A 55,268-nucleotide genomic window follows, 5' to 3' on the forward strand; every position below is an offset into this window, starting at 1 on the left:
ATTGATGGCATCCTTGGCATCTCGTAATTCACGTTTCAAACGAGCGATTTCCTTGGCTTCATCAGATGCATAGTTTCCGGATCCGCGATATGGCATTTCCCCATTATCCCGCAATTGCTTTTGCCATCGGGACAGTGTCTGTTGGGAAATTCCTAAATTATGGGCACACCCAATCAGTCCTAAATCACGATGATCATGGTAATATTGGACAGCATCCACTTTGAATTGTTTGTTGAACTTCGTCATACTAAGGCCCCCTATATATACTTTTATTGTATCACTTTATGGAAAACCTCAGTTTGACTTGTCCTATTTATATGCTAGCACCAGCATATATGGTTACTGTTTTCGGATATAGTGCACCTAAAAGTGATGCAGAAGCAGTTTCGATGATGAAAAAAGCGTGGGGCTCGGTCAACGAAAGAAATTTAGAAGAAATTGAGTTGATTGATATTAGAGATGAAGAAGCTGTCATAGAATCATGGAGTGAGTTCATCCACACACATCACTACTCGTATAATACCAGCTTTTTTGATTCGACTTTAGCGAGATGCCCAAGAAGAACTTGTGAAGCAACTTTTGATAGGTTGATGAATTGTATTTGGCTTGATGGCAGTAAAGGTTTCAAAGATAACATGAGTTTTGCAGACATAAGCAAGTTTATCTCTCCGCTTGTTGTTGAAGAAGAAAGCGCCAAAGGCAAGGGAATTATTCTTTCTAACCCATATCAATAAACAGCTTACATTAGGCAGTCACGAGAAATCGTGGCTGCTTTTTTATGCAGGAAAGGAGACTTTTATGAGCAAAGAACCGTTTGAAACCATGCCCGATGTGATGGACGCAAAGCAGATTGCGGAGGCGTTGCAGATTTCAAAAGCGGGCGCATACAACCTTTTGAACAGCCCGGATTTTCCAACTTTGCGGATCGGCGGGCGCAAATTGGTGATGAAAAATGAGCTTGTGGAATGGCTGAAAAGCTACACAAATCGAAAAGCATGAAAACACGGCAAGAGCCGGAAAAGTGGCAAATCCGCCAATAGCAATAGCCGGAACATACTCCGCATCGTTTGGAGCATTTCTGTCGGAAAATCGCTTCACTTTTCCAATTCAAGAGCCGGAAAAAAATTGTGAAAAACAGGAGGTTTTATGAGAACAGGACTTACTAAGAGAGAAAAGACAACTGCCATCTATTTTGACGAGTATGGCAGCATGATCGAGGTGCAGACCCACAACACCGATCTGAAAAAGCGGCTGACGGCATTTGCGAAAGAATATCCGCAATGCTGCCGCCAGATTGACGATGACGAACAAGGCGGGCTGACCTTTGAGATTGAAAAAGGCAGATTGAGTTTCCGGCTGACTGCACCGTACAGCGAGGAACGGAAACAGGCAGCAAGCGAATTTGCAAAAAAGTTACGAAATTTCTAAACTTGCAACTTGAGAACTCGGGACTCTTTTGATATAATATATTATGAATTGATCTATAAACAAGGAGGTGTGGATATGGCAAAGAACAAACTGGTTGCCCCTGTTGTCAAATGGGTTGGAGGAAAACGCCAGTTGTTAGACGAGATTACTCCCCTACTTCCTAAGCGGCTCACTTCTTATTGCGAGCCTTTTTTGGGTGGTGGAGCCGTTTTATTTTCTATTCAGCCATCCAAAGCAATCGTAAATGACTTGAATGGAGATTTGATTGCGGTTTACGAAATTATTCGTGACGATGTCGAATCTCTCATTACAGATCTCAGAAAGCACGAAAACACTTCAGAGTATTTCTACGCAATACGAGATTTAGATAGAGACAAAGAGGCATATCAAGCCATGTCAAAGGTTGAGCGTGCATCACGATTGATTTATTTGAATAAGACTTGCTTTAATGGTTTGTTCCGTGTTAATTCATCGGGGGAGTTTAATTCTCCGTTTGGTCATTATAAAAATCCTAACATTGTGAACGAGCCTGTTCTGCGGGCAGTAAGCAAGTATTTTTCGTCCGGCAATATCACATTTTGCAACGAAGATTTTGCTGTGACGCTAAGTAGAGTTGGCAAGGGTGGATTTGTGTATCTTGACCCACCGTATGATCCTGTTTCTGATACAGCAAGTTTCACCGGCTATAATAAAGGCGGATTTGACAGAAACGAGCAAATCAGACTAAAGCAATGTTGCGATGAGCTGACGCAGCGAGGCATTAAATTTTTGCTATCCAATTCTGCCACAGAGTTCATAAAAGAACTGTATAAGGACTACAACATATCCATCGTGCAGGCAAAGAGGGCAATCAATTCAGATGCAAGCAAGCGCGGAGCGATAGAGGAGGTGCTAATTAGAAACTATGGGACTGAATGATGCCGCATGGGAAAGCCTATTTGACAAGTATCATATTCTTGCTGAGATTGAGCGAAATGGACAGTTCGTCATTTCGGCAAACCAGATAAAAGAGTTCAGAGAGCCTCGGTTAATGACCAAGTTTGACCACAAAATAAATCTTCCAAATATCTTTGTTGCTAACAACTTGTCAATTTTGCCGATAACTCGTGGAGATTATGTTATTTCCTCTTTTTCGGCATATAAGGAATTTGACGAGCCATCCCAAGATGTTCAGCGGATTTCAATTCCAGCACATATTCAGAGTCTAATGCCGCAGTTTCTTGTGAGCGAAGCGATTGCGTTGAATTGCGCTAATGCCTGTGGAATACTTAATGACTTTTTAGAGGACGATGAGCTTGTTCCAACAGTTAGCGGTCGCATGAGTTCTGGCAGTTTTGAGTTTGGCATTAACACCGCTTTTGGCACGAAAAATATTACCGTAAGCAATTCTCAAATTGAAATTGATGCAGCATACGAAGGTATCCATTATCTTTCTTTATTTGAAGCGAAGCGGGATTTATCTGATGATTTTCTTGTTCGCCAACTTTATTACCCGTTCCGTGTTTGGAGTGAACGAGTAACGAAAACAGTAAAGCCTGTTTTCTTGATTTTCTCAAATGGTATGTTCAATCTGTATCAATATCAGTTTGAAGATCCGCAGAACTACAATTCTCTTATACTAGTAAAACAGAGGAACTATATAATTGCAACAGAGATTTGTTTGGCGGATATTGAAAACCTTTTGAGAACTGTTCCTTTGGTACAAGAGCCAGACATATCATTCCCACAAGCAGATCGTATGTCTCGGATAGTCAACCTTGTCGAGCTGTTAAATGAAAAGCCGATGACTAAACAGGACATTACATCGGAGTATGCTTTTGATGAACGCCAAACTAATTATTATACAGACGCAGGACGGTATCTAGGACTCATTGACAAAACCCATGATGAGGATGGCAACATCCTATTCCAACTTTCTGCCTGTGGACACCGTATAATGGGTTTGGAGTATAAAGAACGCCAGCTTGCGCTTGTAACTCAAATATTGATGCACAAAGTATTCAACGAAATCCTAAAACTTCATTTGCAATGTGGAGAGATGCCGGATAAACAAACCACAATTCAGATAATGAAACGATCCAATCTATATCGTGTTGAAGCTGATAGCACATATTTGCGGCGTTCTTCTACGGTTGTTGGTTGGGTGAATTGGATTCTTGGAATTATCGAAGAATAATTTAGTGTTTCTCAGAGAGGATGGTATCTATGGCAACGAACAAGGACAGACCTATTATTCAATCACACGGTTATAACGGTAGTGAGCCAACTCGGATTTGCCCCCATTGTGGCAAAGAAAAACCGCTAAGTGAGTTTGGCTTTAGAAAAATGGAAAAAAGCGAAAAGGGGCTAATAAGAAATCAATCTTGGTGTAAAGATTGCCGATAACCCCTGTATGTCAAGCTCGCTTGCCGTTGAGGTAGGCGGGCTTGTTTTTAGTTTTTATAACACACGACAAGCACCCACAAAGATCCCTTTGGAACAAAGGGCGCACTTCTATACTGGGGGCAAGCCCTGTATGTGCGCTCTGCGAGGCAGACAGCCCGGACGATTGATGTTCGGGCTGTTTTGCGTCACTCCGTTCCGAACAAGGGGCTGCACCCCTTGCGGCTTCGCCTATCCCTGCGTACTTGTCATATGGAAACGGTTTTGACAAACCATTCCCAAACGACAAGTCTGAAAATCGAACACATTACATAGACCGTTTACCGATTATCGGTAGGCGGTCTTTTTATATCTCCACACTTAAAATCAAGGAGGTCATGCACTATGGCAAAACAGAAAACAATCCCCGAACTAGAAGCTGAGAAAGCGGAAAATGAACGCAAGATCACTCAGCTCCAACACAAAAAACAGCAGCTTGAAAACCGTATCACCTACTACGAAAAGGGAGATCGGCGCAAGCGGGCGCACCACCTTATCACCCGTGGCGCAGCCATTGAAAGTGTTGCACCGCTGACAAAGGTTTTGACCGAAACCGAGTTTTACTCCTTTGCTGAAAAAGCTCTTGCCGTCCCGGAGGTCAAGGGCTTGCTTATGGAAGCGGTCAACGAACACAACCGGGCAGAACAGAAAGAGAGGTGTTGAGTATCGCACTATATCATTTTCATGTGACACAAATCAAGCGCAGCGCAGGACAATCCGCTATTGCATCTGCTGCCTATCGCTCCGGCGAAAAGCTGCACAGCGAATACTACGGTGAGGACAGCGACTACACCAAAAAAGGCGGCGTGATCTGTTCGGAAATCCTGCTACCGTCCTATGCCCCGTCCTCGTTCTCTGATCGAGAAACACTCTGGAATGAAGTAGAGAAATCGGAACGAGGAAAGAAAGCACAGCTTGCATACAGCTTTGACATTGCTTTGCAGAACGAGTTTTCCATGCAGGAGAACATCGAGCTTGCAAGGCAATTTTTATTGGAGCAGTTTGTGAGCCGTGGCATGGTGGTGGACTTCGCCGTTCACTCTCCCGACAAGGAGGACGGCGGCATTTCCAATCCCCACTTTCATGTCATGTGTCCCATCCGCCCTCTGGATGAACACGGCAGATGGGGCAACAAACAGCGGCGGGAATATCTGCTTGATGAGCATGGCAACCGCATCCGTGATGAAGCAGGAAACTATGTGTTCAACGCTGTACCAACCACCAATTGGGGCAGTCCCGATACCTTGGAGCATTGGCGGCAAGCATGGGCTGATCTCTGTAATCAAAAGTTTGCGGAAAAAGAATTGGACTGCCGGATTGACCACCGCAGTTATGAGCGACAGGGCATCGACCAACTCCCCACCATCCATGAGGGTGTGACCGTCCAGGCGATGGAAGCAAAGGGCATCCGCACCAACAAGGGCGATCTCAACCGCTGGATCAAGGTAACCAACGATTTGATCCGTAATCTGAAAAAGAAAATCTCTGCGCTGCTTGACTGGCTGAAAGAAGCCCATGAGGAATTAAGCAAGCCACAAGCCCCCAATCTGGCGCATCTACTCAGCGATTATTATTCTGGACGCAATGCCGGAGCTTGGAGCCAGAAAGCGAAGATCGGCAATCTTAAAGAGTTCAATGAAATCGTCAATTATCTCATGCAGAACAAGCTGACAACGCCGGAGGAATTACAGGAGCGTGTGTCTGCGCTGAGTGAGCGCATCGACACTCTGAAAAGCTCTATGCGTGGCAAATCCGAGCGTATGAAAGAGTTGGACGAGCTTCTCCGCATGGTGCAGCTTTACACCGAAGGCAAGCCCGTTGCCGACAAGTTAGCAACGATCAAATGGAAAGGCAAGCGGGAGCAGTTCATGTCCGAAAATGAAAACGCACTCCGCCTGTATCACATGGCAGAGCGCAAGTTGAAGCCGTATTTCAAGGACGGCAAACTGCCCATCACTGTCTGGCGCAAAGAGCGTGACCGTCTGGAACAGGAGTACAAGACCGAACAAGCAGAGCTTTCTCCCATCCATGCAGAAGTGAAAAAGCTATGGCAGATCAAATACAAGGTGGAGCAGGTCATTCATGCACAGGAAAAAACGGCGCAGCGCCGCACAAAGAAACATCAAATCGAGCATTAAGGAGGATTTCAAAAATGGAACTCAACTGGAAAGAGGACAATAACCTCGTAAGAAAAATTGCAAAAATACTTCTCGGAGATACACTGCCGAATGGTGAGCCTGTAAGTTCGTTGGTTTTGATTGACGCTGCTTCACGGGCTGAATTACAGCGATGGGCAGATATGAGTGATGCAGAATTTGAAGCTGCACGACAAAACGGTGATACCATCCACATTGATGTGGATGATGAAATCAAGCGCATCACGGAGGAATATGGGCTTGATCCGAATTTCTTGGATGATCTGCTTGCCGAATTTGATGAAGACGCAGACGATGACATGGAAATATTTTCAGATGCAGAAAGTGAAACGACCAAGACCTTTTGGCAGAGATCGAGGAATGGAAGCAGCAGGAGCATGACGAGCCGGAGGGATATTACTTCTCCAATCCTGACCCGTATCTGAAACCCGCGCCGCTGCCGCCCGACCACCCCAGACACAATTTCTGGTTTGATGAGGACGGACACATCCGTGTGAAAAATCCATCTGCTTTCTGGCTGCCGGAGTTCACTTTGCAGAAAGAGATTGGCGGCACAATCTACTCCATCACAGGCACTTATGACGGAACGGAAACGCTGGATAAGAAGATGGAGCGCATTATGGCTGAAAAGTTTACAGAAAAGTTGGAGGATAGCGAATGACAAATTCACAGAATCTTGGTACAATAGAAGCAACCAATCCTGTACTGGCAGTTGCCCCTTTGAAGGAGGAAACAGAAATGTTACGGGCAACTGATAAAATCACCGCACTCTACTGCCGTCTATCCGTGGAAGATATGAAAGAGGATAAAAAGGGCGGCAAAGAAGATGTGTCAAATTCCATTCAGAATCAAAAAATGATCCTGCTCCAGTGCGCTAAAGAAAATCGCTTTCCTAACCCGATCTTTTTCGTGGACGATGGGTACAGCGGCACGAACTATGACCGCCCCGGCTTCCAAGCCATGCTTGCGGAAATCGAAGCAGGACGAGTGGCAGTCTGTATCACCAAAGACCTATCCAGACTGGGACGAAATTCCTCGCTGACCGGGCTTTATATCAACTTCACTTTCCCGAAGTACAATGTGCGGTATATTGCCATCAACGACCACTTTGACACCATCGACCCCAACAGCACAGACAGCGATATTGCCGGTATCAAAAACTGGTTTAACGAATTTTTCGCCAAAGATACAAGCCGCAAAATCCGGGCTGTGCAAAAGGCAAAGGGTGAGCGTGGCGTACCGCTGACTACCAATGTTCCGTTCGGGTATCTCAAAGCCCCAGAGGACAAGACCAAGTGGATCGTGGACGAAGCTGCGGCTGTGGTAGTCAAGCGAATCTTCAAGCTGTGTATGGAAGGACGGGGACCGATGCAGATCGCAAAGCTCTTGCAGGAGGAAAAGGTGCTTAACCCCACCGCTTACAAGCGCAGGGCGGGCATCAAAACCCCAAGCCCCGAAACCGATGATCCCTACCATTGGAATACCAATACCGTTGTTCACATTCTGGAACGGCGGGAGTACACAGGCTGTACGGTCAACTTCAAGACCTACACCAATTCCATTTGGGACAAGAAACAGAGGGAAACGCCCGTTGAAAAGCAGGCAGTTTTCTACAATACCCACCCGGCGATCATTGAGCAGGAGGTCTTTGACAAGGTGCAGGAAATTCGCCAGCAGCGTCACCGCAGGACAAAGACGGGCAAGAGCAGTCTGTTTTCCGGTATGGTCTACTGCGCTGATTGTGGAGCAAAAATGCGCTACTGCACCACCAACTACTTTGAAAAGCGGCAGGATCATTTTGTATGCGCCAACTACCGCAGCAATACGGGAAGTTGTTCGGCACACTTTATCCGTGCTGTTGTTCTGGAAGAATTGGTCTGGATGTACATGAGAACTGTGATTTCCTATGTCAGTTGGTATGAGGATCATTTCCGTGCCGTCATGGAGCAGAAGCTCCGGCTGTCCAGCGAAGCCGCGATCCGTGGACACAAGAAGCGGCTGGCACAGGCTGAAAAGCGGCTGGGAGAGCTTGACCGTTTGTTTATCCGCATTTACGAGGACAATGTGGCGGGGCGCATCACAGATGAAAAGTTTTCTATGATGAGCAAGACCTATGAGGACGAACAAGCGCAGCTTAAAGCGGAAATTCAGGCTTTGCAGCAGGAAATCGAAGTACAGGAACGACAGATTGAAAATTTGGAGCAGTTTATCCAGAGGGTACACAAATACAAGGATTTTGACGAGCTTACGCCCTATGCTCTGCGGGAACTTGTCAAGGGAGTTTATATCGAAGCCCCCGACAAGAGCGGCGGCAAACGGCGGCAAAATATCCGCATTTCCTATGACCTTGTAGGCTTTATCCCACTGAATGAACTGATGAAAGAGGAAACGGCATGACCAAAGTCATGCCGCTCCTACAAAAATACGATATTACTTTCTTACGACCCCCGACCATTTGCGACAGGCCTTTTTTCAATGCGCACAAGGATGAATCTTGGCGATAGCTTGTAAATCATAAGGTGTTTCTTGATAGACGATATTCAGCCAGTTGTGATAGAACAGATGGGCATAGCTGCACCACATGAAGTATGGCCTCTTCGTATCGTTGTCATTCGGGTAGTAGTTCTTGGGCACTGCAATGGGCAGGCCCTTTTTCTTATCCCGCAGGTATTCCTCTTCCAGGGTCCGCCGATCGTACTCGAAGTGACCGAGGACGAAGAAACGGCGGTGATCCGGCGTACCGATGATGTTGATGCCGTTTTCGACGGACCGGGAGAGGATGTCGAGCTGCGGCGTATTGTAGACTTGGATGTCGTTAATCGCCGTATGCCGCGACTGGGGGATGAAGTAACGGTCATCGAAGCCCCGCAGGAGGGGATGGTGCTTCTGGGTCAGCTGGTATTCAAAGATACCGAAGAGCTTGGCCGGCAGGAGACGCTTTTCGATGCCATAGTAGTAATACAGGGCTGCCTGGGCGCCCCAGCAGAAGTGGAGCGTCGAGAAGGCATGTGTCTTGGCCCATTCAAAGTAAGTCTTCATTTCCGGCCAGTAGTCGACAGACTCGAAGGGAATCTGTTCGACCGGGGCGCCGGTGATGATGAAACCGTCGTAGTAGTTATCCTTGATTTCATCGAAGACGTAGTAGTTTTCTTCTAAATAAGACGGGTCGGTGTGGGTGCTCTCATGGCTGTCCGTATGGCAGAAGTCCACTTCGACCTGAAGCGGTGAATCACCGAGGAGGCGGAGAAGCTGCAGCTCTGTCGGTTTCTTCAAAGGCATCAGGTTGAGGATAAGGATGCGCAGCGGCCGTATATCCTGATGGAGGGCCAGCCCCTTATCGATGGTGAAGATACCTTCTTCGTGAAGTTTTTCCTTGGCGGAAAGACCGTCAGCAATTTTAATAGGCATAGTGCATTTCTCCTTACAGTAGTCTTAGATGGTTGCCAGTGCTTTTTCAACAGCGGCGAGGAGGTCTTCGATGTTTTCGAGGCCTACAGAGATACGGATCGTACCCGGTGTGATACCGCAGGCACGCTGAGCTTCTTCCGAAAGCTGCTGATGTGTCGTCGAAGCCGGGTGAACGAGGAGGGACTTGGAGTCGCCGACGTTAGCCAGGTCGGAGAAGATGTCCGCATTGTCGATGAATTTACGGGCAGCTGCATAGCCGTCTTTTAATTCAAAGGAGAAGATCGAACCGGTTCCCTTGGGGAAGTATTTCTGAGCCAGTTTGTAGTACGGCGAAGACGGGAGGGACGGATAGTTGACTTTAGCGACTTTCGGATGGTTTTCCAGGAAGTCGGCGATTTTCTGGGCGTTAGCGACGTGGCGTTCGATGCGCAGGGACAAGGATTCCAGGCCCTGGATGAGGAGCCATGCGTTGAACGGGCTGATGCAGGCACCGAGGTCGCGGAGGGCTTTGGCGCGGATACGGGTTACGAAGCCGGCACCAGGGATATCCTTGGCGAAGTTGACGCCATTGTAGGATTCGTCAGGCGAAGCGAATTCTTTGAAACGGCCCGAGCCAGCCCAGTCAAATTTGCCGTTTTCAACGATGAGGCCGCCGAGGGTCGTGCCGTGACCGCCAATGAATTTCGTAGCCGAATGGACGACGACGTCAGCACCGTGTTCGAGCGGGCGGAAGAGGAACGGCGTAGCAAAGGTGTTGTCGACGATGACCGGAAGGCCGTTGTCGTGTGCGATTTTGGCGATAGCTTCGAAGTCCGGAATGTTGATGGCCGGGTTGCCGAGGCTTTCGAGGTAAATGGCTTTGGTCTTGTCGTTGATGTATTCGGCAAAGGACTGCGGGTCGTCGGGATCGGCGAAGTGCGTCGTAATGCCGAGGTGTTTGAAGGTTTCGCTGAACAGTTCGACTGTGCCGCCGTACAAGGTCGGAGCGGCGATGATTTCGTCACCGGCACCGGCGAGGTTGATGATGGAGTAGGCGATAGCCGAAGCGCCGCTGGCCGTGGCCAAACCGGCTGTGCCGCCTTCGAGGGCTGCGATACGTTTTTCCAGGACGTCCTGCGTCGGGTTGGTCAGACGGCTGTAGATGTAGCCGGCGTCTTTCAAAGCGAAGCGGTCTTCGGCCTGCTGTGTATCTTTAAAGACATAAGATGTGGTCTGGTAAATAGGAACGGCGCGGGCACCCGTTGCCGGATCCGGAACCTGACCTGCATGCTGCTGTAATGTTTCGAATTTGTAGTTTGTGTTTTCGCTCATAATACATTTCCCCCTAATATTAAAAAATATATAATGTAATATAAACTTGAAAGCCTTGTAATAAAAAAGGCTCCCGTCCCAAGTAAGGGACGGAAGCACCGTGATACCACCCAATTTCACTCATCCCTCACAGGATGAGCCTCTTCAGGTACGCAGGCGAATGAGCCTTGAATACCATAGTGCTGTAACGGGCACGCCCGGACGGCCTAACTGTTCGACCAATCTGCTCGGAGTCCATCTTCCACGATGACCCTTGTATTCCCTTTCACCAAATGGGAACTCTCTGTGCCAATTCCTATCGTGTACTCTTCTCTTCATTGCAACACTATCAAGTTGTTGACGTAAGTCTACCATCAAAAACGGACTTTGTCAAATGATTTTCGCAAAAAAATTCAAGTAAATTGACGTTAAACGTTATATGTTTCAACAAAACGCAGTGAATTATTAGGAGACAGTTCGCAGGCCGCCGTGGTCCTGCGGACCGAAAAAATACACGGACAGCGGCCTCGTGCATAGGGGCCGTCCCAGAGCCTTTTTGAACCGTTAGGGCCGACAGGACCGAATTTCGATGAACGAATAATCAGTACCGTATCCACTTTGGGCTGTGAAATTCATGGTTATTCCGGGTATGCGCCTTCCATATAGTCTGAGGCGATGGGTAATAAAGTAGTCATAATGGGTCCTCATTTGGGTCTAATCCTTTACGGATGGCCTTATTATACGGTACAATAAGATATGACACAAACGGTGATTTAGCATGTATGTCATGACGAAATGGGTGAATAAGTGATATGGATAGTATAAAATGTCAGGCGTTGCTCCTGGCGATTCAATATGGCAGTCTGACGGCGGCCGGCAAGGAACTGGGGTATACCCAGTCGGGGATGACCCGTATGATCCGTTCGCTGGAGAAGGAAATCGGCTTTCCTCTGCTCGTGCGCAACAAGCAGGGAGTCCGGCCGTCGGCCAATGGCCAGCAGATGGTGCCGGTCTTTCAGGAAGTCGTCAGGGCTTCGCAAAAGGCTGCCGACTTGGGGGCGGCCATTCAAGGCGTCCTGGCCGGGGTCCTCAATATCGGCAGTTATTATAGTGTCGCCGCGGCGTGGCTGCCGAAGATTTTGCGCCGTTTCCAGGCCCAGTATCCCAAGGTGGAAGTCCATTTGTTAGAAGGGACGAATCAGGAATTGGCCCAGTGGCTCAATGAGAAGGCCGTCGACTGCTGTCTGGCCGCCAAGCCCGGAGCGGATGTGGCCTATGACTGGATTCCCTTGAAGGACGATGAGCTCGTCGTCTGGCTGCCGCCGGATCATCCCTGGACGGCGGAAAAGGAGATTCCCGTAGAATGGCTGAACGGGGCGCCTTTTATCATCCCTCTGCCGGATCACGATACGGATATCGACCGCTTCCTGGCAGCCAATCAGGTCCAGCCCAATGTCCGCTTCACGACGACCGACCCGTATACGGCGTACTGCATGGTCGAAGAGGGTTTGGGAATCAGCGTCAACAACCGTTTGACGACGGAGAAGTGGGCTGGCCGCGTCGAACTTAGGCCTCTGGCCCCGGCCCAGTCGATTTCGTTGGGCATCGCCGTCCCAGACATCCAGGAAATGTCCCCGGCAGCGGGCAAGTTCGTCGCCCAGGTCTGGCAGGCCGTCAACGGTAGCCCGGAAAAATAGGAGTTTGACGACTAAAAGACTATAAAATTTGGATATTCTATGATATAATTTATTGTTATGTGACCTGATAACATACTTTGGTACTGGAGGTATAAGAATGGCTACAGTTCAGGAAAAGATTGACCAGCTCCATGAAAAGCTCGCGAAAATCGAGATGGGCGGCGGTCAGAAGCGAATTGATTCGCAACATAAAAAAGGCAAGATGACAGCCCGCGAACGGCTGGCTAAGTTATTTGATGAAGGCAGCTTCACGGAAATGGGGCAGTTCATCCATCATCGCTGCATGAATTTCAACATGCAGGAAAAGGAAATCCCCGGCGACGGCGTCGTTACCGGCTATGGCACGGTCCGCGGCCGTTTGGTCTTCGCTTATGCCGAAGATTTTACGGTCGAAGGCGGTTCGCTCGGCGAAATGCACGCTCATAAGATCGCCCAGATGCAGGAAATGGCTCTGAAGATGGGAGCCCCTGTCATCGGCATCAATGATTCCGGCGGTGCCCGCATCCAGGAAGGTGTCGATGCTTTGTCCGGTTTTGGCCGCATCTTCATGAATAATACGGCCGCATCGGGCGTCATCCCGCAGATCGCCGTCATTATGGGACCCTGCGCCGGCGGTGCCGTATACAGCCCGGCCCTGATGGACTTCGTCTTCATGGTCAAGAATACGTCGGACATGTTCCTCACGGGCCCGGCCGTCATCAAGTCGGTTACGGCCGAAGAAGTGACAGCCGAAGAATTGGGCGGCGCCATGACGCACAGCTCTATTTCCGGCGTGGCTCACTTTGCCTGTGAAAATGAAGACGACTGCATCGAAAAAATCAAGGCCCTCCTCGACTTCCTGCCCAGCAACAATATGGAAGAAGCGCCGGTCGTCGAATCGGACGATGACCCGAACCGCGAAGACGAAAGCCTCAATTCGGTCATCCCCGACGACAGCAGCATGCCTTACGATATGCTCGACGTCATCAAATCCTGCGTCGACGACGGCAATGTCTTCCAGGTCCTGGAAAACTATGCCCTCAATATCATCACCTGCTTCGCCCGCTTTGACGGCCAGACCGTCGGTATCATCGCCAACCAGCCGAAATTCCTTGCCGGCTGCCTGGATATCAACGCATCGGACAAGGCGGCTCGTTTCATCCGCTTCTGCGACAGCTTTAATATCCCTGTCGTCACCTTCGTCGATGTACCGGGCTTCCTGCCTGGGACGACTCAGGAATACGGCGGCATCATCCGCCACGGTGCCAAGATGCTCTATGCTTACTGCGAAGCGACGGTCCCCAAAATCACCGTCGTCACCCGCAAGGCCTACGGTGGTGCCTATATCGCCATGTGCTGCCGCCAGCTCGGCGCCGACATGGTCATGGCCTGGCCGTCGGCAGAAATCGCCGTCATGGGTCCCGATGGCGCAGCCAATATCATCTTCAAGCACGACCCGGAAAAGGAAAAGAAGAAACAGGAATATATCAATGAATTTTCGACGCCCTATAAAGCAGCCGAACACGGCCAGATCGATTGCGTCATCGAACCGAAGGAAACGCGTCCGCGCATCATCAGCGCCCTGGCTATGCTTTACAGCAAGCGGGAAGAACGGCCGTCGAAGAAACACGGCAACATGCCGTTATAAGGAGGCTGCTGTATGATAGAAATTCAATTTGCCGTCATCATCCTGCTGGTCGCCATGACATTGGTCCTGAGCCGGTACTATAATACCCGCTTCCGCGCCCTGGAAGACAAGATGAAGGACGTTGCCGACTTCCAGCAGAGCGTCAAGGAACTGGCCGAAGCTGTACAGGATTTGAAGGACGCTGTCAAGGCGGAAAAAACGGTCCCGCCGGAACCGGAAGAAGAGGAAAAACCGGAGTTGACGCATCCCGTCGTTCCTGTCGGCCAGCGCCAGCCAGCTGTCGTCGCAGCCCGGCCGATGGCTGTCGTAAAAGAAACGGCCCCCCAAGGTTCTCAAGATGGCCTAGACGATGAAGTCGTCGCCGTCATCATGGCCGCTGTTGCCGCCTATGGCTATCCGCCGTCGGCAATCCGTTCTATTCGTCCGCAGAAACGCAGTTATAAACGCCATCGGGAAAACTGGGCTATGGCAGCCCGCCTGGGTGGTATGAGTCGTTAATGAAGTGAATATTTAAATCCAGGAGGATTATATATGAAAAAATTCAAGGTTACCGTCAATGGAAAAGCATATGAAGTAGAAGTCGAAGAAAGGGGAGGCGCTCCGGCAGCGGCTCCGGCTCCGCAGGCTGCAGCCGCACCGGCCCAAGCAGCTCCGGCAGCTCCCGCAGCTCCCGCAACGGCTCCGGCTGCCACTCCGGCTCCCGCCGTAGGCGGCCCGATCCCGGAAGGTGCCATCACCGTCAAGGCTCCCATGCCGGGCAAGATTTCGGCCCTCAAAGCTGAAGCCGGCAAAGCCGTCAAACGAGGCGACATCATCCTCGTCCTGGAAGCCATGAAGATGCAGAACGACATCACGGCGACGGCAGACGGAACGCTCCACGAAATCCGCGTCAACCCCGGCGATAACGTAAAGACCGGCGACGTACTGGCTGTTATTGTGAAATAGTGGCTCGTTGTTCGTGGCTCGTAGGGGACGCCCAAAGGGCGTTCCGCAGGCCGCAAAAAAAAGTGGCTAGCCACTAACAATTTAAAAGGGATTGTCGCATGTGCGACAATCCCTTTTTTGAGCTTGCAGTTGCAAGTTTGATGTGGGGGGAGCAAAAATTTAAAAGCCCTCCGCTAACTGCTAATCCCTAGCTGCTAACAGCTTAAACGCGTCGGCGGGCCGCCTTGACAGGACAACCCCTACGAGCCACTAGCCACTACTTTGCTGCAGCTTTTTTGGCTTCGGCTTTGGCGAGGAACGGTGCCGATTCGATGATGAAGCGGTCGTGGGTGGCTTCGCCTACGAGGCCGGCTTCGTCGTGGGCTTCGATTTTGAAGGTCAGTTTTTTGCGGTCCTGTTCTACCAGGGTGGCTTTGGCCGTGACGGTCAGGCCGATAGGCGTAGCGGCGACGTGTTTGACGTTCATGGCGATGCCGACGGTGTTATAGCCTTCCGGGAGCTGAGGGTCGCAGGCGTTGATGGCTGCGTTTTCCATGAGAGCTACCAGGGCCGGCGTTGCGTAAACCGGGGATTTGCCGCTACCCAATTTGATGGCCGTATTGTTTTCCGTGCATTTTTCAGAAACTTCTGCTGTCGAGTTGGCTTTGATGTTGAATTCCATAGTGGTATAACCTCCTAAAAAAATGGGAATATGCCTGAACCGTATAGATTGAGGCGATTTACATAACTATATCATATCATACTTTCCTCTTTTTTGACAGACAAAGCGTCATGAGATACAATGGACGTGTCATTGTGTAAGAAAAACGAGGAGTGAAACCATGAAAATTAAAGCAATCGTGCTGGTGGCAGCCGCTGTCTTGGCGATGGGGACGGCCGCCCTGGCCAAGGATAAAGGGACGCTGTCGAAGTTCCCCAACTGGGGCGTCATCACGGTCCCCGATGATATCTACATGCAGTCCGGGCGGCAGCCCATGCTGACGGCTGCTGATGAAGGCAATGATGTCATCGCCCTGTTTGAACGAATTTTTCCTATCCAGCCGGAAACGTATCAGGTCGTCAAGAAGGACGATGCCGATTTCCAGTATGCCTATCTGCTGCATTATACGGCGACCATCTGGGACGTCAAGGCGGCCGTCTATGGGGAGAACCGGGAAAACTCTTATCTCCGCGATATCGGCAGCCGGCCGGATATGCGCATCCTCATGAACCGGCTGAACCAGAATATGCCGGGACGCCTTCCAGAGGGCTTCCGCGTCGTCTCGCCGGTGACGGCGAAAAAGACCAATGGCCATCTCTTTTATGAATGGACCATCGCCAAATCCCTGGTCATCAACGGCAATCCCTTCACGGAAACCATCCATTGCCTGGCCTGGCAGCACGGCGATACGATGGAAGTCGCCGCCATCCTGGGCAACATCGCCAAAGAAGGCGATGACGACATCATCAGCGCCGTCACGGATATGTTGAAAAACGCAGAAAAGATGCCTAAGAAATAGTTTGTAAGAAAAAGGCGCTGTCTTTATGGGACAGCGCCTTTTTCTTATAACGTTTTCATCAGTTCTTCCAGATGTTCTGTGAGTTTCATGTTTTCATCGTAGTCGATGGGGCAGTCGATGATGACTGGTTTGTTCTGCTGGAAGGCTTTTTTCAGGGTCGGCAGGAGGTCTTCGGTCTTGGTGATGCGGTAGCCGATGGCGTGGAAGCTTTCGGCCAGTTTCACGAAGTCCGGGTTGGTGAAGTCGACGTACTGGTGATGGCCGTACTGCATGTCCTGTTTCCATTTGATCAGGCCATAGCTGCAGTCGCTGAAGATGAGGGTGATGAAGTTCGTGCCCAGGCGGTAGGCCGTTTCAAATTCCTGGACGTTCATCAGGAAGCCGGCGTCGCCGGTGATGGCCAGTACTTTCTTGTCCGGATGGACGAGTTTGGCCGAGATGGCGCCGGGAACGGCGATGCCCATGGTGGCGAAGCCGTTGGAGATGAGGCACGTATTCGGTTCGTAGCAGTTGTAATGGCGGGCAATCCAGACTTTGTTGGCACCGACGTCGGAAATGACGATGTCGTCTTTGCCCATGACGCGGCGGCAGTCGATGAGGGCTTTCTGCGGCTTGACCGGGAAGGACATATCGTGGGCGTAGCTTTCGTGTTCGTCGACCATCTTCTGGCGGATATCCAGGAACTGTTTCGGTTCAGCCAGGCGGGCGGCTTTGGCCATGATGCGTTCCAGCGAGTTGGGGATGTTGCCGACGACTTCGACTTCGGGCTGATAGTTCTTGTTGATATCGGCCGGCATGGTGTCGATGTGGATGATGTCGGCATTGGTCAGATGCCATTTGGCCGGGGCGTATTCGATGATGTCATAGCCGACGGCGATGACCAGGCTGGCCTTTTCCAGCATTTTCGTCTGGTAATCGTCCATAGGGATGCCGACGGTCCACATGGAATATTTGTTGTCAAAGGGAATGGCACCTTTGGCCATCATCGTGTTGATGACAGGGAGCTTCAGTTTTTCCGCAAAGGCCGTGAGCTGTTTGGCCGCTTTGCTGCGGATGACGCCGCTGCCGGCCAGGATGACCGGGTTCTTGGCATAGGAAATCATGGAAGCCGCTGCTTCGATTTGCGATTCCAGGGCTGTTTCCGGCAGGATGCTCTTATGCTGCAACGGTTTTTCATCGTCGGCGACGGGCATCTTGCTGATGTTGACCGGCAGGTCGATGAAGGTAGCGCCCGGTTTTTCCCGTTCGGCATATTTGAAGGCCAGGCGGGTGATTTCAGCCATCGTGTCCGGACGGACGACGGTATAGGCCCGGCGGGTGATTGGTTCGAACATGGCCCGCAGGTCGAGGTACTGATGGGCCGTGATGTGCATTTTATCGGTGCCGACCTGACCGGAAATGGCGACCAGCGGGGCCCCGTCGCAGTCGGCATCGGCGACGCCGGTGATCAGGTTGGTAGCACCCGGGCCGAGGGTGGCCATGCAGACACCGGCTTTGCCGGTCAGACGGCCATAGACGTCGGCCATGAAGGCTGCGCCCTGTTCGTGGCGGACTGTGATGAATTCAATCTTTGAATGTTCCAGGGCATCCATGACGGCGAGGTTTTCTTCGCCGGGAATACCAAAAATATAATGGACGCCTTCTTCTTCCAGACATTCGACGAGAAAGTCAGCTGTGTTGCGCGTCTTCTTTTGTTCCATGGTGTGAACACTCCTTTGACGATAGATGGATAGGTTGAAATTCGTGTTGCAACCTGTATTATAATATGGTATAGCTTGTTTTTCAATATATTTAGGGGAGCCGATGTGCTTGCCTTTTTTAGGATTTCACGTTATACTAAAAACAGAGATAGTCCGATGGCTGCACATCGGCTCTCCTCTAGGTTAACGATGTTGAAGAAGGCCGCCGTTGCATAAAGATTTTTCATCTTTCTGCGCGGCGCTTTTTTTTTCAATGTTTGAAGTTTGCAGTTTGTAGTTTGGAGAAGATGGATTGAGGTGAAATTATGAACGTTCTAATCAGTGCCTGCCTGCTCGGCCAGTACTGCCGCTATGATGGTCAGACGAAGGTTTATCCGCAGGTGCAGGATTTGCTCGGGCGGGATGATATCCATTTGATTCCCGTCTGTCCGGAACAGGCCGGCGGCCTGGCGACACCGCGTCCGCCGGCAGAACGGCAGGGAGAACGGGTCGTCACGGCAGACGGTACCGATGTGACGGCGCAATACCGGCGTGGTGCCGAAGCGGCCCTGTACTTGGCCCGCCTGTTCCATTGCACGAAGGCCATCTTGAAAGAGAAAAGTCCGTCTTGTGGACACGGACAGATTTACGATGGCACTTTTTCACGGACCCTGACGGCTGGCGACGGCGTGACGGCGGCGTTATTACGCGCAGAAGGCCTTGAAATCGTAGGGGAAAGCGACCTGCTCTGACCCTTGCTTTTATACCCCTGGTTTGCTACAATATACGAGTACGCAAGTGAGGAGGTTTCAGCGTGAATACGTTTCTACATGAAGTTTACGAATGGATTTATTCCATTATCATCGCGTTGGCCATTGCCATGGTCATCCATATCTTCTTCTTCCAGCCGACACGCGTTTCCGGTGAATCGATGATGCCGACCCTGCACAACGGGGAATACCTCATCGTATCCAAATGGAATCACGTCCTGGGGGAAGTTCCGAACTATGGAGATATTGTCATCATCGACAGCCGCGTCCAGTATCCGCGCACGTGGAAAGATGACGTCGCAGAACCGATGAACAATTACATGGCTTTCTTTAATCATGATCTGCAGACCAAGAACATCTGGGTCAAGCGGGTCATCGGCCGTCCTGGCGACACGCTGGCGTTCCATGATGGCAAGGTATGGCGCAACGGCCAGCCTTTAGATGAACCGTACATCAATGAACCGATGGAATACAGCCGCAAAGGGGAAATCAAGATCCCCGAAGGCTATGTCTTCTGCATGGGTGATAACCGCAACCACAGCAGTGACAGCCGCTTCATCGGCCCGGTCCCCATCGACCACGTCTTAGGCCACGTCATCTGGTAGGCCTCAAAAGAGCATACGACAGTTCGCAATCCATCCTGTCGGTAAACAAAACTAGGAAGCATTACAATGGTATCTTGCAATGCAGACGGGATTGTTTCGGCAACCCCGTCTTTTTTTCTTTTCTTTGGAAGGAGGTTACGCCTATGTATAATTTTCTCGCGAATACGAAACGCATGACCGTCGCTGCCATGGTCATGGCCCTGTACATCGTCATCTTGTACGTCACTCAGGGGATTTCCTTTGGCCCCTATCAGATCCGCATCGCCACGTCGCTCTATGCATTGGCCTTTGTATATCCTTTCCTGGTGGTCCCCTTGGGGCTTGCGAACTTCATTGCCAATTTCCTCTTCGGCGGCCTGGGCTTCATCGACATGATCGGCGGCTGCTTCGTCGGCATGGCCACGACATGGCTCATCGTCCAGATCCGTCGGCGTCAGTATAGTCCATGGCTGGCTGCCCTGCCCATCTGGTGGGTGCCGGCCCTCTGCGTCAGCGCCTGGCTGTCGTACCTGCTCGATTTGCCCTACGCCGTCCTGGTCAGCAGCCTGGCTGTCGGTCAGCTGCCGCCGGCCATCTGCGGGGTCCTGCTCATCCAGGCCCTGAGCCATCGTTATGTTTTGAAGAAGGAGTTTTGATATGAGCCGAAGTAAAGAAGAACTGCAGGGCGTGACCCAGCTGGGCAATCAGCACACGACGTATGCCCAGGACTACGACCCGTCTTTGTTGGAAACATTTGTCAACAAGCATCCTGACCGGGACTATTTCGTCAAGTTCAACTGTCCCGAATTCACCAGCCTCTGCCCGATGACGGGGCAGCCGGATTATGCGACGATTTACATTTCCTACGTCCCTGGTGAGCGCATGGTAGAAAGTAAATCATTGAAACTCTATCTGTTCAGCTTCCGCAATCACGGTGATTTCCATGAAGACTGCGTCAACATCATCATGGACGACCTCATCCGGGCCATGGACCCGAAATATATCGAAGTATGGGGGAAATTCCTGCCCCGCGGCGGCATCAGCATCGATCCGTACTGCAACTACGGCCGGCCCGGCACGCCCTGGGCTGACGTGGCCTGGCAGCGCCTGTCCCAGCACGATTTATATCCTGAAAAGGTAGATAATCGCTAAATCTATTACCTTTTACGGCTGTTTCATGATATAATAAGTCTAAAAACAACAGAAGTAAGGGGTGTTACCTGTGAAATTGAAAAAAATGCTTTTGGCCCTGGGATTCTCCCTGGCCTTGTCGGCATCGGTCTTCGCAGCGGATAATATGTGGCAATATAACCAGTATACGTCCATCGACATGAACTCGGCCAAGCTCTATTACGATATGGGCCGCCAGATCCTGTCCTTTGAGACGGTGGAACAATCCGGCGAAACGACCGACTACTGCACCTATGTGTATAACATCGATGACCAGACGATCCAGCTGAAAAAGATGATTACCAAGACGAAGAAGCATAAGTATAAGAGCAGCTTCTATCCGGAATCCATCAAAGACGGCAACGCCGTCATCAAGGCCAGAGCCCGCATGGCCAATGATGTATTGGCCAAAGTAAAGGAAAAGGATGAGAAAAAATAGTGTGGGAGTTTGTAGTTTTCAGAGAAAACCTTTAAATTTAAAGCCATCCGCTAACAACTAACTGCTAGCCACTAACAACTTAAAAGGGCTTGTCGTCGTGCGACAAGCTTTTTTATACGATATCATTTCCCCTTGACGCAGATACTGAGCCATTTCGGCAGTCTGTGTTCGACGACGGCCCAGGAATAGACCGCGGCACAGGCTGTGACGATGATGTAGATGGCGATGATGTGGACGGCCCGCAGGTAGATGTGCCAGTGGGCGGCCAGGCCCGTGCAGGCACTGAGGAAGACGGGATGGACCAGGTAGATGGGATACGAGTAGTCGCCCAGGAGGGAGAAGACCTTGTGGACCCATTGCGGGACAGGCCGGCATTCCCACCAGTAGAGGAGGAAGAGCATCGTCGACAGGGTATAGGCCATGCCGATAGGGCTGAGCTGATGGATAGTGAAGACTGCCGACAAGGGGTCGTAGCCCAGGTAGTGCATGACGCCGTAGTAGGCGGCCAGCATACCCGCTGTCGTCGCTGCCTGGAAGACGTTGACCAGCGTGCCGTGGCGTTTCAGCCAGTCCGTCACGGCTGTGAAGTGTTCTGCCGTAAAGGCACCAAACATGAAGATGAACAGGTAGTGCAGGACGACGTAGTTCAGGCGGAAGTTGAAGGCGTCCTGGATGAGGGGATTGTCGGAATGGACCGTCCAGATGTAGCTGGAATAGAAGTTGAAGACCATGTTGGCGAAAAAGAGGATAGTAAAAGAGCGCCACGGCGCCTTGTCCATGAAGCGCAGGAGCGGCCGCCACAACGGCATGAGGAAGTAGAACCACAAGAGGATGACCAGGAAGTAAATGTGATACATGGCCAGGCCGTACCATAAGGTACGGAAAAAGGCGTAAGGCTGGAAGACACTGAAGTTGTGGCTGATGACCGATACGTAGACCATGTAGAACAGGGACCAGGCCAGGTAGGGGACGAAGACCGTCCGCAGGCGGCGCCGCAGGTAGTCTTTGTAGACGAAGGGCTGGTCCAGGGGCTGGCTGTAAAACATGCCGAAGGCCGACAGGAAGAAAAAGGCCGGTACGGAAAAGCGGGACAGGATTTCCAGGATGGCCACCAGTCCCAGATTAGGCGACGGGTTGACGATAGCGACGGATCCGACGTGGATGGCGATGACGCCGAGCATGCAGAGACCGCGCATATAATTGATGGAATGAATGAATCGTTTTGACATCTGACACCTCGAAAGATACAATAAAGATAATTGGGATAATGACATATCCTATTATAACAAATTTTTCCAGCTTGGACAGGGGAGGCTTTATGACAGAAGATATAAAAAATGTGACCCGTACCGGGCTCATCCTGGCCGTGACCTTGATCCTGCAGGGCCTGCGCCTGGTCATCCCCATACCGCCGCAGGTCAGTATGTTCGTCGTCGGCTCCCTGGTCAATGCCTGCCTCATCGTGGCCGTCCTCACCGTCGGCCGCCGGGCCGGCCTGGTCGTCGCCGCCTGTACGCCCGTCTTTGCCTGGCTCGAAGGGATGCTGCCCTTTTTTCCCTTTGTTTTTCCCGTAGCCTTGGGCAACAGTTTCTACGTCTGGGCGGCCTGGCGCTGGCAGCGGTACGGCCTGCCGGCTTTCTGCGGCGGCGCCCTGGGCAAGGCGGCCATCCTTTACGGCTCTTTTTACCTGCTCTTTGCCTGCATCGCCTTTCCGCCGGCTGTGCGGCATATGCTCTTGTTTGCCATGAGCTGGCCTCAGGTCGTGACGGGCGTCATCGGGGCTGTCATCGGCAGGGAAGTGAGCCGCTTCGCCGCTTCTCGTCCTGAATAGAAAGGAAGGTATTATGTTACTGCATATCTTTTATTATCTCCCGGCCATCCTCGGCGTGCTGTTCATCGCCGTCGGGACCTATCACGGCTGGAAATTCCGCGGCATGACGCGGCGCTGCAAGGTCGCCGCTGTAGGGACGCTCATCGGGTTTGAAGAAAAGAAGATGAAGAGCGGGACCTTGTATTATCCCGTCGTCCGTTTCCAGACGAAAGACGGCCAGACCTATCAGGCCCGTTACGCCTTTGGCGATGCCGAATGGGACTATACGGCCGGTGACGAACTGGATTTGCGCTATAACCCGGCGGATCCCCAGGAAATCTATCTCGATCACGTACAGAGTATCTGGCAGCAGTATGCCAGTCCCTTTTTCATCATCGTCGGCGGCCTTATCTTTATCGCTGCGTATTACTTCATTTTATAAATAAAGGAGGAGCTAGTTACGTTGGAAGAAAATGAAAGAGCCGTGGCTGCGATGCGGCAGTTTTTAGAGGCCCTGGGACTGGACCTTCAGGCCCTGGGGATGGAAAAGACGCCGCACCGCGTGGCCCAGGCTTTTGCTGATTTTTTCTCAGGCCTCAAGGAAAATCCCGATGACGAGTGGCAGGATCCCATTGCGACTCAGACCGATGGCCTGGTCGTCGTCCGCAACATCCGCTTCCACTCCATGTGCGAACACCACCTGCTGCCCTTTTTCGGCTCCGTCCATGTGGCGTATTACCCGAAAAAGGGGACCATTGCCGGCTTCGGCCATTTCGTCCGCGCCGTCGATATCCTGGCTCGGCGGCCTCAGCTCCAGGAACGGATGACTGACGAACTGTGTCAGTCCATCCGCCGCGGCCTCGACCCGGAAGGCGTGCTGATCGTCGTCCAGGCGACCCATCTGTGCCTGACCATGCGCGACCGCCTGGCCATCGACTCGAATATCGTGACGACGGCGTCGTCAGGCTGCCTGAAAGAAGGGACCGCCGCTTATGATCAGGCCTGGAAACTGCTCATGGAGGAGGAAAAAGATGGATAAAATCGTCCTGACGGGACTTCATTTCTATGGCTATCATGGCTGTCTGCCTGAAGAAAAACGCCATGGCCAGCCCTTTCACATCGACCTGGTACTGGAAACGGACCTGGAACGGGCCGGCCAGACCGACGACTTGACGCAGACCGTCGACTACAGCGCCGTCTATGGCGTCGTCAAGGCCGTCGTCGAAGGGCCGTCGTATGACCTCATCGAACGGGTGGGCCAGGTCATTGCCGACCGCATCCTGGCCCAGTTCCCGCTGGTCCAGGCCCTGACCGTGACCGTCCACAAGCCGCAGGCGCCCATCGGCGGGCCCTTTGAAGACGCTGCCGTCGTCCTGGAAAGGCGGCGCCATGGCTAAGTTCTATCTCAGCATCGGCGCCAATCTGGGTGACCGCATGGCGACGCTTCGCCAGGCCGTCCGCCTCCTGGCCGATACGCCGGGCGTGACGGTCACGGCTGTTTCGCCTTTTTATGAGACACCGCCCTGGGGCAAGACCGACCAGCCAGCCTTCATCAACGGGGCCGTGGCTGTCGAAACGGAAGGGTCCGGACAGGAGCTGCTCGATGCCTGTCTGGCCATTGAACGGCGTTTGGGCCGCGTGCGCCATGAAAAATGGGGCGCCCGGACTATCGACATCGACCTCGTCTACAGCCCGGACGAGGCGTGCCAGACGGAAACGCTGACCTTGCCCCACCCTTATGTAACACAGCGGGCTTTCGTCCTGGTCCCCCTGCGGGACCTGGCGCCGGACCTCATCCTTTGCGGCCGGCCAATCGGCGACTGGCTGGACCGGTTGCCGGATACAGACTCTATCAGAAAGAAGGACAGTAACTATGGAAAAAATACTCATTGCAGATGATGAACAGCTCATGCGCCAATTGGTTATCGACTTCTTGAAACCCGAAGGCTATGAAATCCTGGAAGCATCGGACGGCAAAGAAGCCCTGGAAATCTATGACAAAGAACATCCGGACCTCATCCTCCTGGACGTCATGATGCCCGGCTATGACGGCTGGACGGTCTGCCGCGAAATCCGCCGCGAATCGACGGTCCCCATCATGATGCTGACGGCGAAAGGGGAAGAAATCGACCAGCTCTTCGCCTATGACCTCGGCGCCGATGAATACATCACCAAGCCCTTCAGCCCGAAGATTTTAGTTGCCAAGATCAAGGCCCTCCTGCGCCGTTCCCAGAATGAACAGGAAACGCATGAAGCCGACGACGGCGTCGCTATCGACCGCGATGCCCGCCAGGTCGTCCTCGACGGCAAGAACGTCGACCTGAGCCCGACGGAATACAAGCTCCTCAACTACCTCATGAGCAATACCGGCAAGGCCCTGAGCCGCCGCCAGATCCTCAACCAGGTATGGAACTACGATTACTACGGCGATCTGCGCACCGTCGACACGCACATCAACCGCCTGCGCATTAAGCTCGGCGATAAAGGCCGCTATATCCGCACAGTCCGCGGCTACGGTTACCGCTATGATGGCAAATGAGGAAAGGGCGCTGGTCGTTAAAATTTAAGGCCGGCCTCTATGTCGGCTTTTTTACGATTTTCTTCATTATCACTCTCATGGTTGCCGTCGGCTTCGGCTTTGACCGCTACTATTATTCCATGAAAAAAGAAGCTATGGTCGAAGCGAGTCAGAAAATCAGCAATATCTACCGGAAAGAGGGCGGTTCAGATGAAAGTTCGCTGGACGACCTGAGCCAGCAGTATGCCTTGGATGTGCTCATCGTCGATCAGGGCCAGCTGGTCTATTCGTCCCGGCCAGGTCGGAAAGTCCACCTGCCCGTGGAAAAGGATATGAAAGATGAAGAAGTCATCGTCCAGGGGAAGGAAAATGAAGCGGCTGCTGACAAGCCGGCCTTCCGCCTGCCCCTGCATATTGCCGAACTCCGGGATCTGCTCGATGGCAAACAGCCGGAAGAAGAGATACTGGGCAAGGTCCAACTCTATAAGGATATGCCCGATTTCGAGCATTTCAACCTCATCGACCGCATCCAGGACGGGACGTATGTCATCATCAGCCAGTCCGTTGCGCCCATGCGGGAGAGTATCTACATCGTCCAGCGGTTCATCATCGTCTGCGGCCTCATCTGGCTGGTCCTGGCCATTATCGGCACGATTCTCCTGACCCAGCGCATGACCCAGCCTCTGCTGGAACTGAAGAACCTGGCCGTCGCCATGGCTCACCTCGATTTTTCCAAGCGCTGGAAGGGGAATTTCAATGATGAAATCGGTGAGCTCGGCGACAGCATCAATACGCTGGCCAACCAGCTCAACGTCGCCCTGACGGCTCTGCAGCAGTCCAATACGGAATTGCAGAAGCAGCTCGACAAGGCCAAGGAAGTGGAACACATGCGCAAGTCCTTCCTGTCGGCTGTTTCCCATGAGCTGAAGACGCCTCTGGCCATCATCCAGGGCTATGCCGAAGGGCTGGACACGCTGGATATCGACAAGGAAAGGCAGCAGCGCTACTGTGCCGTCATCCGCAGTGAAACCCAGAAGATGGATAAACTCGTCAAGGACCTGCTCAACTTGTCGCGTCTGGAAACGGGCTCTTTCAAACTGGAACAGACGGTCTTTGATTTCACGGCCCTGGCCGAAGAAAGCAAGGCCCGCTTTGCCAAGGCTCTGGCTGATAAGCATATCCTAGCCAAGTGGGAACTGCCAGCTGAAATGAACGTCTATGGCGACCCGGAACGGATCGATACGATTCTGACCAATTTCCTGAGCAATGCCATCGACTATACGCCCGTCGGCAGGCATATCCACGTCTTTGCCGATGACCTGGGGAAGCGCTACCGCATCTGTGTCTACAATGAAGGCAGCCATATCGGCGAAGAGTACCAGCAGCGCATTTGGGAACCGTTCTATAAGATCGATTCATCCCGGGCCCGCAGCCCGAAACGCGTTTTCGGCGGCCACGGCCTGGGTCTGGGGACCGTCGCGGCCCTGGTGAAACTCCACGGCGAAACCTATGGCGTCCGCAACGAAAAAGACGGCGTCACCTTCTGGTTCACCATAAAGAAGAGATAGTTCGTCGTTCATCGTAGGTCGTTCGTCGATGTAAGGGATAAAAAATGGGACCTCGCACGAAGGTTTTTGCCATCATGCGAGGTCCCATTTGCTTTATAGTTTGTAGAAGATGACTTTAAATTTAAAACCATCGGCTAGCCACTAACCACTAGCCTTTTTTGGAAGAGAACCCCTCAGACGCCTGCGGCGCCAGCTCCCCTTCGCAGGGGAGCCGAAAGCGGTGGAGGGGTTCTTCCCATCAGAACGACCGCTTGCCTAAGGTGGGGTGGCTGCATTTTTTCAGGGTCAGGTGGTCGACGAGGTAGCCGGCCCGGTCCAGGTCGACGTCTTCTTTTTGACCGTCGTGTTCAAAGACGCAGAGCGGCTGGTCGGTCCCAACTTCGCCGCCAGGGAGGTAGATGTATTCACCCGTTTCGGCGTCGCCGAAGATGATGCCGGCTAAGAGGTGTTTTTTGGCTATTTGACTCATCGCAGGGCCTCCTGTCCGTCGAATTTGATTTCTAAGAGCTTGCAGTCCCGGTAGTCCGCCGAGACGAGCTGGAGCAGCGTCCCGTTGTAGCGGCGCGGGAACATGGTCCCAGGCTGCATGCCGTGGAGATGGCCGAAGACGCAGAGTGGGACGTGATATTTTTCCAAAAGGTCCGTAAAGCCGCTGGGTTTGGTCAGATCGCAGACCGGCGGGTAGTGGAGCAGGAGGATGGTGTGCTTGCACTGCAGGGCCTCGGCTTCCTGCAAGGTCCGTTCGACGCGCAAAAGTTCCCGCCGATAGGGCTTGGCGTCGCGGTCTTCCTGGTAGTGGATGTCGCCTGGGCAGACCCAGCCGTGGGTGCCGCAGATGGCGATGTCCTTGTCGCCTAGGACGGCTGTCGAGCCGTAGAGGTACTGCATATTATTCTCGGCGTCCATCCGGTTCAGCTTGCCGGCACTTTCCCACCAGTAATCGTGGTTGCCGCGGATTATGATTTTTTTACCCGGCAGGGCCCGTATCTGGTCCAGGTCTTCCTGGGCCTCCTTGAGGTGCATAGCCCACGACGTGTCGCCGGCGATGAGGACGACGTCGTCGTCACTGACGCGGCTCTTCCAGTCGGCGGCGATGCGCTGCCAATGGTTCTTCCAGCGGCTGCCGAAGACTTCCATGGGCTTTTTGGGGGGATTGCCTGATAAATGTAGATCACCGATTGCAAATAAACGCATAGAGTTGTAATAACCGTCCTTTCTTATACTTCATGCAAGCGCTGTTGCAAGGCATGAATGAAGCGCGCTGAATGGCCTCCGTTGGCGATTTGGGGAATCATATAGCCAACGTAGAGGGGGTTGGTCAGAAAGCGCGGGATAATTTTGACATACAAGGCATCGTCAGCCGGGAAGTCATAGAAAAAGATATTATAACTGTCGTTGAAGCTGACAAAGGAGTGCATGAAATAATCTGCCGTCAGCTGCATATAGCGGACGAATTTCCCCAGCTTTCCCCGGTCTTTGAGGATGAGGTTCACTTCATAAAAGCCGATAATCGGGCGCTGGGACAAGTTGACCGTCAGGCCGTCTTCTTCAATGATGGAAGGCCCGACGAAGTGGAAGGGTTTGATGTCCTGGTGATAGTCGTAGTCCTTGAAGCCGACAATCTGCGAATGGGGGTGGTGGATGGTGCCGCCGGCCATGTAGCCGTGGTTGCGGTAGAAGACGACGGACCGGAATTTTCCCATGTCCTTGACTTGCTGCCATTTTTCCAGGCCGAATTCGATGAGCTTCAAGGCGTATTCCGGTGTATACAATGAAAATTCGCCATCGCAGTCATCGCTTTCGATGATCAGCGTCTGCCACGAATCCTTGAGGACGGGGTAGGCGTTTTCCAGCCAGATCATAGGGCCCCGTTTTTCCATGACGTTCTTCAAGTGGGCTACGTCACAGAAGGGACAATACTTTTCATCGCGATGGACCGTGTCGGGCTTGGTCTTGCCCAGGTCCAGATTATATTCCAAAATGTGAGATAAGGGATTTTCATTCATGACGACCGCTCCTTTTGATACCTACTATACATTGTAGCATAGAGATAGCCATTTTCAAACCATGTGGTATAATACAGATATGCTATTTTTAAGGAGGAATTTATCATGAGTCTTCATATTGCTGCTCGTGACGGTGAAATCGCCGACCGCATCTTGCTTCCCGGCGATCCCCTGCGGGCTAAATATATTGCTGAAACTTTTTTGGATGATGCCGTCTGCTATACGGATATCCGCAACATCCTCGGTTATACGGGGACCTATAAAGGAATCCGTCTGTCTGTCCAGGGTACGGGCATGGGCATCCCGTCCATTTCCATTTATGCGACGGAACTCATGCGCGATTACGGCGTGAAGAAGCTCATCCGCGTCGGAACCTGCGGGGCCATGCGCAAAGATATCAAGCTCCGCGACGTCATCATCGCCCAGGGGGCCACGACGGATTCGTCGATCATCCGCAACATCTTCGGCGGCTCCATCAACTACGCGCCACTGGCTGATTTCACGCTCCTGCGCCAGGCCTACGAACAGTCGGTCAAACAGGGCATCCCGGCGCGGGTCGGCAACATCGTCTCTGTCGACCGCTTCTACGATGACGAAATTGACAATGATAAACTGACCCAGTACGGCATCATGGCCGTCGAAATGGAAACGGCCGGCCTCTATACGCTGGCTGCCAAATACGGCGCTCAGGCCCTGGGATTGTTCACGGTCAGCGACCACTTGCTGACGGGCGAAGCCTGCACGCCGGAAGAACGGCAGACATCCTTCGACGATATGATCCACATTGCCTTGGAAACGGCTATTCAGGAGTGATCGCCTATGAGAGCTAAAGAACTACGGGTCATTGACAGCCACTTCCATTTTTGTGATTACGTCGGCTTCAACCAGATTGCCCTGGCTGCGGGCTATACTAATACGGAAGAATGCCTGCACAAGGCCTTTCAGGACAACAACATCGTCCACGGCGTCGTCATGGGCAACAAGACCCTGGACCCGGCAGGCCATCACTACCCCGATTACATGAGCTACTGCATCGGCCTGGACAGCAACGTCTTTTACGACGATATGGACCTCATGACGGCCCAGGTCGAAGAGAACCTCAAGCGCAAGCAGTGCTGCGGCATCAAGCTCTATCCGGGCTATAACCACGTCTACGTTTACGATGAGCTCTACGACCCCATTTACGAGCTGGCCCGGAAGTATAACAAGCCCGTCGCCATCCACACGGGCCTGACGGCTACGGCCAATGCCCTCTTGAAGTACAGCCATCCCATGACCCTCGATGAAGCGGCCGTCAAATATCCCGATGTCCAGTTCGTCATGTGCCACATCGGCAATCCCTTCCTGCAGGATGCCATTGCCGTCCTGGAAAAGAACCACAACGTCGCCGTCGACTTGTCAGGCCTCCTGGAAGGGAAGATACCCGACATGGTCACCTTCCTGCGGGATAAGCGGGGCTATATCTCCATGCTCCGGGACTGGCTGAACTACCTCGGTTCCTACGACCGGGTCATGTTCGGGACCGATTGGCCCCTGGCTAATTTTGCCGATTATATTACCTTTGTCAAAGATTTCATCCCCGAAACGTATTGGGATGACGTCTTCTTTAACAATGCCAACCGCATCTACCAGCTGGGATTATAGCCGGCCTTGCGTCAAGGGAGGAACGCTTTTTGTATACTGTAACCAAGCGGATGGAAATATCCGCTGCCCATCACCTGGTCCTCGATTATGAGAGTAAGTGTGAGCATCTCCACGGTCATAACTGGATCATCTATGTGACCTGCCAGGCCGAAACACTGGACCGAAACGGCATGGTCGTCGATTTTAAGAAAATCAAGGAAATGGTCCATGGCAAAATGGATCATCAGAATCTGAACGATGTCTTCGACTTCAACCCGACGGCGGAAAATATCGCCAAGTGGATCTGCGACACCGTTCCCCATTGTGTCAAAGTGACGGTCCAGGAAAGCGAAGGGAACGTGGCCACTTATGAATTATAGCCTCTGTGTCAACGAGATTTTCGACAGTATCGACGGCGAAGGCAAGAAAGCCGGTCAGCTGGCGACGTTCATCCGCCTCTGCGGCTGCAACCTGCGCTGTTCTTACTGCGATACGGCCTATGCCTTTAACGAAGGCCGGCACATGGACATTGCCGATATCATTGCCCAAGTGTCCTATCCCAACGTCACCCTGACCGGCGGCGAACCGCTGTGCCAGGACATCCACGCCCTCCTGGAAGGGCTCAAAGGGCACAGCGTCAATATCGAGACCAATGGCAGCATGGACATCGAGCCGTATTTCAAATACGACCACGTCTGGTTCACTGTCGATTATAAGAGCCTGTCTTCGGACATGGCCAATCGCATGCTGCCGGAGAACTTCGAGAAGCTCCGGCCTCAGGACGTCCTGAAGTTCGTCGTCGGCGACGAAGCCGACCTGCGCCAGGCTCTGGGTGTCTATCAGCTGTACCGGCCTAAATGTGCCGTCTACGTCGGCGCCGTCTTCGGCAAAATCGAGCCGCGGCGCATCGTCGAGTTCATGAAGGAACACCGTTTGACGGACTGGCACATGCAGCTTCAACTCCATAAGATCATCTGGAACCCCGACGACCGGGGCGTCTAGCTGAAACGACGAAACGCCGTTATCCGCTGATTTGCGGGTAACGGCGTTTTTTGAAGATGGCCTGGTCGTCATCGAGCATGTGCTGGAAGCAGAAGAGCGTCGCGTCCGTATCGGTCAGGCTGTCGTGCCAGTTGCGGCCGTGATAGCCGTAGTGGGCGGCGCAGTTCATGAGCTTTTCATAAGTAATGGTCTTCGTTTCCTGGTAATGGATGAGGGAAAAGGCTTCGGCCAGGTCGAGGTAGATGTCCTTGTCCGGCAGGACGACGCCCGACGCGTGGAGCTTGGCAATGTCGTTGAAGGTACTGTAGCCGACGATGAGGTCTGCATCCATGAAAAGGCTGCTGACCGTGTCGGCCCAGAGGATGAACGGGTCTTCACAGGCGACCTGTTCCGGCGTGATGTGATTGACTTCCATCGCTTCATCCCAGCGTTCCGTGTAGAGGGGCTTGAAATAGCGGTTCATGAGGACGTCGCCGCAGCCGTTCATGATGGACAGCTGGATGATTTCGGCGTCGGCCGTGAGGCCCGTCGTCTCCAGGTCCAGCGTCAGGATGCGCGCCGGGTCGAGGCGGCGGATGGCCTGTTTAATCTGCGGCGACCGGCGGATGCTCTGGCGCCGGGCCTTTTCTTTCTTCGACAGTAACTTTTTCATGGAAAAACCTCCTTTCTTCTCTGCAATGGCTTTATTATAGGAAGAAAGGAGGTCCTTGTCAATCGTTATTTCTTGGTGCTGGCACCGGTCGCAGCCTGCGGCGGAGCCGGCCGGTCGACGGTGGCAAAGCCGTAGACGGCCGTACAGGCCAGGAGCAGCATGAGCAGGAGGGAGATGATTTTTTTAGCTGTCATAGGAGAAGTGTCCTTTCGTGATTACTTATTCGTATAAGCCGCTGGGCTTTTCCGAGAGGTTGATGAAGATATTCTTGGTCTGCATGTAATGGCGCATGGTCGTCTTGTCCGTTTCGCGGCCGATGCCGGAGAGCTTGTAGCCGCCGAAAGGTGCGCCGGCCGGTAGGGCATTGTAGGTGTTGACCCACATGCGGCCCGTTTCCACGCCTTTGGCTACGCGCAGGGCCCGGTTGATGTCGCGCGTCCAGACGGCGCCGCCTAAGCCGTATTCGCTGGCGTTGGCCAGGGCGATGACTTCGTCTTCCGTCTCAAAGGGCAGGATGCAGACGACAGGGCCGAAGATTTCTTCCTGGGCAATGCGCATATCGTTGGTGACGTCGGCGAAGATCGTCGGTTTGATGAAATTGCCCTTGTCGAGGCCGTTGGCGGTTGCCTTTTCGCCGCCGCAGACCAGGCGGGCGCCTTCCTGCTTGCCGATTTCAATGTAGCTGAGGATCTTTTCGACCTGACGGCCGTCGATCTGGGCGCCCATCTGCGTGTCTTCCAGCCAGGGCAGGCCGACTTTGACGCGGTTGAAGCGTTCAGCCAGTTCGGCGACGAACTTGTCGTAGATCCCTTTCTGGACGAAGATGCGGGAGCCGGCGCAGCAGACCTGGCCCTGGTTGAAGAGGATGCCCAGCTGGGCGCCGTCCATGGCCATGTCCCAATCGCAGTCGTCGAAGAAGATATTCGCCGATTTGCCGCCCAGTTCCAGTGTCGCCGGGATGAGTTTTTCCTGGGCTGCTTTGTAGACGCCGCGGCCGATTTCCGTAGAGCCCGTGAAGGCCAGTTTCTGGATATCCGGATGGTCGAGGATGTACTGGCCCGACCGGGAGCCCTTGCCGGTGATGACGTTGACGACGCCGTCAGGCAGGACGCCTTCCAGGAGGTGCATCAGTTCCAGGACGCTGAGGGACGTCGTGCTCGATGGCTTGAGGATGATCGTACAGCCGGCGGCCAGGGCCGGTGCCAGTTTCCAGGCGGCCATGAGGAAGGGGAAGTTCCACGGGATGATCTGGCCGACGACGCCAATCGGTTCGTGGATGACCAGGCTCAGCGTGTGGTCGTCCAGGGTCGACGCCCGGCCGTCTTCGCTGCGGACGACGCCGGCGAAGTAGCGGAAATGGTCGGCTGCTGCCGGGATGTCGACGGCCTTCGTTTCCCGGATGGGCTTGCCGTTGTCCAAGGTTTCGATGAGGGCCAGCGTGTCGGCGTTCTTATCGATGATGTCGGCGATTTTCAAGAGGATGGCCTGTCGTTTTCGGGGCGATACGTTCTTCCAGGCCGGGAAGGCAGCCTGGGCGGCGCGGACAGCGGCGTTGACGTCGTCCTGCGTCGCTTCGGCACAGACCGACAGGACTTCACCGTTGGCAGGGTTGATGGCTTTGAAGGTAGAACCGTCGCTGGACGGGACCCAGCGGCCATTAATATATAAATCGTAAGAGGGGCGGATGACATTTTTCATCAGGACACTTCCTTTCTACGTAATGGACATAAGAGAAAATGATTCTTTGTTAATGTAAAGTCATTATACCATAAGTATACTAAAACGGTCAACAATGGGAATTTTTTCACGGTCTTTGCTCTGTATAAATGATTGCAAATATTGACAAAGCAGGCTAAAATAGATAGGGTACACAATAAGTATAGTTTCACAGGAGAAGTTACATGTATAAATACGTTTTATTCGATCTCGACGGGACCCTGACCGATTCCAAGGAAGGCATCATCAAGTCCGTTGCCTATGCCCTGGAGCAGATGGGCGAATCGACAGAAGGCCGTCTGGATCAGCATACTATCGTCGGGCCGCCGCTGTTGACGACCTTTGAAGACGTCTATGGCTTTTCGCCGGAAAAGGCCCGCCAGACTTATGCCTATTTCCAGGAACGCTACAGCACGATCGGCAAGTTCGAGAACCGGGCTTTCGACGGCATCGTTCCCATGCTCAAGGCCATGAAGGAAGCGGGCATCCGCTCGTTCGTCGCTACATCGAAGCCCCAGGTCCATGCCGAGGCGATCTGCCAGAAATTTGGCATCGCTCCCTATGTGGAAGCTATTGCCGGACCGGCCGTCGGCGGGACTGATACCAAGGCCGACGTCATGCGGCGCATCCTGGCTGGCCTGGGCCCGGTGGAAAAGGGCGACGCCGTCATGGTCGGCGACCGCCGCTTCGACATCATCGGCGCCCACGAATTGGGCCTGCCCGTCATCTATGTCACCTATGGCTATGGTGATGAAGCGGAACGGAAGGCCTTCCAGCCCGAGTACACGGCAGCGACCGTAGGGGACTTGAAGCGATTACTTTTGCAAGCATGATACTAGCTATAATACATTATATAATAAGAAATGAAGGAGCATTTTTATGAAGTTACAAGAAAAACAGATGATCCATGGCTTTGCCGTCGACCGGTCCCGTTACGTACCGGAACTGCACAGCCAGGCCTATGAGCTGCACCACGTCCAGTCCGGTGCCCGCCTGTTATATATCCAGAATGACGACGACAATAAGGTCTTTTCCATTTCCTTCCGGACGACGCCGTCTGACAGCACTGGCGTACCCCATATCTGCGAACATTCGACGCTCTGCGGCTCGCGGAAGTTCCCCCTCAAGGAACCCTTTGTCGAACTGGTGAAGGGCTCGCTCAATACCTTCCTCAACGCTATGACCTTTCCGGACAAAACCATGTATCCCGTAGCCAGCCGCAACGCTGCTGATTTCAAGAACCTCATGGATGTCTATCTCGACGCCGTCTTCTTCCCGAACATGATCAAGGACAAACAGGTCCTCATGCAGGAAGGCTGGCATTATCATCTCGACTCGGCTGACGACGAGCTGACTTATCGCGGCGTCGTCTATAACGAAATGAAAGGCGTCTTCTCTTCACCGGACTCGCAGATGGAACGGCACGTCATGGATGCCCTCTTCCCGGATACGACGTATGGCGTCGAATCGGGCGGCAACCCCGATGATATCCCGAACTTGACGCAGGAAGGCTTTGCCGCTTTCCACGCCAAATATTACCACCCGTCGAACAGCTATATTTTCCTCTACGGCGATATGGATATCGACCAGAACCTGGCCTTCATCGACGGCGAATACCTGAGCCAGTTCCAGGCCCAGACCATCGATTCGGCCATCGGCCGCCAGGCCTGCCCGGGCAGCCAGGTCCAGACCTTCCCCTACGGCATTGCCACGGGAGAAAAGACGGACCACAAGACGCTGCACAGCCTGACCTATGTCATCGACGACGCCCTGGACCCGACGGTAGCCATGGCCTTCAAAGTCCTGACCTACGTCCTCCTGCAGTCGCCGGCAGCGCCGCTGAAGAAAGCCCTGGTCGATGCCGGTCTGGGCAAGGATATTTCCGGTGACTTCCAGGATGGCCTCCTGCAGCCCTTGTGGGGCATTTCCGTCAATGGCTCGGACCCGGATAAACAGGACAAAATCCTGCCCATCGTCCGCGACGTTCTCAGCAACATGGTCCGCGACGGCCTGGACAAGACCCTGCTCACAGGCGCTTTGAACCGGACGGAATTCATCCTGCGCGAAGCCGATTTCGTCGGCCGCCCGAAGGGCCTCATCTACGGCATCCGCTGCATGGATACGTGGCTCTACGATATGGACCCCCTGGCTGCCCTGTTTTATGAAGGCTCCCTGGATGTGTTGCGCCGCGGCATCGACAACGGCTACTTTGAAGGCCTCATCCAGAAATACATCCTCGACAATCCCTATTACGCCCTGGTCTCACTGGTACCGGAACCGGGCCTGACCGAACGGCACGACAAGGCCCTGGCCGACAAGCTGGCTGCTTACAAGGCTTCGCTCTCGAAAGAAGAAATCGACGCCATCGTAGCCGACTCCCAGGCCCTGCAGAAGCGGCAGGCCACGCCGGACTCGCCGGAAGCCCTGGAAACGATTCCGACCCTGACCCGGGACGACCTGGAAAAGAAGGCCGACACGATTGCCATGGAACAGCAGGATGTAGGCGGCGTCCCGGTCTGCTACGTCCCGGATGAAACGAACGGCATTACTTATGTCAATGCCTACTTCGACCTCCACGGCTTGACACGGGAAGAAATTTCCTATGTCTACCTGCTGAGCGACCTCATCGGCGATATGGATACGACAGACCATACGTATGGGGACATCGCGTCGCTCATCGACTTGTACACGGGCGGCATCGACTATAGCGTGTCGGCCTTTTCGAACCGGACGGACAACAAGGACTACATGCCGGTCTTCCGCTTCAAGGCCAAAGGCCTGACGCAGAACCTGGACAAACTCGTCGATTTGTTGAAGGAAATTTCCCTGCATACGGTCTTCACGAATAAGGACCGCCTGGTCGAACTCGTGGAAGAAACGAAGGCCGGCTGGGATGTGGATGCCTTCCGCCGGGGCCATACGATTGTCATGCACCGCGTCTTGTCCTACGTTTCGCCAGTCGAAGCCTTCTGCGACGCCGGGGAATTGTCGTACTACGAATTCATTACCGATGTCGCCAGCCGCATCCACACGGGCGCCGAAGCCATCGGAGCCAAACTCGCTGCGGTCATGAAGAAGATCTTCACCCGTTCGGCCCTGACCCTGGAAGTGACGGCCAGCCGGGACGACTGGCAGACGGCGAAAGACACTGTGTCGTCGTGGATCACGGCCCTGCCGCAGGGCGAAAAGCCCCAGGGCTTGTGCGATTTCGGCCTGTCCCGGAAAAATGAAGGCATCATGACCAGCGGCACGGTCCAGTACGTCGCCAAAGGCGGCAATTTCCGCAGCCACGGCTACGACTACGACGGCTCGCTCATGGTCCTCGATACGATCCTCCAGTACGGCTACTTGTGGACGAAGATCCGCGTCCAGGGCGGGGCGTACGGCGCCTTCACCCGTTTCTATGACAACGGCGACATGGTCTTCTGCTCGTACCGCGACCCCAATCTCCGCTCCAGCGTCGAGGCCTACGATGCCCTGGCAGATTATCTGGAATCCTTCGACGTGTCTGACCGGGAAATGACGAAATACGTCATCGGGACCTTGAGCCGCATCGACATCCCCTTGACGCCGTCCCTGCGGGGGGCCAAGGCCATGACCCGCTATTTCACGGGGACCACTGATGCCATTGCCCAGCAGCGCCGGGACCAGCTGCTGGCGACGACGGCCGCCGACATCCGGGCACTGGCACCGCGCATCCGCGCCGTCATGGCCGATGACAATGTCTGCGTCATGGGCAGTGAAGCCAAGATACGCGAAGCGAAGGACTTGTTCACCAGCCTCATTTCGCTGCCCGATTAGGATGTGAGTGTCATGCGCGGACGTTTTGCGCCGAGCCCGACGGGCTATATCCATTTGGGCAATGTCTGGTCGGCTTTCCTGGCCTGGCTGCAAGTGCGCCAGGCCGGCGGGACCTTGGTCCTGCGGATCGAAGATATTGATGAACAGCGGTCGAAACCCCTCTTTACCCAGGCCCTCATGGAAGACTTGCACTGGCTGGGCCTCGATTGGGATGAAGGGCCTGACATAGGCGGACCTTACGGGCCGTACATCCAGCAGGAACGATACGACCGCTATGCGGCGGCCCTGGATACACTCAAAACCGCCGGCCTCTTGTATCCCTGTTATTGCAGCCGTGCCCGCCTGCAGGCCGTCGGCGCCCCTCATGCCGGCGAGCATACCGTCTATGACGGCCATTGCTACGGCCTGAGCGAAGCCCAGCGGAAGCAGATGACCAAGAAGCCGTCGTGGCGGGTCCATGTGCCGGAACGGACCATTTCCTTTACAGACGGCGTCTACGGGACTTTCCACGAAGACTTGACGCGCTGCTGCGGCGACTTCGTCGTCCGCCGGGCCGACGACATGTATGCCTATCAGCTGGCCGTCTCCGTCGACGACGGGGCCATGGCCATCACCCACGTCCTGCGCGGTGAAGACCTGTTATCGTCGACGGCCCAGCAGATATGGCTCATGGAAACGTTGGGCTATACGCCGCCCGTATACACCCACGTGCCCATGCTCGTCGATGAAGCCGGGAACCGCCTGTCCAAGCGCCAGCACGGCATCACCATCCGCTCCCTGCGGGACCGGGGCCTTACGGCAGAAGACATCTTATCCTACCTGGCCTACGCCGGCGGCCTGGTGCCGGAACGGCGCCGCTACAGCCGGGATGAACTCGTCCGGCGCTGCGATTTCCACAAATTGCGCACCGAGCCCATCGTCGTAAACATGCTGTAGGGGCCGCCAAAAGGGCGGCCCGCAGGTCGCAGGCTGCTCCGTAGGGGCCGTCCCAAAGGGCGGCCCGCCGGAGGAGACGCACTCAGGTTCCTGTCATTATGCGAGGTTACTTTTCTCTATAGTTTGTAGTACGGAGTTTGTAGAAGATGGCTTTAAATTTAAAACTATTCACTACAAACTTCAAACTGCAAACTTTTAACTCGGACTACGAGCCACGAACCACGAATCTCCCCAAGAAGTTTTGTCTGAAAGAAGAAACTTTCAGGCAAAACTTCTTTTTTTCGCCATTATGTTGTCACGGCGTGTGGAAATGTGGTAGAATGTGGTGAAAAGTGAAAGGAGTTGCGGCCTTATGTTTATGGGTGAATATGAACATACCATCGATGCAAAAGGTCGCGTTATTTTGCCTGTCAAATTTCGGGACGAACTAGGGCCAAAGTTCGTCGTTACCCGCGGTTTGGAAGGCTGCCTTTCTGTCTATACGATGGAGGCGTGGATGCGGTTGGCCGGAAGTTTGAAAAAACTCCGGGCTTCTAAAGAAAATGTCCGCGCCTTCAAGCGGTTTGTCTTCGGCAGTGCTGCCGAAGTAGAATTCGATAAACAAGGCCGCATCCTGATTCCGGCGACATTGAGGGCCTATGCCAAGCTGGTCAAGGATGTGACTGTCCTGGGGACAGGGGATAAGGTCGAAATCTGGAGCAAAGACGCTTATGAAGCGTATGCTGCCAAGACCGTACCGGTCATGGAAGAAATTGCAGAAAGTCTCGACGATGCCCTGGACTTGGACTTTTAGGAGGAATTATGAATTTTCATCACGTCAGTGTGCTTCGTAAAGAAACCATAGATAACTTAATTACCGACCCTGACGGGATCTATGTCGATTGTACACTCGGCGGCGGTGGTCATTCCCGGGCGCTAGCCGAACGCTTGTCGCCTAAGGCGACGCTCATCGGCCTCGACCAGGACCGGGACGCCATTGCAGCGGCGACGGAACGGCTGAAGGATACGGCCTGCCGGCGTATCCTGGTACAGCGGAATTTCCGCTATCTGCCAGACGTGCTCGATGAATTGGGGATAGAAAAGGTGGACGGCGTCATGTTCGACCTCGGCGTGTCCAGTTATCAGCTCGATACGCCGGAACGGGGCTTTTCCTACATGCAGGACGGTCCCCTGGACATGCGCATGGACCGGGACCAGAAGCGCAGCGCTTACGATATCGTCAATGGCTACAGCCAGGCCGACTTATACCGCATCATCAAGACCTACGGCGAAGAACGGTGGGCTAAGCGCATTGCGGCCTTCATCGTCGAGGCGCGGCGGGAAAAGCCCCTGGAACGGACAGAAGAACTAGTCCAGGTCATCAAGAAGGCCATCCCGGCCGGTGCCCGCAAGGACGGACCCCATCCGGCCAAGCGGACGTTCCAGGCCATCCGTATCGAAGTCAATGATGAACTGGGCATCCTTCACGATTCCCTGGAACAGGTTGCCCAGCGCCTGAAGCCGGGCGGACGGCTGTGCGTCATTACCTTCCATTCCCTGGAAGACCGCATTGCCAAACAGACGTTGAGGCTCTTGGCGACAGATTGTATCTGCCCGCCGGACATGCCCGTTTGTACGTGCCATCATCATGCCATCCTAAAAGCGAAGCGCCAGCCCATCCTGCCGTCGCAGGAAGAACTGGATACGAATCCGCGGGCCCGCAGTGCGAAGCTCCGCGTCGGCATCCGCAAGTAACGGGGCCGGGCTATGATCATGGAAATGGATGTGTTGCGTATGCTGGTGAGGAAAGCCGGGAACATACATGGTGATAAGAGCATACCCTTATGGCGGACGGCTGCCGTAGACGCAATCCGGCGGGGGGCGGCTTACGTCCTGCTGCCGATTGGAATGATTGCGGCTATCGTGATCGTGTCCAATCTACTGACATCCTGGGCGTATCAGCAGAGTGGAGAACTCATGGAGGTGAAGCGCGAGACGCAGCAGCTGCAGCGTGAAAACGATGAACTGCGCGTCGAGATTTCCAAATTGGAAACACCGGAACGAATTTACACGACCGCGACGAAGCGACTGGGCATGGTAGCGCCGTCACGGATCCTTTACGGGAGCCAGACGGACCAGGCCGCAAGGGGAAAACGTCGATAATTGCTTAAAACCGAGAGGTCGACGCACTTCGTGCGACGACCTCATTGTTGTTTAGCTTGTAGAGAATACAGAAAGAAGTCACAAGGAGGACCTATGATTATGACCAAAACGGTAGGAGAACTTTGTAAACAGATCAAGGGCATTTATAATCTCAACGGCAGTGCCGATACGGTGATCACCGGTATTTCATCGGATTCGCGCCAGATTGAAGCGGGCTATCTCTTCGTCTGCATTTCCGGTGTCCACGTCGATGGCGCCACCTTTGCAGCCCAGGCTGTCGAAAAAGGGGCCGTCGCCGTCTTGACGACGAAACACCTCGACCTGCCCAAGAGCACCGTCCAGATCCAGGTACCGGACATCCATCACGCCCTGGAAGACATGGTCCCGTTCTTTTATGATTATCCGGGCAAGAAGATGCGCATGATCGGCGTCACCGGCACTAACGGCAAGACGACGACGACTCACATCATCGCCCATATCCTGCGGGCTGCAGGATATCATGTCGGCGTCATCGGCACCATCCACGCCCTCATCGACGATGAAGAACTGCCAATCCATAACACGACGCCGGATGTCGTCGAACTCCAGCACTTCCTGGCCCTCATGCAGGAAAAGGGCATGACCCATGTCGTCATGGAAGTTTCCAGCCATGCCCTGGCCTTGAACCGCGTTGCCGGCATCGAATACGATACGGCTGTCTTCACCAACCTGACCCAGGACCACCTCGATTTCCACAAGACCATGGAAAACTACGTCGCCGCCAAGGCCAAGCTCTTCCAGAGCCTGACCGCTGCCGACCACGTCAAGGAAAACAAGACGGCTGTCGTCAATATCGACGACCCCTGGTCCAAAGATATCCTCCAGGCCTGCCACTGCAAGGTCCTGACCTACGGTGTCGAAAAGGATGCCGATCTCAAAGGGTCCAACTTGAAAGTCGAATTGAAGAAATCCTCCTTTGATGTCGTCGGCCCCTTCGTCAACGTCCACCTCAACATGAATATCACGGGCTTGTTCAATGTCTACAATACGCTGGCTGCCATCGGCGCAGCCCATGCCGAAGGCGTCGATGAAGCCACTATCGACAAGGCTATCCAGACCTTCCACTCCGTACCGGGCCGTTTTGAACTCGTCGAAGCCGGTCAGGATTTCGCCATCGTCGTCGACTATTCCCATACGCCGGACAGCCTGCAGAAGGCCCTGGAAACGGCGCGGGCCATGAAGCCGAACCGCATCATCGCCGTCTTTGGCTGCGGCGGCGACCGCGATAAGACCAAGCGCCCCATCATGGGCCGCATCGGCGCCGAACTGGCCGATATCCCTATCGTCACGTCTGATAACCCCCGCTCGGAAAACCCGGAAACCATCGTTTCCGAAGTCGAAGCGGGCGTCAAGGAAGGCTTGAAACCGGGTCAGCACCATGAAGTCATCGTCAACCGCCGCGACGCCATTTACCGCGCCGTCGAACTGGCCCAGACCAACGACATCATCGTCATCGCCGGCAAGGGCCATGAAACGTATCAGATCCTCAACGACGGGACCATTCATTTCGATGACCGCGAAGAAGCGCGCAACGCCGTCCATGCACTGCACAGAGGAGATAAATAATGGCTGCTTTTACTAGCGAAGAAATAATCCAGGCCACTGGCGCCCGGCTCCTGAAGCCGGCCGCCTCTGTGTCTTTCAGCGATGTCTGCACGGATACGCGGGCCATCGCCAAGGGTTCGTTGTTCGTCGCCTTCAAAGGGACGTCTTTCAACGGCCATGATTTCGTAGATAAGGCCCTGGCTGCCGGCGCTGCCGGGGCAGTCGTATCGGAAGTGCGTCCGGAATATGAAGGGATGACGGCGCCGATTTTCGTCGCCGCCGACACGCTCAAGGCCTATCAGGACCTGGCCCGCTTCCACCGCCGCCGCTTTGCCATCCCCGTCGTAGCCGTCACCGGTTCGGTCGGCAAGACGTCGACGCGCAATATGATTGCTACCGTCCTCAGCGAAAAGCACCGTGTCTTGCAGACGGAAAAGAATTTCAACAACGAAATCGGCCTGCCCAAGACGCTCTTGCAGCTGACGCCGGACCACGAAGCCTGCGTCGTAGAAATGGGCATGCGCGGCTTAGGGCAGATTGCCGAACTGGCTGCCATCGGCGAACCGACTATCGGCGTCGTAACCAACGTCGGCAAGAGCCATATCGAACTGCTCGGCTCGCAGGAAAATATCGCCAAGGCCAAAGCCGAACTCGTCCAGGCCCTGGATGAAAAGGGGACGGCTGTCCTCAACGGCGATGATCCCTTCGTCCGCCCGATGACGGCTTTGTGCAAAGGGAAGACCGTCCTCTATGGGACCGATGACCAGGCGGCTGTCCGGGCAGACCACATCGTCTGCGACCAGCAGGGCGTCCGCTTCCATTGCAGCGGCGCCGGCCAGTCTTTCGACGTTTCCGTGCCGGTCATCGGCGGCCACAACGTCTACAATGCCCTGGCAGCCATTGCCGTCGGCCAGCTGACGGGCCTGAGCGCGGCTGAGATACAGCGCGGCCTGGCATCGTACCACGGCATGGCCATGCGCCAGGAACTGCTGCATATCGGGCCGTATACCTTCATCAACGATACGTATAATGCCAATCCCGCGTCCATGGCCGAAGCCATCCGCACGCTGGACCTGCTGACAAAGGGCCGCAAGATCGCCGTCCTCGGCGGCATGGGCGAACTGGGAGACTGGGCGAAACGGGAACACGAAGCCATTGGCCGCCTCGTCGCCCAGACCGGTCTCGATGCCCTCATTACGATGGGCGATTTAGCCAAAGATATCGCCCAATCGGCGAAAGCTGCAGGCATGACGGCCGTCTATACGACGGATACGCATGAACAGGCGGCGCGCCAGCTGAAAGAACTCCTCCACGATGGCGACACAGTCCTCCTCAAGGGCTCGCGGAGCTTTGCCATGGAAAAAATACTGCCCTATTTTGAAAGGAAGTAATGTGAATGTTTAAAATGCTGATTCTCAGCTTCATCGTCAGCCTGGTCATCGGCCTGGTCTTCGGACCGCTGGTCATCAAGGAATTGAAAAAATTCCATGCCCGCCAGTCCGAAAGGGAAGAAGGGCCGCAGAGCCACAAATATAAAGCCGGGACGCCGACTATGGGCGGCGTCCTCATCCTGACGGCGCTGACCGTATCGTGCCTCATCTTCGATCCGATGGACCTGCGCAAAGGCCTGGCCTTATTCCTGGCTTTGGGGCATGGCGTCATCGGCTTCCTCGATGACAGCATCAAGGCCATCAAGCACCGCAACCTGGGTCTTACGGCGAAACAGAAACTGGCCGGCCAGTTCGTCATGGCCGCGATTTTCTGCTACATCCTCGATGCCTTTCTCCATTTCCCGACGACCTTGTGGATTCCCTTTACTTCCATCACTGTCGATTTGGGCATGTTCTACTATCTCTTCGTCTTCGTCATGATCGTCGGCACGAGCAATGCCGTCAACCTGACCGACGGCCTCGACGGCCTGGCTGCCGGGTCCTGCGCCATTACGTCCGTTGCCTACGTCGTCATCGCCGTCGCCCTGGGCTATACCCATTTCGCTATCTTCGGCACGGCCCTGACCGGGGCCTGCCTGGGCTTCCTCTTCTATAACCAGCATCCGGCCAAGATGTTCATGGGCGATACGGGCTCTTTGGCTCTGGGCGGTGCCCTGGCAGCTATGGCCATTTTGACCAAGACGGAACTGCTCCTCATCCTGGCTGGCGGCTTGTACGTCATCGAAGCCCTGTCGGTCATCATCCAGGTCATTTCCTTCAAGACCCGCGGTGTCCGCGTCTTCAAGATGAGCCCAATCCACCACCACTTTGAGCTGTCTGGCTGGAGTGAAGTCAAGGTCGTCACTGTGTTCTGGAGCTTCTCGGCTCTCATGGCGATCCTGTCCATTATCGTCGTACTGGCCTGCAAATAGGGCCTGCGGCTTTTCTGATTGAACTACGATATTTTATATAAAGCAGGTGTTGGCAATGAGCATCATGGATTTTTCTGGAAAACATTTCTTAGTCATCGGCGCAGGCATCAGCGGCCGCGCTGCCTCTCTGGCCCTGGCAGGTCATGGCGGGTCCGTTACGCTGAATGATATGAAGGCCATCGACACGGAGGAACAGTCGTGGCCGGATATAAAGGCCGCCGGCGTCCAGCTGGTCTTCGGCAGCCAGGAAACGGCTCTTTTGGACGGCATGGATGTCGTCGCCCCGTCGCCGGTCATTTCTCCGGAAATCCCGATCATGAAAGAAGCGGCCCGCCGCGGCCTGCCAATCTGGAGTGAAGTCGAAGTCGCCTGCCGGGTCACCGATGCCGACATGATCGGCATTACTGGGACCAATGGCAAGACGACGACGACGACCCTGGTCGGCGAAATCATGAAGGCTACAGGCCGTCAGACCGTCGTCGGCGGCAATATCGGCTACGGCCTGTCGGCCCAGGCCGACAACCTGCCAAAAGAAGCCGTCGTCGTCGCTGAACTGTCCAGTTTCCAGCTCGAATTCACGCACAGCATCAAGGCCAAGGCCGCGACAATCCTCAACATCACGCCGGACCACCTGGACCGCCATCATACGATGGAAGGCTATGCCGCTGCCAAGGAACGGATTTTCCTCAACCAGGACAAGGGCGATTACGCCGTCCTCAATTACGATGACGAACGGGTACGGGCCATGGCAAAAGACATGACCGGTACGGTCGTCTATTTCTCGACGTGCGGCGAAGTCCCGGAAGGGGCCTTTTATCAGGACGGACAGCTTATCCTGCGCCTCCATGGACAGGATACCGTCGTCTGTGCCGAAACGGACCTGCACCTCTTCGGCAAGCATAATATCCAGAATTGCCTGGCTGCGATTCTCTTGACCTATGCTGCCGGAGCGCCCCTCGACGTCATCCGCCAGGTCCTCAAGGCTTTCAAAGGCGTCGAACACCGCCTGGAAAAAGTGCGGACCATCCACGGCGTCACCTATTACAACGACTCGAAGGGGACCAACGTCGATGCGTCCATGAAGGCCCTGGAAGCCTTCCCGCAGGGGCACCTCATCCTCATTGCCGGCGGCTATGACAAGAAGACGCCCCTCGATGACTTCATGGCCCTGGCGGCGAAACGCGTCGATACGCTGATCCTCATCGGCGATGCGGCCGAACGCTTCGAAGCCGCTGCCAAGAAGGCGGGTATCCAGGATATCCGCCGTACTGGTTACAGCATGGAAGGGGCCATCATGCTGGCCCGCAAAATCGCCAAGGCACCGCAGGCCGTCCTCTTGTCGCCGGCTTGCTCGAGCTTTGACATGTATGATAATTTTGAACAGCGCGGACGTGTCTTCAAGGGCATCGTCAACGCCATTTAACGATATTTAGAAGAAACAACAGGAGGCAGGAACATGCGTCGAGTCATTATTTCCGGAGGTGGCACAGGCGGCCATATCTACCCGGCGATTACCATTGCCCGGGCGATTGCCGACATTGAGCCCACCGAATTTCTCTACGTCGGCTCCAAAATCGGCCTGGAAAATACATTGATCCCTAAAGAAGGCTTGCCTTTCGTCACCCTCGACGTGCGGGGCCTGGAACGGAAGATTTCCGTCCGCAACCTCGTCACCCTGGGCAAGACGGCAGGCAGTCTGATCAAGGCAGAAGGCATTATCCACAAATTCAAACCGGACGTCGTCATCGGGACGGGCGGTTTCGTCTGCGGTCCGGTCCTTTTGGCAGCCAGCCTGAGCGGTGTGCCCACACTGATACAGGAACAGAACGTCATCCCCGGCGTTACCAATACGATTTTGAGCCGCTTCGTCAACCGCGTAGCCCTGGGCTATGAAGAGGCAGCAGCCCGTTTCAAGCGCAAGGATATCCTGGTCTATACGGGCAATCCCGTCCGCAAGGATATCCTCACGGTGACGCGGGAAGAAGGGCGCAAGGCCCTGGGCCTGGACCCGGATAAGTTTACGCTCCTCGTCGCCGGCGGCAGCCGCGGCGCCCGCAGCATCAACACGGCGATGATCGAAGTCCACAAGTATTTCCGCAACGACGACCATATCCAGATCCTCCACGTCACGGGGGACCATGAATACGACCGCGTCGTCAAGCAGCTGCCGGGCATCGAATGCCGCGGCCGCTATGGCAAGGGAAGCCGTATCATCCCGTACCTGCATCATATGCCCGACGCCCTGGCCGCCTGCGACCTGGCCGTCTACCGGGCCGGTGCCGTCGGTCTGGCTGAACTGACCGTCCGCGGCGTGCCGTCCATCCTCATTCCCTATCCCTATGCAGCCGAAGACCACCAGCGCTACAATGCCCAGGCCCTGGTCATGTGCGGCGCTGCCAAGATGATCCTCGACAAGATGCTGACAGGCCGGGAATTGTTAGAAGAAATCATTCATTTAAAAGACGATCCGAAGGCACTGGCAGCGATGGCGAAAGCCAGCCGCTCCATGGGCAAGCCCCAGGCGGCACACGATATTGCCGAACTGGCCTTGTCGATTGCCCGCAAACGTCGTCCGTAAGAGGAAAAGAAGGGTGTGGAATAAACCTATGGTTAATCTGAACGATGTTACCAACGTTCATTTTATCGGCATTGCCGGCGCCGGGATGCGGGCAATTGCCAATGTTTTCATTGAAAAAGGATATCATGTATCCGGTTCGGACCTCAAAGCGTCTTCGATAACGGAACAGTTCGCCAAAAAAGGGGCCCGTATCTGTATCGGCCAGCGTCCGGAAAACCTGCAGGACGCCCAGGTCGTCGTCATTTCATCGGCTATCCGCGATACCAATGTGGAACTGGCCGAAGCGCGCCGCCGCGGTATTCCTGTCATCCATCGCTCGGATGCCCTGGTCCATATCATGAGCTGGGGGAAGGGGATTTCTGTAGCCGGTGCCCACGGCAAGACGACGACATCGTCCATGCTGGGCCAGGTCTTTGAAGAATGTCATCAGGACCCGACCATCGTCATCGGCGGCGAAGTCGATTACCTGCATAGCAATTCCATCCTGGGGAAAGGCGCTTATGTCATCGCCGAAGCCGATGAAAGCGATGGGACTTTCCTCAAGCAGAACCCTTATATCGCCGTCGTCACCAATATCGACGCCGACCATATGGACCATTACGGCTCGCTGGAAAACGTCATCGCCGCTTTCAAGCAGTTCATCCAGAAGCTCGACCCTGAAGAAGGACTGGCCGTCTTGTGCTTTGAAAACGACAAGATCCGCGCCCTGGCCCCGCAGACGGGCCGCCGCTACGTATCTTACGGCATCGAACAGCCGGCGGACTATCAGGCCAGCGACCTGCATTACCTCAAGGGCAAGCTCCATTTCTCCGTCTATAAGCACTGCGAAAAGATGGGGGATATGGTCCTCAACGTACCGGGACGCCACAACGTCCTCAACGCCCTGGCGACGACAGCCGTTGCCGATGCCTGCGGCCTGCCCTTCGACGGCATCGCGTCGGCCATGAGCCATTTCCACGGCGCCAAACGGCGTTTCCAGACCAAGGGCTTCGTCGGTGACGTCTGGGTCGTCGACGACTATGCCCACCATCCGACGGAAATCAATGCGACCTTGACGGCTGCCCGCGATATGGGGACGCACCGCGTCGTCTGCCTCTTCCAGCCGCACCGCTACACGCGGACGAAGTTGCTCCTCGACCAGTACGGCAGCGCCTTTGCCAAAGCCGATAAGCTCATCGTCACCGACGTCTACAGTGCCGGTGAAGATCCCATCCCCGGTGTATCAGGGGAACTCATTGCCAAGAAGGTCAAGGAAACGACGGGACAAGATGTCACCTATATCCCGCACAAAGAAGACTTAGTGGCTTATTTGAAGGAAAATTCCCGGCCTCTCGACCTGGTCATCACCATGGGGGCCGGAGACATTTATAAAGTCGGCGAAGCCTATCTCGCTGAAGCTAAAGAAATGGAGAAATAAGGAAATGGAAGACATGAAAGATAAAAAAATTGCCGTCGTCGTCGGCGGTCCTTCGACAGAAGCAGAAGTATCGCGCCGCACTGGGGCTGCCATTGCTGACGCTTTGACGAAAAAGGGATATCACATCGAAACGATCGAACTCGTACCGAAAGAATTCGCCAAGACCTTGACCGAAAAGGGCATCGACATCGTCTTCAACGCCCTTCACGGCCGCTACGGCGAAGACGGTGTCATCCAGGGCTTGTGTGAAATGATGGGGATCCCCTATACCGGTCCCGGCGTCATGGCCAGTGCTGTCGGCATGAACAAGGTCATGAGCAAGGCCGCTTTCCAGGGGGCCGGCATTGCCACAGCGCCCTTTGCCTACTATTTCGCTACTCAGGACCGCGAAGCCATCGCTGCCGACATTGAACAGCGCTTCGACCTGCCTGTCGTCATCAAGTCGTCCGGTCAGGGCTCGAGTATCGGCACGGTCATCGTCCAGACCAAGGAGGAACTCCGTCCGGCCCTGGAAGAAGCCTTCAAGTACAGCGCTTCGCTGGTAGCCGAAGCCTTCATCGATGGCGATGAATTCACCGTCGCCGTCATGGACGACGTCGCCTTCCCGGTCATCCAGATCGTGTCCAGCACGGGCAAGTACGACTTCTATTCCAAGTATGCCCCTGGCGTCGCCAAGCATCTCTGCCCGGCTCCGATTTCGCCGGAACTGACCAAAGAAATGCAGGACCTGGCCCTGAATGTCTTCCATCTGTGCCACTGCAGCGGCGTATCCCGCGTCGATATCATGACCGACAAAGAAGGCCATCCGTTCGTCCTGGAAATCAACACCGTCCCGGGCATGACGGCGACCAGCCTGGTCCCCGATGCCGCCCGGGCCATGGGAATGTCCTTTGAAGATTTGTGTGAAAAGATTTTGCTGGAAGCATCGGTAGGTAAGTTTTAATGGGAAAGAAATCATATCATACGGGGCAGCGACGGGTCGTGCTGCCTAACGATCCTCATGATGTGTTTGTTCCTCCTCATCTTGAGAACGACCCGCTGAACGAACCGGACCGGGAAGCCCTGGCCGCCAAGAAAGAAGCCCAGCGCCGCCGCAAGGCCCGCCAGGCAGCACGGCTGAAGAAGAAAAAGGCTCGGCAGAAACAGATTTGGGCCCGGCGCCGCCGTATCGGCTGTATCTTTACGGTCCTCGGCGTCTTCGTCATCTGGCTCTTCCTGCGCCTGGCGCCGGTCTCTTTCGGGACGATCATCGTCGATGGCAACGAGAACATGTCCTTTGAAGACGTCTACCGGGCCTGCGGGGCTTATTCCTATGTCAACGTCGTCCAGTTGTCGACAGACGATGTGGAAGAACGGCTGAAGAAAGACCTGCGCATTGCCGACGCGACAGTGACGCGGGAATTCCCGGCGACGATTCACGTCACCCTGACAGAACGCAAGCCAGCTGCTGTCATCACGACGCTATACGGCTTCGCCTATGTCGACAAGACGGGGCGGGTCATCGAACTGGGGCCGCAGATTAAGGGCGTATCCCTGCCAATCATGACGGGCAAGAAAGTCGATAACCTGCTCTTAGGCGATACGGTGACGGACCCGACCCTCCATTCGGCCATGGTCTATCTCCAGAGCCTGCCGCCGGATATTCTCAAGAATATCGCTGAAATCAACGTGGGAAATCCCGAAAGCATCGTCGCCTATACGACCGATTCCATCCCTATCCACCTGGGCAGCGGCGATGAACCGGCAGAACGGGCGAAGCTGACGGAAACGCTGCTGGCCGAAGTTCAGGAAAATCATCTGGCCGTCCAATACATCGACACGGATGTGCGCTCGCCCCTTGTCAAGACGAAATAAGGCGCATAGGGCCTTGATTTTCAAAAACAGGTAGATAAATTTTCTAAGATAGTGTAAAATAATAAGGAATCCTACTGCACAGGGTGTGCGTTATAGAGTCTGAAGGAGGAAATTGCGATATGGCAGAGTTTGCAAACATAAAAGTAATAGGTGTCGGTGGCGGCGGTAACAACGCTGTCAACCGTATGATAGAAAGCGGCTTGCAGGGCGTCCAGTTCATTTCGGTCAATACGGAAGACCAGGTCCTGGAAGTATCCAAAGCCGATGTCAAGATCCAGATCGGTGAAAAATTGACGCGCGGCCTCGGCGCCGGTGCCAATCCCCAGGTCGGCGAACAGGCTGCCCTGGAAAGCAAAGAAGAAATCGTCAAGGCCCTGCAGGGTGCCGACATGGTCTTTGTCACAGCCGGCATGGGCGGCGGTACCGGTACCGGTGCAGCTCCTATCGTTGCCGAATGTGCCAAGGAAATGGGGGCCCTCACGGTGGCTGTCGTTACCAAGCCGTTCTCTTTTGAAGGGAAACGCCGTAAGGAAGTCGCTGATAAAGGTGCCGACTACTTGAAAGAAAAGGTCGACACGATCATCACTATCCCTAACGATAAATTGCTCCAGATCATCGACAAGAAGACGCCCCTCAAGGACGCATTCCTCGTCGCTGACGATGTCCTCCGCCAGGGCGTACAGGGCATTTCCGATTTGATTACGACGACAGGCCTCATCAACCTCGACTTCGCCGATGTCAAGACCATCATGTCCGACCAGGGCGAAGCTATCATGGGTATCGGCGTCGGCTCCGGTGAAAACCGTGCTGTCGAAGCTGTCGATGGAGCTATCCACAGCGCCCTCCTGGAAACGAGCATCGACGGTGCCCAGAGCATCTTGCTCAACGTTACCGGCGGCCCGGATATCAGCTTGTACGAAATCAACGAAGCAGCTGAAAAAGTGGCTGAAGCTGTCGATCCGGAAGCCAACATCATCTTTGGTTCCGTCATTGATCCGGATATGGAAGATTCCATCCGCATCACTGTCGTGGCTACGGGTTTTGGCAAAGAACCGTCTTCGATTCCCGCATTTGGCCAGGGCACTGGTACAGCAGCCAAAGCCGGCGATACGAAAGACAATGCCGGCGGCGTAGAAATTCCTACGTGGATGAGATAATCAGCATGAAAAAAGCGGATCCCGGCGGACCCGCTTTTTTTTTAAAATACCGTCGAGAAGAAGGTAGGAGGAAAAAACATGAGATGCCCATTTTGCCAATGTGCAGATACAAAAGTAACGGATTCGCGGGCTACCGATGACGGCAAGGCCATCCGTCGCCGACGCGAATGCCAGCAGTGCGGCCGCCGTTTCACGACGTATGAAATGGTCGAAGAAGTGCCGCTCGTCGTCGTCAAGAAAGATGGCCGTCATGAATTATTCGACCGCAACAAATTATTGAACGGCCTGCTCCGGGCCTGCAACAAGCGGGAAGTCAAACGGCAGCAGCTGGAGGATATCGTCACCAAGGTCGAGCGCAACATCCGCAATACCCTGGCCCAGGAAGTGTCCAGTGAAAAGATAGGGGAAATGGTCCTCAGCGAGCTGCGCTCTGTCGATGAAGTCGCTTATATCCGCTTTGCTTCTGTATACCGCGAATTCGCCGATCTGGACAGTTTCATGGCTGAACTGCAGCATCTCATGGGCACGAAAGAAAAGAAATAAGAGACCGGAATCGAGGAACATTATGACAGAAAATTATATCGATCATTTTTTGAACCATGTCCTGCCGGAATTGCGCATCGCCGTCATCGGCGACATCATGGTCGACCGCTATGTGTTCGGCAAGGTGGAACGCATTTCGCCGGAAGCGCCCGTACCTGTCAATAAAGTCGACCACATGACGTCCGTCCTGGGCGGGGCTGCCAACGTAGCCTCGAACCTGGCCAATCTCGATTGTCACGTCTTTCTGGGCGGCCTTATCGGCGACGATGAAAACGCGTCTCTCCTGCACCAGCTGCTGGAAGACGCCCATATCGACGGGTCGGGCTTGGTCGTGCGCCAGGACCACGCGACGACGACGAAAATGCGCATCCTCGGCGCCCGCCAGCAGATGGTACGCCTGGATTTTGAAGAAGTGACGCCCTTGGCCGTTACGGAAGAGGAACAACTCATGACCTGGCTGTACAACTGCGTGGCAGCCGGCCTGGACGGCATCATCCTGTCGGACTATAAGAAAGGCGTCCTCACCGATTCCCTGGCTCAGAGCATCATCAAAGAAGCCAATCGGGCCGGAATCCCCGTCCTGGTCGACCCCAAGGGCAGCGATTGGACGAAATACAACGGCGCCGATTTCGTGACGCCGAACATGAAAGAACTGAGCGACTGCCTGGGACGGCCTGTAGCCAATGAAGGACAGGCCGTCGTAGCGGCAGCGGAAATCCTGCATGAGCAGTATCAGTTCGCCCACCTCATGGTGACCCGCTCGGAAAAGGGCATCACCGTCATCGGCCGGGACGGCAAGGTGTGGAACAACCCGGCGACGGCGCAGGAAGTCTTCGACGTATCCGGTGCCGGTGATACCGTAGCCGCAGCTTTCCTGTCGGCTATTGCCGGCCACTTGTCGATCCGCACGAGCCTGCAGATCGCCAACGCCGCAGCGGGTATCGTCGTCACCAAGGTCGGGACCTATCCCATCCATCGCCACGAATTGCTCAAATTATGGCAGGAATGGCAGCCGGCCCACTGGCATCCGTATCAGCCCCTGAGTCGGGAAGAAGCGGCTGAAAAGATACGCCAATGGCAGAAGAAGGGCGATACCGTCGTCTTTACCAATGGCTGCTTCGACATCTTGCACCGCGGCCACGTCCTCTACCTGCAGCAGGCGGCCATGCTGGGCCAGCATCTCGTCGTCGGCCTCAACTCCGATGCGTCCGTGCGGCGCCTGAAAGGGGAAACACGGCCCCTGGTCAAACAGGAAGACCGGGCTATCCTTTTGAGTGCCCTGGCCTGCGTCGATGAAGTGGTCATCTTCGAGGAAGATACACCGAAAGAACTTTTACAGGTCCTGCGTCCGGATATCCTGGTCAAAGGCGGCGATTATAAAGCTGATGAAGTCGTCGGCCGGGAATCGGTCAAGCGCGTCGAGATCATTTCCTTTGAAGACGGATATTCGACGACAGGCCTGATCCAGAAAATAGCTGATTTAGTAAAGAAGGGGAAACTATGAAAATTGTAACAGGCGGTGCCGGTTTTATCGGCAGCAATATCGTAAAACAGTTGAACAACCGGGGCATCAACGACATCCTCATCGTCGACGACCTGACGGACGGCCGCAAATGCCGCAACCTCCAGGGCCTCGATTTCTTTGATTATATGGACTATGTCGACTTCGACGAACAGATGGCCGACGACACCTTCGACTGCGGCTACATCGACGTCGTCTTCCATGAAGGGGCCTGCTCGGACACGATGAACTACGACGGCCGCTACATGATGAAGAACAACTATGAAGGCAGCAAGAATCTCCTGCGCTACTGCATGCAGCGCAAGATTCCCTTCCTCTATGCTTCGTCGGCTTCGACTTATGGCAGCGGCAAGCACGGCTTCCGCGAAGACCCGGCCTGCGAACAGGCGCTGAATCCCTATGCCTATTCCAAGCTCCAGTTCGACCGCTTCGTCCGCCGCGTCATGCCCCTGGCCAAGAGCCAGATTGTCGGCTTCCGCTATTTCAATGTCTTCGGTCCTCAGGAAAACCACAAGGACCGCATGGCTTCGCTCATCTACCAAAAGTACCATGAACTCCAGGAAAAAGGGAAGATTACCCTCTTTGAAGGGACGGCAGGCTATGAAAATGGCGGCCAGATCCGCGATTTCATCTACGTCAACGATGTAGTCAACGTCATCTTCTATTTCTGGGAACATCCGGAACTGTCAGGCATCTACAACTGCGGCACCGGCATCGGCCATACGTTCAATGAATTCGTCCAGGGCGTCATCGATTATTGCGGCAAAGGCCATATCGAATACGTCCCCTTCCCGGACATCCTCAAGGGCAAGTACCAGAGCTATACCCAGGCCGACACGACGAAGCTCATGGAAGCCGGCTATGACCGCGGCTTTACCCTGCTCCCGGAAGCCGTCAAGGAATACTGCAGCATCCTGGAAAAGAGCGACGGGTATTACGAATGAGGAAGGCCGTCTTTTTCGACCGCGACGGCGTCCTCAACGTCGACAAATCCTATTTGGGCTTCATCAAGGATTTTGAATGGATGGACGGGGCCAAAGAGGCCCTGGCCTATCTGACGGAAGAGGGCTATGCCATCATCGTCGTCACCAACCAGAGCGGTGTCGCCCGCGGTTATTATACGGAAGACGACGTGAAGGTCCTCCACGACTGGATGTGCCGGGAAGCGGCCAAAGCCGGCGGCATCATTACGGCCGTCTACTACTGCCCTTATCTTGAAGGGGCGCCGGTCAAGGCCTATGACAAGAAGAGCGACTGGCGCAAGCCGGCGCCGGGCATGGTCCTGCAGGCGGCGAAAGATTACGATATCGATTTGAAACACTCTTTCATGATCGGCGATATGCCCCGCGATGTGGAATGTGGGC

Annotated in this window: 63 protein-coding genes and 1 other annotated feature (1 of these 64 running past the window's edge); of the genes, 51 read left to right on the forward strand and 12 right to left on the reverse strand. The window is 54.3% G+C overall.

The window, feature by feature from the left end; all coding sequences use genetic code 11:
* On the reverse strand, positions 1–246 hold a 246-nt coding region (locus ACFCTO_RS00005; RefSeq protein ID WP_499876142.1), incomplete at its 3' end, for a transposase.
* A 143-nt stretch (positions 247–389) separates the two neighbouring features.
* Between ACFCTO_RS00005 and ACFCTO_RS00010 the strand changes: the two genes are divergently transcribed.
* The 11 genes from ACFCTO_RS00010 (at position 390) to ACFCTO_RS00060 (ending at position 8,402) form a co-directional block, all read left to right on the forward strand.
* Positions 390–734: a hypothetical protein gene (locus tag ACFCTO_RS00010; protein ID WP_270401478.1), complete on the forward strand. Its 345-nt coding sequence runs from the start codon at positions 390–392 to the stop codon at positions 732–734.
* Positions 735–798: 64 nt separating this feature from the next.
* Positions 799–999 carry a helix-turn-helix domain-containing protein gene (locus tag ACFCTO_RS00015; protein ID WP_302755400.1) on the forward strand — a complete coding sequence of 67 codons (201 nt, stop codon included), beginning with the start codon at positions 799–801 and terminating at the stop codon, positions 997–999.
* A 147-nt stretch (positions 1,000–1,146) separates the two neighbouring features.
* Positions 1,147–1,428 (forward strand): hypothetical protein, encoded by a 282-nt coding sequence (locus ACFCTO_RS00020; RefSeq protein ID WP_270401480.1) that lies wholly within the window; start codon positions 1,147–1,149, stop codon positions 1,426–1,428.
* A gap of 75 nt (positions 1,429–1,503) precedes the next feature.
* On the forward strand, positions 1,504–2,346 hold the full coding sequence (locus ACFCTO_RS00025) for a DNA adenine methylase (protein WP_370842771.1): 843 nt from the start codon (positions 1,504–1,506) through the stop codon (positions 2,344–2,346).
* Entirely contained in the window at positions 2,333–3,604 is a 1,272-nt protein-coding gene (locus tag ACFCTO_RS00030; RefSeq protein WP_370842770.1) for a type II restriction enzyme, read from the forward strand. Before ACFCTO_RS00025 ends, ACFCTO_RS00030 begins: the two co-directional genes overlap by 14 nt.
* A 29-nt stretch (positions 3,605–3,633) precedes the next feature.
* Positions 3,634–3,813: a hypothetical protein gene (locus tag ACFCTO_RS00035; RefSeq protein ID WP_270401486.1), complete on the forward strand. Its 180-nt coding sequence runs from the start codon at positions 3,634–3,636 to the stop codon at positions 3,811–3,813.
* A gap of 381 nt (positions 3,814–4,194) precedes the next feature.
* Positions 4,195–4,512: a DUF3847 domain-containing protein gene (locus tag ACFCTO_RS00040; RefSeq protein ID WP_370842769.1), complete on the forward strand. Its 318-nt coding sequence runs from the start codon at positions 4,195–4,197 to the stop codon at positions 4,510–4,512.
* On the forward strand, positions 4,509–5,987 hold the full coding sequence (gene mobQ / locus ACFCTO_RS00045; protein WP_370842767.1) for a MobQ family relaxase: 1,479 nt from the start codon (positions 4,509–4,511) through the stop codon (positions 5,985–5,987). The genes ACFCTO_RS00040 and mobQ overlap by 4 nt, the downstream gene beginning before the upstream one ends.
* A gap of 14 nt (positions 5,988–6,001) precedes the next feature.
* Positions 6,002–6,430 (forward strand): hypothetical protein, encoded by a 429-nt coding sequence (locus ACFCTO_RS00050; protein ID WP_302755383.1) that lies wholly within the window; start codon positions 6,002–6,004, stop codon positions 6,428–6,430.
* A 68-nt stretch (positions 6,431–6,498) separates the two neighbouring features.
* Complete coding sequence (locus tag ACFCTO_RS00055; protein WP_481325244.1) at positions 6,499–6,666, forward strand: hypothetical protein; 168 nt, start codon at positions 6,499–6,501, stop codon at positions 6,664–6,666.
* The gene (locus ACFCTO_RS00060) at positions 6,663–8,402 is read left to right on the forward strand and encodes a recombinase family protein (protein WP_499876143.1); all 1,740 of its coding nucleotides are present in this window, start codon (positions 6,663–6,665) and stop codon (positions 8,400–8,402) included. The genes ACFCTO_RS00055 and ACFCTO_RS00060 overlap by 4 nt, the downstream gene beginning before the upstream one ends.
* 75 nt (positions 8,403–8,477) lie before the next feature.
* Here ACFCTO_RS00060 and ACFCTO_RS00065 read toward each other — a convergent pair whose 3' ends face one another.
* Positions 8,478–9,413: a homoserine O-succinyltransferase gene (locus ACFCTO_RS00065; protein ID WP_481325246.1), complete on the reverse strand. Its 936-nt coding sequence runs from the start codon at positions 9,411–9,413 to the stop codon at positions 8,478–8,480.
* Positions 9,414–9,437: 24 nt separating this feature from the next.
* Complete coding sequence (locus ACFCTO_RS00070) at positions 9,438–10,724, reverse strand: O-acetylhomoserine aminocarboxypropyltransferase/cysteine synthase family protein (protein WP_292261409.1); 1,287 nt, start codon at positions 10,722–10,724, stop codon at positions 9,438–9,440.
* Positions 10,725–10,806: 82 nt separating this feature from the next.
* Positions 10,807–11,051: a binding site (T-box leader), on the reverse strand.
* A 464-nt stretch (positions 11,052–11,515) separates the two neighbouring features.
* Here ACFCTO_RS00070 and ACFCTO_RS00075 point away from each other — a divergent pair.
* From ACFCTO_RS00075 to ACFCTO_RS00090, 4 genes are all read left to right on the forward strand, one after another.
* A complete protein-coding gene (locus tag ACFCTO_RS00075; protein WP_294023813.1) occupies positions 11,516–12,400 on the forward strand; it encodes a LysR family transcriptional regulator in 885 nt (294 codons plus the stop codon).
* Positions 12,401–12,497: 97 nt separating this feature from the next.
* A complete protein-coding gene (gene mmdA / locus ACFCTO_RS00080) occupies positions 12,498–14,027 on the forward strand; it encodes a methylmalonyl-CoA decarboxylase subunit alpha (protein ID WP_020310565.1) in 1,530 nt (509 codons plus the stop codon).
* A gap of 12 nt (positions 14,028–14,039) precedes the next feature.
* Positions 14,040–14,525: a hypothetical protein gene (locus ACFCTO_RS00085; protein ID WP_499876144.1), complete on the forward strand. Its 486-nt coding sequence runs from the start codon at positions 14,040–14,042 to the stop codon at positions 14,523–14,525.
* Between the two features lie 33 nt (positions 14,526–14,558).
* Positions 14,559–14,972, forward strand: coding sequence for a biotin/lipoyl-containing protein (locus tag ACFCTO_RS00090; RefSeq protein WP_499876145.1), 414 nt, complete (start codon positions 14,559–14,561; stop codon positions 14,970–14,972).
* Between the two features lie 256 nt (positions 14,973–15,228).
* Here the strand turns inward: ACFCTO_RS00090 and ACFCTO_RS00095 are convergent, their stop codons facing one another.
* Complete coding sequence (locus ACFCTO_RS00095) at positions 15,229–15,633, reverse strand: thioesterase family protein (RefSeq protein WP_014016087.1); 405 nt, start codon at positions 15,631–15,633, stop codon at positions 15,229–15,231.
* 160 nt (positions 15,634–15,793) lie between these two features.
* On the opposite strand from ACFCTO_RS00095, the gene ACFCTO_RS00100 reads away from it, so the two are divergent.
* Positions 15,794–16,471 carry a hypothetical protein gene (locus ACFCTO_RS00100; RefSeq protein ID WP_292261483.1) on the forward strand — a complete coding sequence of 226 codons (678 nt, stop codon included), beginning with the start codon at positions 15,794–15,796 and terminating at the stop codon, positions 16,469–16,471.
* Positions 16,472–16,515: 44 nt separating this feature from the next.
* On the opposite strand, the gene ACFCTO_RS00105 is transcribed toward ACFCTO_RS00100, so the two are convergent.
* Positions 16,516–18,171 (reverse strand): acetolactate synthase large subunit, encoded by a 1,656-nt coding sequence (locus ACFCTO_RS00105; protein WP_499876146.1) that lies wholly within the window; start codon positions 18,169–18,171, stop codon positions 16,516–16,518.
* A gap of 305 nt (positions 18,172–18,476) precedes the next feature.
* On the opposite strand from ACFCTO_RS00105, the gene ACFCTO_RS00110 reads away from it, so the two are divergent.
* From ACFCTO_RS00110 to ACFCTO_RS00130, 5 genes are all read left to right on the forward strand, one after another.
* Positions 18,477–18,902 (forward strand): 2-thiouracil desulfurase family protein, encoded by a 426-nt coding sequence (locus ACFCTO_RS00110; protein ID WP_292261478.1) that lies wholly within the window; start codon positions 18,477–18,479, stop codon positions 18,900–18,902.
* 62 nt (positions 18,903–18,964) lie between these two features.
* Positions 18,965–19,525 carry a signal peptidase I gene (gene lepB, locus ACFCTO_RS00115; RefSeq protein ID WP_020310557.1) on the forward strand — a complete coding sequence of 187 codons (561 nt, stop codon included), beginning with the start codon at positions 18,965–18,967 and terminating at the stop codon, positions 19,523–19,525.
* A 143-nt stretch (positions 19,526–19,668) separates the two neighbouring features.
* Positions 19,669–20,160 (forward strand): QueT transporter family protein, encoded by a 492-nt coding sequence (locus ACFCTO_RS00120; protein WP_481325248.1) that lies wholly within the window; start codon positions 19,669–19,671, stop codon positions 20,158–20,160.
* Position 20,161: 1 nt separating this feature from the next.
* The gene (gene queF, locus ACFCTO_RS00125) at positions 20,162–20,656 is read left to right on the forward strand and encodes a preQ(1) synthase (RefSeq protein WP_298588285.1); all 495 of its coding nucleotides are present in this window, start codon (positions 20,162–20,164) and stop codon (positions 20,654–20,656) included.
* Positions 20,657–20,726: 70 nt separating this feature from the next.
* Positions 20,727–21,113 carry a hypothetical protein gene (locus tag ACFCTO_RS00130; protein WP_292261474.1) on the forward strand — a complete coding sequence of 129 codons (387 nt, stop codon included), beginning with the start codon at positions 20,727–20,729 and terminating at the stop codon, positions 21,111–21,113.
* A gap of 122 nt (positions 21,114–21,235) precedes the next feature.
* Here the strand turns inward: ACFCTO_RS00130 and ACFCTO_RS00135 are convergent, their stop codons facing one another.
* The gene (locus ACFCTO_RS00135) at positions 21,236–22,342 is read right to left on the reverse strand and encodes an acyltransferase (RefSeq protein ID WP_499876147.1); all 1,107 of its coding nucleotides are present in this window, start codon (positions 22,340–22,342) and stop codon (positions 21,236–21,238) included.
* 89 nt (positions 22,343–22,431) lie between these two features.
* Here ACFCTO_RS00135 and ACFCTO_RS00140 point away from each other — a divergent pair, with 89 nt between their 5' ends.
* The 7 genes from ACFCTO_RS00140 to ACFCTO_RS00170 are packed head-to-tail and all read left to right on the forward strand — an operon-like array spanning position 22,432 to position 27,009.
* Positions 22,432–22,944: an ECF transporter S component gene (locus tag ACFCTO_RS00140; RefSeq protein ID WP_020310552.1), complete on the forward strand. Its 513-nt coding sequence runs from the start codon at positions 22,432–22,434 to the stop codon at positions 22,942–22,944.
* A 13-nt stretch (positions 22,945–22,957) separates the two neighbouring features.
* On the forward strand, positions 22,958–23,365 hold the full coding sequence (locus ACFCTO_RS00145) for a DUF3592 domain-containing protein (protein ID WP_499876148.1): 408 nt from the start codon (positions 22,958–22,960) through the stop codon (positions 23,363–23,365).
* A gap of 21 nt (positions 23,366–23,386) precedes the next feature.
* Positions 23,387–23,962, forward strand: a complete 576-nt coding sequence (gene folE / locus ACFCTO_RS00150) for a GTP cyclohydrolase I (RefSeq protein ID WP_020310550.1) — start codon at positions 23,387–23,389, stop codon at positions 23,960–23,962.
* A complete protein-coding gene (folB, locus tag ACFCTO_RS00155) occupies positions 23,955–24,320 on the forward strand; it encodes a dihydroneopterin aldolase (RefSeq protein ID WP_020310549.1) in 366 nt (121 codons plus the stop codon). The genes folE and folB overlap by 8 nt, the downstream gene beginning before the upstream one ends.
* Positions 24,313–24,822 carry a 2-amino-4-hydroxy-6-hydroxymethyldihydropteridine diphosphokinase gene (gene folK, locus ACFCTO_RS00160; RefSeq protein ID WP_292261467.1) on the forward strand — a complete coding sequence of 170 codons (510 nt, stop codon included), beginning with the start codon at positions 24,313–24,315 and terminating at the stop codon, positions 24,820–24,822. The genes folB and folK overlap by 8 nt, the downstream gene beginning before the upstream one ends.
* A complete protein-coding gene (locus ACFCTO_RS00165; RefSeq protein WP_292261465.1) occupies positions 24,797–25,462 on the forward strand; it encodes a response regulator transcription factor in 666 nt (221 codons plus the stop codon). The genes folK and ACFCTO_RS00165 overlap by 26 nt, the downstream gene beginning before the upstream one ends.
* Entirely contained in the window at positions 25,459–27,009 is a 1,551-nt protein-coding gene (locus ACFCTO_RS00170; protein WP_292261464.1) for a sensor histidine kinase, read from the forward strand. Before ACFCTO_RS00165 ends, ACFCTO_RS00170 begins: the two co-directional genes overlap by 4 nt.
* 238 nt (positions 27,010–27,247) lie before the next feature.
* On the opposite strand, the gene ACFCTO_RS00175 is transcribed toward ACFCTO_RS00170, so the two are convergent.
* From ACFCTO_RS00175 to ACFCTO_RS00185, 3 genes are read right to left on the reverse strand one after another with little or no spacing between them, the layout of a single operon-like run.
* On the reverse strand, positions 27,248–27,478 hold the full coding sequence (locus ACFCTO_RS00175; RefSeq protein ID WP_292261551.1) for a hypothetical protein: 231 nt from the start codon (positions 27,476–27,478) through the stop codon (positions 27,248–27,250).
* On the reverse strand, positions 27,475–28,203 hold the full coding sequence (locus ACFCTO_RS00180; protein ID WP_020310544.1) for a metallophosphoesterase: 729 nt from the start codon (positions 28,201–28,203) through the stop codon (positions 27,475–27,477). The genes ACFCTO_RS00175 and ACFCTO_RS00180 overlap by 4 nt, the downstream gene beginning before the upstream one ends.
* 23 nt (positions 28,204–28,226) lie before the next feature.
* The gene (locus tag ACFCTO_RS00185) at positions 28,227–29,015 is read right to left on the reverse strand and encodes a DUF4931 domain-containing protein (protein WP_499876149.1); all 789 of its coding nucleotides are present in this window, start codon (positions 29,013–29,015) and stop codon (positions 28,227–28,229) included.
* Between the two features lie 105 nt (positions 29,016–29,120).
* Here ACFCTO_RS00185 and deoD point away from each other — a divergent pair, with 105 nt between their 5' ends.
* The 4 genes from deoD to ACFCTO_RS00205 are packed head-to-tail and all read left to right on the forward strand — an operon-like array spanning position 29,121 to position 31,640.
* On the forward strand, positions 29,121–29,828 hold the full coding sequence (gene deoD, locus ACFCTO_RS00190; RefSeq protein WP_444318017.1) for a purine-nucleoside phosphorylase: 708 nt from the start codon (positions 29,121–29,123) through the stop codon (positions 29,826–29,828).
* Between the two features lie 6 nt (positions 29,829–29,834).
* A complete protein-coding gene (locus ACFCTO_RS00195; protein ID WP_020310541.1) occupies positions 29,835–30,659 on the forward strand; it encodes an amidohydrolase family protein in 825 nt (274 codons plus the stop codon).
* Positions 30,660–30,688: 29 nt separating this feature from the next.
* Positions 30,689–31,018, forward strand: coding sequence for a 6-carboxytetrahydropterin synthase QueD (gene queD, locus ACFCTO_RS00200; protein ID WP_499876150.1), 330 nt, complete (start codon positions 30,689–30,691; stop codon positions 31,016–31,018).
* On the forward strand, positions 31,008–31,640 hold the full coding sequence (locus ACFCTO_RS00205) for a radical SAM protein (protein ID WP_020310539.1): 633 nt from the start codon (positions 31,008–31,010) through the stop codon (positions 31,638–31,640). Before queD ends, ACFCTO_RS00205 begins: the two co-directional genes overlap by 11 nt.
* A gap of 19 nt (positions 31,641–31,659) precedes the next feature.
* Here ACFCTO_RS00205 and ACFCTO_RS00210 read toward each other — a convergent pair whose 3' ends face one another.
* The 3 genes from ACFCTO_RS00210 to ACFCTO_RS00220 all read right to left on the reverse strand — a co-directional run bounded on the left by ACFCTO_RS00210 (position 31,660) and on the right by ACFCTO_RS00220 (position 33,990).
* On the reverse strand, positions 31,660–32,292 hold the full coding sequence (locus ACFCTO_RS00210; RefSeq protein ID WP_020310538.1) for a 3'-5' exonuclease: 633 nt from the start codon (positions 32,290–32,292) through the stop codon (positions 31,660–31,662).
* Positions 32,293–32,357: 65 nt separating this feature from the next.
* A complete protein-coding gene (locus ACFCTO_RS00215) occupies positions 32,358–32,486 on the reverse strand; it encodes a hypothetical protein (RefSeq protein ID WP_292261542.1) in 129 nt (42 codons plus the stop codon).
* Positions 32,487–32,511: 25 nt separating this feature from the next.
* Entirely contained in the window at positions 32,512–33,990 is a 1,479-nt protein-coding gene (locus ACFCTO_RS00220) for an aldehyde dehydrogenase family protein (protein ID WP_020310537.1), read from the reverse strand.
* Positions 33,991–34,193: 203 nt separating this feature from the next.
* Here ACFCTO_RS00220 and ACFCTO_RS00225 point away from each other — a divergent pair, with 203 nt between their 5' ends.
* The 19 genes from ACFCTO_RS00225 to ACFCTO_RS00315 form a co-directional block, all read left to right on the forward strand.
* Positions 34,194–34,841 carry an HAD hydrolase-like protein gene (locus ACFCTO_RS00225; protein WP_292261539.1) on the forward strand — a complete coding sequence of 216 codons (648 nt, stop codon included), beginning with the start codon at positions 34,194–34,196 and terminating at the stop codon, positions 34,839–34,841.
* A 46-nt stretch (positions 34,842–34,887) separates the two neighbouring features.
* Positions 34,888–37,809, forward strand: a complete 2,922-nt coding sequence (locus ACFCTO_RS00230; RefSeq protein WP_499876151.1) for an insulinase family protein — start codon at positions 34,888–34,890, stop codon at positions 37,807–37,809.
* 12 nt (positions 37,810–37,821) lie between these two features.
* The gene (gene gluQRS / locus ACFCTO_RS00235; protein ID WP_499876152.1) at positions 37,822–38,745 is read left to right on the forward strand and encodes a tRNA glutamyl-Q(34) synthetase GluQRS; all 924 of its coding nucleotides are present in this window, start codon (positions 37,822–37,824) and stop codon (positions 38,743–38,745) included.
* A gap of 352 nt (positions 38,746–39,097) precedes the next feature.
* A complete protein-coding gene (gene mraZ, locus ACFCTO_RS00240) occupies positions 39,098–39,538 on the forward strand; it encodes a division/cell wall cluster transcriptional repressor MraZ (protein WP_020310533.1) in 441 nt (146 codons plus the stop codon).
* Between the two features lie 8 nt (positions 39,539–39,546).
* A complete protein-coding gene (gene rsmH, locus ACFCTO_RS00245; RefSeq protein ID WP_481325258.1) occupies positions 39,547–40,479 on the forward strand; it encodes a 16S rRNA (cytosine(1402)-N(4))-methyltransferase RsmH in 933 nt (310 codons plus the stop codon).
* A gap of 39 nt (positions 40,480–40,518) precedes the next feature.
* Positions 40,519–40,887, forward strand: a complete 369-nt coding sequence (gene ftsL, locus ACFCTO_RS00250; RefSeq protein WP_299721334.1) for a cell division protein FtsL — start codon at positions 40,519–40,521, stop codon at positions 40,885–40,887.
* Between the two features lie 99 nt (positions 40,888–40,986).
* Positions 40,987–42,492, forward strand: a complete 1,506-nt coding sequence (locus ACFCTO_RS00255) for a UDP-N-acetylmuramoyl-L-alanyl-D-glutamate--2,6-diaminopimelate ligase (protein ID WP_370843385.1) — start codon at positions 40,987–40,989, stop codon at positions 42,490–42,492.
* Positions 42,492–43,862, forward strand: coding sequence for a UDP-N-acetylmuramoyl-tripeptide--D-alanyl-D-alanine ligase (locus ACFCTO_RS00260; protein WP_481325259.1), 1,371 nt, complete (start codon positions 42,492–42,494; stop codon positions 43,860–43,862). The genes ACFCTO_RS00255 and ACFCTO_RS00260 overlap by 1 nt, the downstream gene beginning before the upstream one ends.
* Positions 43,863–43,867: 5 nt before the next feature.
* Positions 43,868–44,833 carry a phospho-N-acetylmuramoyl-pentapeptide-transferase gene (gene mraY, locus ACFCTO_RS00265; protein WP_499876153.1) on the forward strand — a complete coding sequence of 322 codons (966 nt, stop codon included), beginning with the start codon at positions 43,868–43,870 and terminating at the stop codon, positions 44,831–44,833.
* Positions 44,834–44,888: 55 nt separating this feature from the next.
* Positions 44,889–46,256 carry a UDP-N-acetylmuramoyl-L-alanine--D-glutamate ligase gene (gene murD, locus ACFCTO_RS00270; protein WP_499876154.1) on the forward strand — a complete coding sequence of 456 codons (1,368 nt, stop codon included), beginning with the start codon at positions 44,889–44,891 and terminating at the stop codon, positions 46,254–46,256.
* Between the two features lie 33 nt (positions 46,257–46,289).
* The gene (gene murG, locus ACFCTO_RS00275; RefSeq protein WP_020310527.1) at positions 46,290–47,411 is read left to right on the forward strand and encodes an undecaprenyldiphospho-muramoylpentapeptide beta-N-acetylglucosaminyltransferase; all 1,122 of its coding nucleotides are present in this window, start codon (positions 46,290–46,292) and stop codon (positions 47,409–47,411) included.
* A 28-nt stretch (positions 47,412–47,439) separates the two neighbouring features.
* Positions 47,440–48,828: a UDP-N-acetylmuramate--L-alanine ligase gene (murC, locus tag ACFCTO_RS00280; RefSeq protein WP_499876155.1), complete on the forward strand. Its 1,389-nt coding sequence runs from the start codon at positions 47,440–47,442 to the stop codon at positions 48,826–48,828.
* Positions 48,829–48,832: 4 nt separating this feature from the next.
* Positions 48,833–49,771, forward strand: coding sequence for a D-alanine--D-alanine ligase (locus ACFCTO_RS00285; protein WP_292260602.1), 939 nt, complete (start codon positions 48,833–48,835; stop codon positions 49,769–49,771).
* Positions 49,771–50,682 (forward strand): cell division protein FtsQ/DivIB, encoded by a 912-nt coding sequence (locus tag ACFCTO_RS00290; protein ID WP_292260601.1) that lies wholly within the window; start codon positions 49,771–49,773, stop codon positions 50,680–50,682. Before ACFCTO_RS00285 ends, ACFCTO_RS00290 begins: the two co-directional genes overlap by 1 nt.
* Before the next feature lie 119 nt (positions 50,683–50,801).
* The gene (gene ftsZ, locus ACFCTO_RS00295) at positions 50,802–51,839 is read left to right on the forward strand and encodes a cell division protein FtsZ (protein WP_020310523.1); all 1,038 of its coding nucleotides are present in this window, start codon (positions 50,802–50,804) and stop codon (positions 51,837–51,839) included.
* 78 nt (positions 51,840–51,917) lie between these two features.
* Complete coding sequence (gene nrdR / locus ACFCTO_RS00300; RefSeq protein WP_292260598.1) at positions 51,918–52,382, forward strand: transcriptional regulator NrdR; 465 nt, start codon at positions 51,918–51,920, stop codon at positions 52,380–52,382.
* Between the two features lie 22 nt (positions 52,383–52,404).
* Positions 52,405–53,886 (forward strand): D-glycero-beta-D-manno-heptose-7-phosphate kinase, encoded by a 1,482-nt coding sequence (gene rfaE1 / locus ACFCTO_RS00305; protein WP_020310521.1) that lies wholly within the window; start codon positions 52,405–52,407, stop codon positions 53,884–53,886.
* Complete coding sequence (gene rfaD / locus ACFCTO_RS00310; RefSeq protein ID WP_499876156.1) at positions 53,883–54,848, forward strand: ADP-glyceromanno-heptose 6-epimerase; 966 nt, start codon at positions 53,883–53,885, stop codon at positions 54,846–54,848. Before rfaE1 ends, rfaD begins: the two co-directional genes overlap by 4 nt.
* Positions 54,845–55,268 carry the 5' portion of a D-glycero-alpha-D-manno-heptose-1,7-bisphosphate 7-phosphatase gene (locus ACFCTO_RS00315; protein WP_020310519.1) on the forward strand. Its footprint extends 98 nt past the window's final position, so the window shows 424 of its 522 coding nt (coding positions 1–424); its start codon is at positions 54,845–54,847; its stop codon lies off the right edge, out of view. The genes rfaD and ACFCTO_RS00315 overlap by 4 nt, the downstream gene beginning before the upstream one ends.

This window comes from Megasphaera indica, from assembly GCF_046614755.1.
Lineage (GTDB): Bacteria > Bacillota > Negativicutes > Veillonellales > Megasphaeraceae > Megasphaera > Megasphaera intestinihominis.

Bases quoted from the DNA above. Each gene is read 5' to 3' on its own strand.
- ACFCTO_RS00010 (WP_270401478.1), top strand. From the start codon at position 390: ATGATGAAAAAAGCGTGGGGCTCGGTCAACGAAAGAAATTTAGAAGAA.
- ACFCTO_RS00015 (WP_302755400.1), top strand. From the start codon at position 799: ATGAGCAAAGAACCGTTTGAAACCATGCCCGATGTGATGGACGCAAAG.
- ACFCTO_RS00025 (WP_370842771.1), top strand. From the start codon at position 1,504: ATGGCAAAGAACAAACTGGTTGCCCCTGTTGTCAAATGGGTTGGAGGA.
- ACFCTO_RS00105 (WP_499876146.1), bottom strand. From the start codon at position 18,171: ATGGAACAAAAGAAGACGCGCAACACAGCTGACTTTCTCGTCGAATGT.
- ACFCTO_RS00255 (WP_370843385.1), top strand. From the start codon at position 40,987: ATGACCAAAACGGTAGGAGAACTTTGTAAACAGATCAAGGGCATTTAT.
- queF (WP_298588285.1), top strand. From the start codon at position 20,162: ATGAGCCGAAGTAAAGAAGAACTGCAGGGCGTGACCCAGCTGGGCAAT.
- murG (WP_020310527.1), top strand. From the start codon at position 46,290: ATGCGTCGAGTCATTATTTCCGGAGGTGGCACAGGCGGCCATATCTAC.
- ACFCTO_RS00215 (WP_292261542.1), bottom strand. From the start codon at position 32,486: ATGACAGCTAAAAAAATCATCTCCCTCCTGCTCATGCTGCTCCTGGCC.
- ACFCTO_RS00205 (WP_020310539.1), top strand. From the start codon at position 31,008: ATGAATTATAGCCTCTGTGTCAACGAGATTTTCGACAGTATCGACGGC.
- ACFCTO_RS00075 (WP_294023813.1), top strand. From the start codon at position 11,516: ATGGATAGTATAAAATGTCAGGCGTTGCTCCTGGCGATTCAATATGGC.
- rfaD (WP_499876156.1), top strand. From the start codon at position 53,883: ATGAAAATTGTAACAGGCGGTGCCGGTTTTATCGGCAGCAATATCGTA.
- ACFCTO_RS00140 (WP_020310552.1), top strand. From the start codon at position 22,432: ATGACAGAAGATATAAAAAATGTGACCCGTACCGGGCTCATCCTGGCC.
- ACFCTO_RS00110 (WP_292261478.1), top strand. From the start codon at position 18,477: ATGAACGTTCTAATCAGTGCCTGCCTGCTCGGCCAGTACTGCCGCTAT.
- ACFCTO_RS00020 (WP_270401480.1), top strand. From the start codon at position 1,147: ATGAGAACAGGACTTACTAAGAGAGAAAAGACAACTGCCATCTATTTT.
- ACFCTO_RS00195 (WP_020310541.1), top strand. From the start codon at position 29,835: ATGAGAGCTAAAGAACTACGGGTCATTGACAGCCACTTCCATTTTTGT.
- ACFCTO_RS00290 (WP_292260601.1), top strand. From the start codon at position 49,771: ATGGGAAAGAAATCATATCATACGGGGCAGCGACGGGTCGTGCTGCCT.
- ACFCTO_RS00120 (WP_481325248.1), top strand. From the start codon at position 19,669: ATGTATAATTTTCTCGCGAATACGAAACGCATGACCGTCGCTGCCATG.
- ACFCTO_RS00225 (WP_292261539.1), top strand. From the start codon at position 34,194: ATGTATAAATACGTTTTATTCGATCTCGACGGGACCCTGACCGATTCC.
- ACFCTO_RS00210 (WP_020310538.1), bottom strand. From the start codon at position 32,292: ATGAAAAAGTTACTGTCGAAGAAAGAAAAGGCCCGGCGCCAGAGCATC.
- ACFCTO_RS00135 (WP_499876147.1), bottom strand. From the start codon at position 22,342: ATGTCAAAACGATTCATTCATTCCATCAATTATATGCGCGGTCTCTGC.
- ACFCTO_RS00030 (WP_370842770.1), top strand. From the start codon at position 2,333: ATGGGACTGAATGATGCCGCATGGGAAAGCCTATTTGACAAGTATCAT.
- ACFCTO_RS00145 (WP_499876148.1), top strand. From the start codon at position 22,958: ATGTTACTGCATATCTTTTATTATCTCCCGGCCATCCTCGGCGTGCTG.
- ACFCTO_RS00185 (WP_499876149.1), bottom strand. From the start codon at position 29,015: ATGAATGAAAATCCCTTATCTCACATTTTGGAATATAATCTGGACCTG.
- ftsZ (WP_020310523.1), top strand. From the start codon at position 50,802: ATGGCAGAGTTTGCAAACATAAAAGTAATAGGTGTCGGTGGCGGCGGT.
- ACFCTO_RS00175 (WP_292261551.1), bottom strand. From the start codon at position 27,478: ATGAGTCAAATAGCCAAAAAACACCTCTTAGCCGGCATCATCTTCGGC.
- ACFCTO_RS00220 (WP_020310537.1), bottom strand. From the start codon at position 33,990: ATGAAAAATGTCATCCGCCCCTCTTACGATTTATATATTAATGGCCGC.
- ACFCTO_RS00170 (WP_292261464.1), top strand. From the start codon at position 25,459: ATGAGGAAAGGGCGCTGGTCGTTAAAATTTAAGGCCGGCCTCTATGTC.
- ACFCTO_RS00085 (WP_499876144.1), top strand. From the start codon at position 14,040: ATGATAGAAATTCAATTTGCCGTCATCATCCTGCTGGTCGCCATGACA.
- murD (WP_499876154.1), top strand. From the start codon at position 44,889: ATGAGCATCATGGATTTTTCTGGAAAACATTTCTTAGTCATCGGCGCA.
- ACFCTO_RS00090 (WP_499876145.1), top strand. From the start codon at position 14,559: ATGAAAAAATTCAAGGTTACCGTCAATGGAAAAGCATATGAAGTAGAA.
- ACFCTO_RS00060 (WP_499876143.1), top strand. From the start codon at position 6,663: ATGACAAATTCACAGAATCTTGGTACAATAGAAGCAACCAATCCTGTA.
- nrdR (WP_292260598.1), top strand. From the start codon at position 51,918: ATGAGATGCCCATTTTGCCAATGTGCAGATACAAAAGTAACGGATTCG.
- mmdA (WP_020310565.1), top strand. From the start codon at position 12,498: ATGGCTACAGTTCAGGAAAAGATTGACCAGCTCCATGAAAAGCTCGCG.
- mraZ (WP_020310533.1), top strand. From the start codon at position 39,098: ATGTTTATGGGTGAATATGAACATACCATCGATGCAAAAGGTCGCGTT.
- ACFCTO_RS00050 (WP_302755383.1), top strand. From the start codon at position 6,002: ATGGAACTCAACTGGAAAGAGGACAATAACCTCGTAAGAAAAATTGCA.
- ACFCTO_RS00230 (WP_499876151.1), top strand. From the start codon at position 34,888: ATGAAGTTACAAGAAAAACAGATGATCCATGGCTTTGCCGTCGACCGG.
- ACFCTO_RS00095 (WP_014016087.1), bottom strand. From the start codon at position 15,633: ATGGAATTCAACATCAAAGCCAACTCGACAGCAGAAGTTTCTGAAAAA.
- murC (WP_499876155.1), top strand. From the start codon at position 47,440: ATGGTTAATCTGAACGATGTTACCAACGTTCATTTTATCGGCATTGCC.
- gluQRS (WP_499876152.1), top strand. From the start codon at position 37,822: ATGCGCGGACGTTTTGCGCCGAGCCCGACGGGCTATATCCATTTGGGC.
- ACFCTO_RS00035 (WP_270401486.1), top strand. From the start codon at position 3,634: ATGGCAACGAACAAGGACAGACCTATTATTCAATCACACGGTTATAAC.
- ACFCTO_RS00165 (WP_292261465.1), top strand. From the start codon at position 24,797: ATGGAAAAAATACTCATTGCAGATGATGAACAGCTCATGCGCCAATTG.
- ACFCTO_RS00180 (WP_020310544.1), bottom strand. From the start codon at position 28,203: ATGCGTTTATTTGCAATCGGTGATCTACATTTATCAGGCAATCCCCCC.
- deoD (WP_444318017.1), top strand. From the start codon at position 29,121: ATGAGTCTTCATATTGCTGCTCGTGACGGTGAAATCGCCGACCGCATC.
- rfaE1 (WP_020310521.1), top strand. From the start codon at position 52,405: ATGACAGAAAATTATATCGATCATTTTTTGAACCATGTCCTGCCGGAA.
- ACFCTO_RS00285 (WP_292260602.1), top strand. From the start codon at position 48,833: ATGGAAGACATGAAAGATAAAAAAATTGCCGTCGTCGTCGGCGGTCCT.
- folB (WP_020310549.1), top strand. From the start codon at position 23,955: ATGGATAAAATCGTCCTGACGGGACTTCATTTCTATGGCTATCATGGC.
- ACFCTO_RS00070 (WP_292261409.1), bottom strand. From the start codon at position 10,724: ATGAGCGAAAACACAAACTACAAATTCGAAACATTACAGCAGCATGCA.
- ACFCTO_RS00040 (WP_370842769.1), top strand. From the start codon at position 4,195: ATGGCAAAACAGAAAACAATCCCCGAACTAGAAGCTGAGAAAGCGGAA.
- ACFCTO_RS00100 (WP_292261483.1), top strand. From the start codon at position 15,794: ATGAAAATTAAAGCAATCGTGCTGGTGGCAGCCGCTGTCTTGGCGATG.
- rsmH (WP_481325258.1), top strand. From the start codon at position 39,547: ATGAATTTTCATCACGTCAGTGTGCTTCGTAAAGAAACCATAGATAAC.
- ACFCTO_RS00260 (WP_481325259.1), top strand. From the start codon at position 42,492: ATGGCTGCTTTTACTAGCGAAGAAATAATCCAGGCCACTGGCGCCCGG.
- mraY (WP_499876153.1), top strand. From the start codon at position 43,868: ATGTTTAAAATGCTGATTCTCAGCTTCATCGTCAGCCTGGTCATCGGC.
- ftsL (WP_299721334.1), top strand. From the start codon at position 40,519: ATGCTGGTGAGGAAAGCCGGGAACATACATGGTGATAAGAGCATACCC.
- folK (WP_292261467.1), top strand. From the start codon at position 24,313: ATGGCTAAGTTCTATCTCAGCATCGGCGCCAATCTGGGTGACCGCATG.
- ACFCTO_RS00065 (WP_481325246.1), bottom strand. From the start codon at position 9,413: ATGCCTATTAAAATTGCTGACGGTCTTTCCGCCAAGGAAAAACTTCAC.